Below are 57,671 nucleotides of genomic sequence, written 5' to 3' on the forward strand. Positions count from 1 at the left end.
CGTGACGGCCGTCGCCGCGGCATCCGGGCTCGTGGCCCTGCTGCTCGCCCTACCGTTTGTGGTAGGGGTCTGGTCGCCGTCGGCCGTTCTGTGGGGCGGATTGTCCGGAGTCAGCGGCGCAATCGCGATCTCGCTGCTCTACGCCTGCCTCGCGATCGGGCCGATGAGCATCCTCTCGCCGCTCACGGCCGTGGTGTCGGCGGTCGTGCCGATGACGGTGGGGCTGGCCGGCGGCGACCGCCTCGCCCCGATCGGCTACTGGGCGCTCGGCCTGGCGCTCGTGGCGGTGCTGCTCGTGGGTTTCGTTCCCGAGCGCGGCGCCGTGCGGCCGAGCCTGCTCGGCGTGCTGATGGCCCTCGGCTCCGGCACGATGATCGGCGCCTTCATGGTGATGATCGACCTGACCCCCGCGGACAGCGGGCTCGTGCCGCTGGTGATGAACCGCGCGGTGAATGCGGCGATCATGTTCTCGGTGGTCGGGCTGCTCGCCCTGGTCGCGTTGCGGCGGCGACGTTCACTGGTGACGACCGCGCCGATGACGGGTTCGCTCAGACCGGTGACGGATGCCGCGCCGCAGCCCCGCTCGACGCTCACCATCGGGCTGCGGCTGGCCGTGGCCTGCGGCGTGATCGACGTCATGGCCAATGTGTTGCTGCTGCTCGGCATGCGCGCCGGGGACCTCAGCGTGATGAGCGTACTCACGGCAATGTACCCGGCCGGCACGATCCTGCTCGCCGCCGTGGTGCTCCGGGAACGGATCGCACCGGTGCAGTGGTTGGGCCTCGCGCTCGCCCTCGGCGCGGCCGGAATGCTCGCGCTGGCCTGACGGACCGGGCGGCGACGGGCATCCTGTCACCGCCGACACCGTCACCCACTCGTTACGAACGACTGCCTCGGGACCCTTGCCGCGCGCAGCGATGCCACGGTACTGTCAGGCCCACACCTGAATTAGTGAACGACTGGTCGGTCACTAATTATCTGTTCCTCTGAAGGAGATTCCAATGAAGAAGTCTCGTCTGCGTTTCATCGCGCCGATTGCCGTGATCACAGCCCTCGCGCTGGCCGGATGCAGCACCTCGAACCTGGGGGGAACGGCCAAGGACGACCCTGCAGCGGAGGCCGGCCCGATCAAGATCGGCGCGGTTCTCGACGTCACCGGCGTCGGCGCCAGCCTCGGCGTGCCGGAGCAGAACACGCTCACAATGCTGGCCAAGCAGCTCAACGACGACGGCGGCATCGACGGCCGCGACGTCGAACTCACCATCATCGACAACCAGTCGACCGAGGACGGCGCGGCCAAGGCCACGAGCAAGCTGATCGAGAGCGACAAGGTCGACATCATCATCGGTGCCTCACGCACCGGGCCCAGCCTGGCCATGCGCCCCATCGCGGAAGCCGCGAAGATCCCGATGATCTCCGTCGCGGCCAACGTGGCCATCGTCGAGGGCTCGGAGTGGGTCTTCAAGACCGCGCAGAACGACGTGGTCGTGCTCGAGCGCATCCTCGACGACGCCGAGGCGAAGGGATACACCAAGCTGGCCCTCGTGCGCGACGCGAGCGGTTTCGGCGAAGGGGTCGCGGAGTACATCACGGACCTCGGCGCCGAGCGCGGCATCACCCTGGTCATGACGGAGGCCTTCGAGCCGAGCGCGACCGACTTCACCCCGCAGATGACCAACGTGCGCGGCTCGGACTCCGACGCCGTCATCATCTGGGGCATCAACCCCTCGGCCGGCCTGGCCCAGAAGGCCTATGTGCAACTCAGCGTGAACAAGCCGGTCTACCACTCGCACGGCATCTCGAACCAGGCGTTCTTCGACGCCGCCGGTGACGCCGCTAACGGAGTCATCGCCCCGATGGGCCGCCTGCTCGTCGCCGACCAGCTGGCGGCGGACAACACCCAGCGCGAGGTCATCGAGCAGTTCCAGGCGGACTACAACGCGGCCTACGGCGAGCAGCCGTCCGGTTTCGCGGGCCACGCGTTTGACGCCTGGCACATCGCCGTCAACGCGATCGAGGCCGCCGGCACCGACGCGGATGCCCTGCGCGACGAACTCGAGAGCGCCCAGTGGACCGGGATCTCCGGAGTCTTCCAGATGACCGCTAAGAACCACTCCGGCCTCGACGCCTCCGCCCTCATCCTGGCTGAGGCCGAGGATGGTCGTTGGAACCTCGTCAAGGACTGATCGTGCTTACTGATTTCCTGCAGTTGACGGTGGCAGGACTTTCACAGGGCTCTGTGTACGCCCTGCTCGCCGTCGGTCTGATCGCCGTCTACACGGTCCGCCACGTCATCAACATCGCCCAGGGTGAGTTCGCGATGCTGGCAGGACTCGGGAGTGCCTGGCTCGCCGCGGCCGGGATGCCGCTCCTTCTCGCGGTCCTGGTCGCCATCCTCTCGGTGACCCTGGTGGCCATTGCGATGGAACGGCTGATCATCGCGCGGGTGAAGAAGCTGACCCCACTCACATCCATCATCCTGACCCTTGGCGTCTCGACTCTGCTGCAGGCGATCATGCTCCTGGCCTGGGGGCCCGAGGCCAAGGGGGTGCCCCTGTTCCCGGGGACCAACATCCTGATCGGCGGGGTGAGCATCCGTTCTCAGGAGTTCTGGATGATCGGCGCCCTCGTCGTGGTCGGCGGCGGAATCGTACTCTTCTACGAGAAGTCGCGCTGGGGCAAGGCCCTGCGGGCCTGTGCGGAGCAGCCCGTTGCGGCGCGCATCGTGGGGATCTCACCGGTCACCGCGTCAGTCCTGGCCTTCGCGATTGCGGGTTTCGTCGGGGGTGTCGCCGGCGTGGTGGCTTCCCCGATCTACCTCTCGCTCTGGTCGGGCGGCGTGCTGCTCGGCCTCAAGGGCTTCGTCGCCGCCGTCCTCGGCGGCTTCGTCTCCTTTCGTGCCGCGATCGTCGGGGCTCTCCTGCTCGGCGTGATCGAGGCCTACGTGGCCGGGTACGTCTCGTCCGGCCTGAGGGACGGCGCCGCCTTCCTCATCCTCATCCTTGTGCTCGTCGTCCGTCCCCAGGGCCTCGTTCTCAAGCACACAGCGGTCAGGGTGTAGCGAAATGACACATGCAACCACACCTAGCCTCGCCGGGACGCGCTCCCTCCGCGCGCGTTTCTGGGCGAACAACAAGAGCACGCTGATCGGCTGCGGCGTGCTCGTCGCGCTGATGATCGTGGTCCCCTTCACGGCCAGTTCCTCGGTCATGAACATCGTCGTGTTCGCCATGATCTTCGCCCTGCCGGCCATCGGGCTCAACCTGCTGATGGGTCTGGCCGGGCAGGTCAGCCTCGGGCAGGCCGCGTTCTTCGCGATCGGTGCGTACACCCACGCGATCCTGCTGACCAAGCTCGATCTGCCCGGCCCGGTCGCGGCCACCGTCGGTGTTCTCGCCGCGATGCTGGTCGCCCTGCTCGTAGGCCTTCCGCTGATGCGCCTGCGCGGCCACTACCTCGCGCTAGCGACGCTGGGGCTCGGCTTCATCGTGATGATCGGCGTGCGCGAATGGGATGTCACCGGACGAACCACGGGCATCTACGGCATCTCGCGACCCACGGTGCTCGGGATCCCGATCGACAACAGCGGCTTCTTCCTCTGGTTCGTGACGCCGTTCGTGGTGATCGGGCTCATCCTGGCCCTCAACCTCACCCACAGCCGTGCCGGTCGCGCCCTCTCGGCCGTCAACGACTCCGAACTCGCCGCCGAGAGCCTCGGTGTCAACACCTATGCGCTGCGGCTGAAAGTCTTCGTGCTCTCCGCCGGATTCGCGGGTCTCGGCGGCGTGTTCTACGCCTACCAGGTCGCAATCGTGAGCCCCGCCACCGCCGAATTCCACCTGTCGGTCTCGATCCTGCTGATGGTCGTCATCGGAGGCCTGGGATCGGTCTGGGGCGCCGTCGCGGGCGCCTTCCTCGTGCAATTCCTCGGCGAGGGCATGCGCGACGTCATCCCGGCCATCTTCCCCGGCGCCACCGGAGAGGTGCAGTTGCTCGGTTACGGTATCGTCCTGATCCTGGTGATCCTGCTCCTGCCCGGCGGCCTCCACCAGGCGGCGACCACATTGTGGCAGAAGTTGCCGTTCGGCGGAAAGCGCCCACCCGGCGACGCGCATGCGCACGTACCGGAGGATGCCACGACGATCCCGCAGCTCCCGGCGGTCAGCACCCCTGTCGCGGCCGGTGAGCCGATCCTCGTCCTCGAGGGACTGAGCAAACGATATGGCGGCGTCGTCGCGGTCAACGATGTGAACCTCACCGTGCCGGCCGGCAGCATCCTGGGTCTGATCGGCCCCAACGGTGCCGGCAAGACGACCTGCTTCAACATGATCTCCGGAGCACTGACCCCAAGCGAAGGCACCGTCACGTTCCTCGGCCAGGTCATCTCCGGCCGCAAGCCGCACGTCGCCGCCGCGCACGGGCTGACCCGCACGTTCCAGAACCTGCAGGTTTTCACCTCGACGGATGTCGTCGGCAACGTGTACATGGGCAGGTACCGCAAGGGAAGCGCGGGCGTCCTCCGCGGAATGCTGGGGCTGCAGTCGGGTGAGCAGAGCACCCACCGCGCCGCGTCCTTCGAGATCCTGCAGTCGATGAAACTCTCGGATGCCGCGGACGACTCGGCCTCGGATCTGTCGTTCGGCAAGCAGCGAATCATGGAGGTCTGCCGGGCTCTGGCCGCCGAGCCGGCCCTGCTCCTCCTCGACGAGCCGATGGCCGGCCTATCCGGCGCGGAGCGCGAGGTGATGGCCGAGCTGCTGCGCCGGCTGCGGACCGCCGGGCTCACGATCGTGCTCGTCGAGCACGATGTGGCGCAGGTGATGTCCCTCGCCGACCATGTCGCGGTGCTCGACGACGGTGTGCTCATCGCGCACGGCGACCCGGAGTCGGTGCGCAACGACCCCGCCGTGGTGGTTGCCTACCTGGGCACGGACCTCGACGAGGCCGAAGCGGAACTGAACGAATTGGAGGAGCACGCATGACGCTGATCGTTTCCGGACTGGACGCCGGCTATGGCAAGCTCGCGGTGCTGCACGAGGTCAGCTTCGAGGTGGCGCGCGGGGAGATCGTGGCCGTGGTGGGCTCAAACGGTGCCGGTAAGACGACCCTGCTGCGAGCCGTCAGTGGTCTCATCCGGCCCACCGGGGGCAGCGTGACCCTCGAGGGTCGCACGATCACCGGGAAGCCCACGGAGAAGATGGCCGGATTCGGCCTGACCCATGTGCCCGAGAACCGGCTGTGCTTCCCGACCCTCTCGGTGCGGGACAACCTCATGCTGGGTGCCTGGACGAAGAAGGGCCACGGCGACGTCGACTCGATCCTCGAGCTCTTCCCCCGGCTGCGTACCCGGATGGGTCAGGCCGCCGGAACCCTCTCGGGTGGCGAGCAGCAGATGGTGGCCATCGGGCGCGGCCTGATGGCGGACCCGACGGCGATCATGTTGGACGAGCCGTCCATCGGCCTCGCGCCGAAGGTGGTCGCGGAGATCATGGACGTGCTCTCCCGGCTCTGCGTCGAGAAGCAGCTCGCGGTTCTCCTCGTGGAACAGAATGTGCGCGCCTCGTTCAAGATCGCGCACCGGGCAGTGGTCATGCACCGCGGACGGGTGGCCCTCACGGGAACCCCGGCCGAACTCGTGGAACTCCCCGAGGTGCACAACGCCTACCTGGGTGGCGCGGCCGTCTAGCGGCATCCGTCGCCCGGCCCAAGGGCGGCGCGCGGGTGCTGCGGGCGGACAGGGACGGGACCGGTCAGTCGCGGCCGGTCAGTCGCGGCCGGTCAGTCGCGGCCGGTCAGTCGCGGCCGGTGAACGCGGGCTTGCGCTTTTGCTGGAAGGCGGCGAAGCCCTCCCGGTAGTCAGCGGTGTCGCAGAGGGCCGCCTGCGCCCGGTTCTCGGCGGCGACGCTCTGCCAGAGGCCGAGCCGGTCGTCCCGGAGGGCGCGCACGAGCTCCTTGCTGGCGAGGAACGCCTGAGTTGCCCCCTGTGCGGCCCGTTGGGCGGCCGTCGACGTGGCAGCCGTCACCTCGTCGGCCGGGAAGACCTGGCTGAACAGGCCGGAGGCCACGGCCTCCGCGCCCGACATGAGCCGGCCGGAGTAGATCAGGTCGAGAGTGCGGTGCGCGCCGAGCCGGTCGACGAACAGGGCATGGCCGCCGGAATCCAGCGTGGCACCGAGGTTCGCGAACGGGGACCCGATCTTCGCGGTGTCAGCCACGTAGACGACATCCGTGGCGATCAGCAGGCCGAGGCCTACCCCGAGGCAGGCCCCGGTCGCGGCGGCGAAGGTGGGCGCCGGGAAGGCGCTCATGCGCTGCAGCAACGGCGTGACGAGTCCCCCCAGGAAACCCATCACATCGTCGTCGCTCGGGTCGACGCCCGCGATGTCACGGCCCGCGCAGAATGCGCGGCCCTCGCCGCGCAGCACGAGGGCGCGCACGCCGGCCGCCTCCGCGGTCTCGTATGAGGCCGCGAGCTCGGCGAGGCCTGCCTCGTCGAGCGCGTTCAGCTTGTCGGGGGCGTTCAGGACGACGTAGGCCACGTCGTCCCGGATGGACAGCTCGATCACGGGAACCGCTTTCTGCGCTTGCGCGCCATACCTGATGGGCGAGTGGCGCTACACGTCGTAGTCGACGACGACCCGGTCGGTCGTTGGGTGCGACTGGCAGGTGAGCACGTAGCCGCGGGCCAGTTCGTCCGGTTCGAGGGCGTAGTTCTCGGTCATCGTGACGTCACCGCTGACGAGCTTGGCGCGGCAGGTGCCGCACACTCCCCCGGCGCAGGCAAACGGAACGTCCGGCCGCACACGCAGGGCTGCGTTCAGGATGCTCTCCTTCGCGTTGACGGGCGTGGTCACCGTGGCGCTCTCGCCGTCGAGCGTGAACTCGATCTCGAAGGTCTTGTCGCCGATTCCGACGACCACCGGCCGCCCGGTGTCGCCGGCCGCGTGTGTCGGCTCCCCCGTCGTGAACAGTTCGAACCGGATGTGGCCCGGCTCGACGTCCACGCTCTCCAGCGTGTCGCGGCACAACTGCACCAGTTCGAACGGCCCGCAGAGGAACCACTCGTCGACGGCGGCGGGACGGATGATGCTGGCCAGCATCAGGCGCAGCTTCTCCTCGTCGATCCGGCCGGAGAGCAGGGCGGAGGAGCGGGACTGGCGCGAGAGAACGTGGTGCAGTGCCAGCCGGGCCGGGTACCGGTCTTTCAGGTCGGCGAGTTCGTCGAGAAACATCACGTCGAGCGCGGTGCGGTTCGTGTAGACGAGCGTGAAGCGGGAGGTCTCCGAGCGTTCGAGCACGGTGTGCGCGAGCGACATCAGCGGCGTGATCCCGCTGCCGGCGGCGATTCCGACGATGTGCTTGTCGTCCAGAGTATCCAGCGCAGTGGTGAACGTGCCCTGTGGGCTCATCACGTCAAGGCGGGCCCCGGCCCGGAGTTCGGTGTTCGCCCAGCTGGAGAAGACCCCGCCGAGGTCGCGCTTGATCGCGACGCTGACCGAGCCGAGCGCGTGCGGACGACAGATCGAGTAGCTGCGGCGCAACTCCCGGCCGCCGATCGTGGCGCGCAACGCCAGGTGCTGCCCGGGGTCGTAGTCGAACTCCCCCTGCAATTCCTCGGGAACCAGGAAGGTCACCTCGACGCTGTCCTGGGTGAGCTGACGCACCTCGCCGACGGCGAGGGTGTGGAACCGGGCGCGGCGCTTCGTAGGCTCGGCGGCAAGGTCGAGAACGGCTGAATCGGTACTGCCCAGATTGAGTGCGGCCATGGTTACAACACCTTGAAGTAGTCGAACGGTTCGAGGCAGTCCCGGCACTCGTAGAGCGCCTTGCACGACGTCGAACCGAAGCGGGCGAGTTCCCGCGTATTCAGTGAGGAGCAGCGCGGGCACTTGACCGCGAGTTGGAGTCGGACGGCGCCGGTCTGGCGCACGCCGGAGTGGCCGGTCGGGGCGGCGATGCCATAACTGACCAGCTTCGCCTTGCCCTCCTCGCTCATCCAGTCGGTGGTCCAGGCCGGGGCGAGCACGAGTTCCACGGTGACGTTCTGGTAGTGGGCATCGGTGAGGGCCGCCCGGACGTCGTCGCGCATGGCCTCCATCGCGGGGCATCCGCTGTAGGTCGGCGTAAGGATGACGTGGGTTCCGTCGGCCGAAACGGCGACCGACCGGAGCACTCCCAGGTCTTCAATCGTGAGTACGGGGACCTCCGGATCGCAGACCTCGGCGGCGATGTCCCAGGCCTTCTGCGACGCCGCGTCGCCCGGACGCGGACGGGCGAGGGAGGCCGCGGTCACCATTTCGCGCCGGGGTGCGCCCGCGCCAGCACCTGCATCTCGGCGAGCAACGGCCCGAGGTTCTCGGAGTGGTCGCCGCGGCGCCCGCCCCCGGAGGAGATGAAGCCGCGGGGAACCTCGAGCTCGGCTTCGGCGAGCACGGGGAACATGGCGCCCAGGACTGAGGCCTGGAGGGAGGACGGCCGCACGGCGACGCCCTCCAGCCGGTCGATCAACGGCTCGTCGACGAAGAGCTCCTCCACGAACGGCCATAGGTCGGAGAGACCGGTGATCATGCGCCGACGGGATTCCTCGGTACCCTGAGCGAGACGCAGCACCCACTGGATGGAATGGTCGCGGTGGTAGTCGACCTCCTTGACGGCCTTAGCCGCGATCGCGGCGAGCGTCGCATCCGTCGACCGCGTCAGCGCACTGTAGAGCTCGAACAGGTAGTGTGCCGCGATGAACTGCCGGGCGATCGTGTGCGCGAAGTCGCCGTTGGGCTGCTCGAACAGGTGCGCCGAGCGCCACTGGGGTTCGTCACGCCAGTACGCCAGGTCGTCCTCGGTTCGGCCGGATTCGGCCCCGGCGTAGTGCAGCAGGGAACGGGCGTGCCCGATCAGGTCGAGGGCGATGTTTCCGAGGGCGATGTCCTCTTCCAGCTCCGGGGCGCGGGAGATCCACCAGCCCAGGTTCTGGGCCAGCACGAGCGAGTCGTCGCCGAGCCAAAGCGCGTATTCCGCCACGTCGTGCGAGGCGACGGATGCCGCTTCGACCAGTTCCGCGGAGAGCTGGACCGTGTCGACGTCGACGTGGCCGTGGCCGTCCTGTTCGATGGTGTCGCTCACAGGTGCTTCACCCCTTCGCTCTTCGTGTAATAGCTCGCGTGGCGGTAGTTCTTGCCGGCGGGCGATTCGAAGAAGGCACCCTTCGCATCCGGATCGCTCGTGGTGATCGCGTCGGCAGGCACGACCCAGATCGAGACGCCCTCATTGCGGCGGGTATAGAGGTCACGCGCGTTGCGCACCGCGAGGGTGGCGTCGGGAGCGTGCAGGGAACCCACGTGGGTGTGGCTGATTCCGCGGCTGGAGCGCACGAAAACCTCCCAAAGGGGCCAGATCTCCTTCTCGGATGCACCGGGAGCGCTCATTATGCGACCGCCTTCACGGCCTGCTTGGCGGCGTACGCGGCAGCAGCCTCACGCACCCACTGACCCTCGTCGTGCGCATCGCGGCGGCGCTGGAGACGCCTGGCGTTCGCCGGTCCGCGGCCCGCGAGCACCTCGTGGAATTCGGTCCAGTCGATTTCGCCCATGTCGTACGCGCCCTTGTCTTCGTTCCAGCGCAGGTCCGGGTCCGGCAGCGTCACACCGAGCACCTCGGCCTGCGGCACGAGCATTCCGACGAAGCGCTGGCGCAGGTCGTCGTTGGAGAACCGCTTGATGTTCCAGGCCATCGACTGCGCCGAGTTGGGCGAGTCGTCATCGGGCGGCCCGAACATCTGCAGGGCCGGCCAGTACCAGCGGTTGACCGATTCCTGGGCCATCTCGCGCTGGGCGGTCGTGCCGTTCATCAGCTCGAGCAGGATCTCGAAGCCCTGCCGCTGGTGGAAGGACTCCTCCTTGCAGATGCGCACCATGGCGCGCCCGTACGGACCGTAGGACGCGCGGCAGAGCGGCACCTGGTTGCAGATCGCGGCGCCGTCGACGAGCCAGCCGATGGCGCCCATGTCGGCCCAGGTGGGGCTCGGGTAGTTGAAGATCGACGAGTAGCGCGCCTTGCCGGCGATGAGCTGCTCCGTCATCAGGTCACGGCTGATGCCGAGGGTCTGCGCGGCCGAATAGAGGTAGAGGCCGTGGCCGGCCTCGTCCTGCACCTTGGCCAGCAGGATCGCCTTGCGCTTCAGGCTGGGCGCCCGGGTGATCCAATTGCCCTCCGGCTGCATCCCGATGATCTCGGAGTGCGCGTGCTGGGAAATCTGGCGGATGAGGGTCTTGCGGTAGCCGTCCGGCATCCAATCACGCGGCTCGATTCGCGAATCGGCGGCAATCAGGTCGTTGAACTGCTGCTCCTCGGCCGACACCGTGGCGGCGCTGTCCGGGGCGATAGCGTAGGGAACTGGCGGGATTGTCATCGTTGACTCCTGGGTTTGGCGAACTTTTACCAACCGATCGTTCAGTTAGTATATGGTTTCCCTACGACCCCCACAACCATGCGTTGCGGCCCGCGGAACTCAATGAGGAGAACCACATGACGGAAGTTTTACCGCCCTCCAACGGGGCAATGATGGAGAACGACCGGGCATCGGCCGCACTCGGCATGGTCGTGCACGCCTCAGAGCCCGGCCGCGCGGTCGTCTCCATGCTCCTGCGGGACGACATGATGAACGGCTTCGACGTGACGCACGGCGGGATCGTCTTCGCTCTGGCCGACACCGCGTTTGCGATCGCCTGCAACGACGACCACCACGTCACGCTCGCGTCGGGCGCCGACATCACCTTTCTGAAGCCCACCGCCGCCGGGCAGACCCTCACCGCGACCGCCGTGCTGCGCACCAAGAGCGGTCGCTCCGGACTGTATGACGTGCGCGTTGCCAACGAGCACAGTGTGCCGGTGGCGGAGTTCCGTGGGCGCAGCCGCACCACCAACTTTCCCGTGCCCGGTTCCGTCGCTCCCCTACTTTAGATCCGTATTCCACCAGGAGGCCCCATGTCAACGATGACCAAGACCCGCTTGCACGCCCCGGCCCAGGATGAACTCGATCCCGAGGAGCGGATGTCCCGTGACGAACTGCAGGCGTTACAGCTGACCCGGCTGCAGAAGACCGTACGGCTCGCCTACCAGAACGTACCTCTCTATACCCGCAAGTTCGACGAGGCGGGAGTGCACCCGGACGACATCCGTACCCTGGACGATGTGGCCCTGCTGCCCTTCACGACCAAGGACGACCTGCGCGTCTCCTACCCGTTCGGCATGTTCGCGGTGCCGATGGACCAGGTCGCGCGCATCCACACTTCCTCAGGGACCACCGGGCTGCCGACCGTCGTCGGTTACACGAAGAATGACCTCAGGATGTGGGCGGGCCTGGTGGCGCGCAGCCTTCGCGCCTCCGGCGTGCGGCCCGGCATGCGCGTGCACAACGCGTACGGTTACGGCCTCTTCACCGGCGGCCTCGGCGCGCACGCGGGCATCGAAGCGCTGGGCGCCACCGCCATCCCGATGTCCGGCGGCCAGACCAACAAGCAGGTCAAGATGATCCAGGACTTCGAACCGGACGTCATCATGGCCACGCCCAGCTACCTGCTGACGATCACGGATGCGATGGTTGCGGCCGGCATGGACCCTCGCTCGTCCAGCCTGAAAGCGGGCGTGCTCGGCGCGGAGCCGTGGACCAATCAGATGCGGCTCGAGCTGGAAGACCGCCTCGACTTCGACGCGCTCGATATCTACGGGCTCAGCGAGGTGATGGGCCCGGGCGTGGGCAACGAGTGCATCGAGACGAAGGACGGGCCGCACCTCTGGGAGGACAACTTCCTGCCCGAGATCATCGACGGCGACAGCGGACTCGTGCTGCCTGACGGCACCCAGGGTGAGCTCGTGTTCACGTCACTGACCAAGGAAGCGTTCCCGGTCATCCGTTACCGAACCCGCGACCTGACCCGCCTGCTGCCCGGCTCGGCCCGCCCCGGCATGCGCCGGATGGAGAAGATCACCGGTCGCAACGACGACATGATCATCCTGCGCGGCGTCAACCTGTTCCCGACCCAGATCGAGGAGATCGTGCTCAGCATCCCGAGCCTCTCCCCGCACTTCGTGATCGAGCTGACCCGGCCGAACCGGATGGACGAACTGACCGTTCGGATCGAACGGCACGAGCACGCCAGCGATGCGGCCTCCGACATCGCCTCAGCGCTGCTGATCCATAAGATCAAGGACCTGATCGGGTCCAGCGTCAACGTGTTGATCGTCGAACCCGGCACGCTCGAGCGCAGCACCGGCAAGCACAAGCGTGTCTACGACCTGCGCTGAGTCTGCCGCACAACCCGCGCAGCCACGGGCCGGTCGCTCCTCCGGGAACCCGGCCCGTGACAGACTTCTCGATTATGTCTGAACCAGCCCTGGCCAAACGTGGCCGCCCCGGATACGACCAGCCCGCCATCCTCGAGGTGGCGGTCGCCGCCTTCAACGAGTTCGGTTACGACGCCACCTCGATGGGCGTGCTCGCGACCCGCCTCGGCCTGTCGAAATCGGCGATCTACCACCACTTCACCTCGAAGGAGGAGCTGCTGGAACAGGCTCTCGGCGAGGCCCTCGACGGACTCGAAGGGGTACTGCTCAAGCAGAGCGCCCAGTGCGGCCCGGCCATCGACCGGCTCGCCGCGGTGCTGCGCGGAGCCGTGGAGGTGCTCACCTCCCGGCTGCCCTACGTGACGCTGCTGCTGCGGGTGCGCGGCAACACGGATGTCGAGCGCGCCGCGCTCGCCCGCCGCCGCGCATTCGACCGGGCCGTGTCCGCCCTCGTGGTGGAGGCCCGCGACGAGGGTTCCCTGCGCGGCGACATCGACCCTCGGATCGTGACCCGGCTGCTGTTCGGCATGGTGAACTCGATCGTGGAGTGGTACCGGCCGGAGGGGCCGGAAGATGCCGGGCAACTCGCCAACGATGTGCTCGCGGTGGCGCTCGACGGGCTGCGGGTGGCGCCGGGCTCGCGGGTCTCGGCGCGCCCGACCACCGAATAGAGGAGAAAAGTGAACGAGAACTGGAAGATCACGCTCGGCGAACTTGACGAGAAGATGGGCGTGACCATTGTCGAGCAGTCCGCGGAGCGGGTCGTCGCGACGATGCCGGTGGAGGGCAACCGGCAGTCCTTCGGGCTGCTGCACGGCGGGGCATCCGTCGCCTTCGCCGAAGCACTCGGCTCGTGGGCTGCCGTGATTCATGCGGGCCCGGGGCGAAGCGCGGTGGGCCTCGACATCAACGCGACCCACCACCTCGCGGCGCGGTCGGGAATCGTGACCGGGGTGGCGACGGCCATCCGGCTCGGGCGTACGATCGCCTGCCACGAGATCGTGATCAGCGACGACCAGGGCCGTCGGCTGTGCACTGCACGCATCACGAACCTGATCGTCGACGCGCCCGACCGACCGCCGTTCGTGCCCCGGGCGCAAGACGGCGCGACACCGGTGGACTAATCTCACTTACATGAACGCATCGGACCCTGACCAGGAGCCCCGGCCCAACCCCGGGAGCGACGCCCGCTGGACGTTCCTGACCAACCACGCCCACGTGCTCGTCACGATCGCGCGGGATCCACAGTGCCGGATGCGCGAGGTGGCCTCCCGGGTGGGCGTCACCGAGCGCGGCGCCCAGAAGATCATCGCCGATCTCGTGGCGAGCGGGTACATCACGAGAACCCGGGTCGGGCGGCGCAACAGCTACCAGATCGCCCCCGGGCGACCATTCCGGCATCCGGTGTCCGAAGGCCACGAACTCGACGAGCTGCTCGCCGTGCTCGTGCCGGTCCCACCCCCCACGTTGGACACCTGAACGGCAGTTCGCTAATCTGGGAGTGTTCTGATCGTTTCTGCGTCATTCATCCCCCAGATCGGAGAGTCCGCCGTGAGCACCGAAGGCACCACCCCCTCAGGTACACCGGAAACCGCCGAGGCATCCACGCCGGCGCCGTCGCCGGCCGGCGGCATCGTCGTCGGCCACGACGGCTCGGCCTTCGCAGACCACGCGCTCACCACGGCGTTCGAGCTCGCCGCACCGTTGCACGCCCCGGTCGTGATCGTGCGCGCCTGGTCAATCGACACCGCACCCAGGCCCGCGAACTGGGAATTCGGCTACGTGTCGACGTTCGCCGAATACTCGGAGGCGGTTCGGGCCGCACTGATCGAGGACACCGCTGCGCTGGTGCATGCCTTCCCGCACGTGAGTGTCGACTACCGGGCCGTGCATGCGGGGCCTGCCCGCAGCCTGATCGAGGTGTCGCGTGAGGCACGGATGCTCGTGGTCGGTTCCCGCGGGCGCGGCAACCTGGCTGGACTGTTGTTGGGCTCGGTCAGCGACCAGTGCACCCGGCTCTCGGTCTGCCCGGTGCTGGTGACGCGCAAACGGCCGAATCGCTGACCCAGACGGATGCCCACCACCTCTCCCGCAGCGGCAGCCACCGAGCACGCCGCCTGGCACACCCTCTCGGCCGCTGGAACCATGGCGGCGCAGGACGTCGACGCCCGCACCGGGCTCGCCGCATCCGAGGTCGACGACCGCCGTCGGCGATACGGACCGAACCTGCTGCGTAAGCCGAACCGCGTGCCGACCTGGCGCAAGATCGTGCGCCTTCTCGGCGAGAAGATGACGATCGTGCTCCTGGTGGCCGCGGTCGTCAGCGCCGTCGTCTCGCGGGAACTCGAGACGCCGATCGTAATCCTGGTCGTGATCATCCTCAACACCGTTCTGAATTATGTGCAGGAGCGGCGGGCCGAGAGTAGCCTTCAGGCGCTGCAGCAACTGTCGGAAGGCAAGGCCGTCGCTCGGCGGGACGGAACCGAACTCGAGGTGCAATTCTCCGATCTTGTGCCGGGGGACATCGTGCTCCTCGACGCCGGGGACTCCGTTCCGGCGGACGGTCGCATCATCGAGAATGCCGGTTTGCAGGTGGCCGAGGCGACCCTGACCGGGGAATCCGAGCCGGTCGGGAAGACGATTCCCGCTCTGGACGATGCGGAACTGCCGCTCGCAGACCGCACCAACATGCTTTTCATGAACACCCTGGTCACCCGCGGCCGCGCCACCATGGTGGTCACCGACACCGGCATGGGCACGGCCGTCGGCGGCATCGCGGTGCTGTTGAACGAGGTGAAGAACGACAAAACACCGTTGCAGCGGAGGATCGACCAGCTGGCCCAGCTGCTCACCGTTGCGGCGCTGGTCGTGGTGGCGATCGTCTTCGTGCTGGGCCTCCTGCGCGGGGACTCCTGGACCGAGCTGCTGATCACCGCCGTCTCGCTGGCCGTGGCGACCATTCCTGAGGGTCTCACCGCGGTCGTCGCGTTCACCCTGGCGATGGGCGCTTCGCGGCTGGCCGCCCGAGGCGCCATCATCAAGCAGCTCTCGGCGGTGGAAACCCTCGGCAGCGTCAGCCATATCGCCACCGATAAGACCGGCACGCTGACCATGAACGAGATGACGGCCCGCCGACTGCACACCCATGACCGCGATTTCCGCATCACCGGCGAGGGCTACTCCACCGACGGCCGGATCCTCACCGGCGATGACCGTCCCCTACCTGACCTCACCGAGGCGTTCCTGACCATGGCCCTGTGCAATGACGCCGTACTGAACGACGGCATGCTGGTCGGCGACCCCACCGAAGGAGCCCTGGCCGTACTCGCCGAGAAGGGCGGCATCGACGTCGCAGCTGCGAGGCGGACCCACCCCCGGGTAGCCGAAGTGCCCTTCGACTCCGACTACAAATTCATGGCCACATTCCACCGGCCGGCAGAGCCGACGACCGGACTGCCGCGACCTCCCGGACACCGCTGCTTCGCCAAGGGCGCACCGGGCGCACTGCTGCCCCTGACCGACTCGGTGCTCACCGACGACGGCATCCGCCCTCTCGATGCCACCATGCAGCAACGGATCCACGACACCATCCAGGAACTGGCCGGTGAGGGTCTGCGCACGATCATGGTCGCCGGACGCACCCTCGACGCCGGCACCGTTCCGGGCGACGACTCGGGTCGCTCCCTGGTCACCGGGCTGACCCTCTACGCCATCGTCGGAATCGTCGATCCACCCCGGGTCGAGGCGGCCAAGGCCATCGCGGTGGCGCTCGGCGCCGGCATCCGCGTGCACATGATCACGGGCGACCACCTTGTGACGGCCTCGGCCATCGCCCGCAACCTGGGCCTGCCCGGAGAGGCTGCTGCCGGTCCGACGCTGGACGACCTCGACGACCACGCGCTCGCCGCCCGGGCCGCTGACTACGGGGTGCTCGCCCGGGTCACCCCGGCACACAAGATCCGGGTGGTCAGGGCGTTGCAGGCCGGCGGCAATGTCGTTGCAATGACCGGTGATGGCGTCAACGACGCGCCGGCCCTGAAGCAGGCCGACATCGGCATCGCCATGGGTATCACCGGCACGGATGTCTCCAAAGGCGCCGCAAACATGATCCTCACCGACGACAACTTCTCCACGATCGTCGCCGCGGTGCGGGAGGGACGCGGCATCTACGCCAACATCCTGAAGTTCGTCAGGTTCCAGCTGACTACGGCGTGGGGATTCGTGCTCATCTTCCTGATCGCGGGCGTCACCGGGTGGGCCGCAGGCGCGCCGTTCACGGCGCTTCAGATCCTCTGGGTCAACATCATCATGGACGGCCCACCCGCACTGGCGCTCGGCTTGGATCCGGCCGAACCCGGAACGATGAGCCGTCCTCCGCGCCCGTCCGACGAACCTCTGCTCACCCGGGACAGGATGCTGCGTATTCTCGGGCTCGGCCTCGTCATGGCCGCGGGAACCCTGACCGTGTTGACCCAGGCGTCCGCCCTGTTCCCGGACAGTGCGGGCAACGCGGCCTTCGCCACCACCCTCGCGTTCACGACCTTCGTCTTCTACCAGGTGTTCAACCTGCTCAACGTGCGCTCGGACACCCACTCCGTTTTCTCACTCCAGACGTTCACCAACCGCAGCATCTGGCTGGCACTCACCGCCGTGATCATCCTGCAGGTCCTCGTGGTGCAGCTGGACGTGCTCCAGGGACTCTTCGACACGACCTCCCTCACGTCGGCCCAGTGGGGTCTGTGCGTGCTGGTCGGGTCGTCGGTGCTCTGGATCGAGGAGGCCCGAAAAGCCATCGTGCGGGCAGCCGGGCATCGCGCAGCTCGCCGCTGAGGCCTGCCCGCCCCGCAACGCGAGAAGAGGCACCCACCGTGACGGCGGATGCCCCTTCTCGCGTTATTTCAGGAGGTGCTGGAGTTGCTGCCGACTACATTCCGGCGAGGTCGCGCACCGACGTGTCGCCGGGGGCCGCGTTCGTGAAGGAGGCCTCGATCTCGGCGCGGCCCAGCAGCTCATCCATGCGGCGGCGACGCTGCTTCGGGATGAGCGTGACGACGGTACCGGACTTGCCGGCGCGCCCGGTACGACCGGAGCGGTGCAGGTAGGTCTTGTATTCGTCGGGAGCGTCGGCCTGGATGACCAGGTCGATGTCATCCACGTGGATGCCGCGAGCCGCGACATCCGTCGCCACCAGCACGTTGACGCGACCGCTGGTCAGCATCTGCAGGTTGCGCGTGCGTCGAGCCTGGTTCAGGTCGCCGTGCAGGCTGGTGGCCTTCACGCCGGCGTCTTCGAGCTGCTCGGCGAGCTGTTCGGCGTAGGCACGGGTGCGCGAGAAGATCAGCGTCTTGCCCTGGCGGTCGACGAGCTGGCCGATGATGGCGCTCTTGTCGCGGTGCTCGATGACGAGCACGCGGTGATCGATGGTGGAGGAGGCCTGATCTTCGCCGGCAACCTCGTGCACGGCCGGGTTGATCAGGAATTCCTTGACCAGCTGGGCGACGCCCTTGTCGAGGGTGGCCGAGAAGAGTAGCTTCTGGCCGCCCTTCTTGGTTTGGCGCAGGATGCGCTGAACCGGCTCGAGAAAGCCCAGGTCGCACATGTAGTCGGCCTCGTCAAGGACGGTGACGACGACCTCGCTCAGGTCGAGGCGACCCTGCTCGATGAGGTCTTCGATGCGGCCGGCGGTGCCGATGATGATGTCCACGCCACGCTGGAGGGCGCTGACCTGGCGGTACTGCGGAACGCCGCCGTAAATCTGGGTGGTGAAGAGGCCGACGCTGCGGGCGATGGGCTGGATGGTGCGGTCGATCTGCAGAGCCAGCTCACGGGTCGGGGCCAGAATGAGCGCGCGAGGCTTGCGGGCCATCTTGCGGTCCTTGGCGCCGTTGTTCTCCAGCAGCTTCTCCACGAGGGGAGCGCCGAAGGCGATGGTCTTGCCGGAACCGGTCTTGCCACGGCCCAGCACGTCGCGCCCGGCGAGGACGTCCGGGATGGTCGCGGCCTGGATCGGGAACGGAGTCGCGGCACCGAGGGTAGCGAGCTCGCGCACGATGTTCTCACCGAGGCCCAGGTCGCCGAAGGTCACGCCGACGACTTCGGCGGCCGTGGTCGCGATGGCTTCGAGGCGCTCAAGCACGACGTCGTCACCGGCGGCGAAGTGCGCCTTGGTGTCGCGGTCGGGGTAGAAGTTGCTGGAGTGGCCGCCATCGGATGCCGAGCGGGCCGGACGCGCCGGACGATCGGAGTGCGAACGCTCGGAACGGTCGTAGCCGCCACGCTCGGTGCGGGCCGGACGGTCGCCGTAGGACGGACGGTCGTTGTTATACGCCGGACGGTCGGTGCGCGGGGCGCGGTCGCCGTAGGACGGACGGTCGTTGTTGTACGCCGGACGGTCGGTGCGCGGGGCACGATCGCCGTAGGACGGACGGTCGTTGTTGTACGCCGGACGATCCGTGCGCGGAGCGCGGTCGCCGTACGACGGACGGTCGTTGTTATACGCCGGACGATCCGTACGCGGACGGTCGTTGTTATAAGACGGACGATCCGTACGCGGACGGTCGTTGTTGTACGCCGGGCGATCCGTACGCGGACGGTCGTTGTTATAAGACGGACGATCCGTACGCGGACGGTCGTTGTTATAAGACGGACGATCCGTACGCGGGGCGCGGTCGCCGTACGACGGACGATCCGTACGCGGGGCGCGGTCGCCGTACGACGGACGGTCGTTGTTATACGCCGGACGGTCCGTGCGCGGACGGTCGCTGTTGTACGACGGGCGGTCTCCGCGCGGGGCTCCACCAGAAGAGGGACGGTCGCTGCGATTCGGGCGGTCGCCATAGGCGGGGCGCTCGGAGCGCTGGCCGTAGGCCGGGCGGTCGTTGCCGGCAGGGCGGCCGTTGCCGTAGGCGGGACGGTCATTGCCTGCGGGGCGGCCGGCGGCTCGGTCGGCACGCTCGCCGGCGTTCCACCGCGCTTTCTTGGGTGCACCCTCGGCGGCGTTGTGGCCGCGGTGTCCGGGACTCTTGCTGCCGCCCTTGGACGGTCCACCCTTGGCGGAGTACTTGGGATCGAAGTTCTTAGGCATGGAAAATGTTCCTGGGTTGTATTGGGTACATGGCAGAACAACGCCGCACACGCGACGCAACCTGAGAACCCGGGCAGTCTATGGCCGGGGCCGTTCACATACAGTGATTTTTCACCAGCGGATTACTGGGAAACCGGCCCATCCTGACTTACAAACCCATCCGCGCACACAAAATAACACGCGGTGTCAAGAGCCGACCTGTCTACGTTACCTGATCGATGCCGCAATGTCACGGTTCACCTTCACCGCTTACTCTGTTCACATGCTGACGACCATCACCATTGAGTCCCCGCGGCAGCCGGAGATCGCCGAGTTGCTGCGATTGAGCGGCGATTACGCCCAATCGCTGTACCCACCGGAGAGCAACTTTCTGCTCGACGTCGACGAGCTCGAGCAGCCGGGTGTCGCCGTGTACGTTGTGCGGGATGCGACGGCCCGCGCCCTGGGGATCGCCGCGCTGGTGGGTGGGGCCGGCACCGCCAGCGCGGCGGAGCTGAAGCGCATGTTCGTGCACCCCGATGCCCGGGGCCGCGGCGTGGCCGCCCGCCTGCTGGCGGGGATCGAGACGGATGCCGCGGCCCGCGGCATCCGGGAAATCGTGCTGGAGACCGGGCCGGAGAGCCATGCGGCGCTCTCCTTCTATCGGAGCGTCGGCTACCGGGAGGTTCCCCTGTTCGGTCAGTACGTGGGCGAAGCCTTCAGCGTCTGCTTCGCCAAGACGATCCCGGGAACCCGGCCATGACCCGGGAGCGGGCAACCGCCGGCACTTCGGCGCAGGTGAGTGTGCATCGCGCACGGAGGACGGTGTCCTGGCTGGGAGTGGCCGCGACCAGCCCGAGAATCGTGCAGGCGGTCAAGGCCGCCATCGCCGTCGCCATCGCCTGGTCGATCGCGCCGTTGCTGCCTGGTGTGGCCGACGACTACCCCTACTACGCCCCGTTGGGCGCGCTAGTGAGCATGTACCCGACGCTGATGAGTTCGGTGCGGAACGCCCTGCAGACCCTGGGCGGCCTCACCGTCGGAATCCTGCTCGCGGGGGCGGTCATTGTTTTGAGCGAGCCGAACGTTCTCACCATCTCGCTCGCGGTCGGCGTCGGCGCCGCGATCTCGGCCACCGGCTGGTTCGGCGCGAGCCGGGAGTACATCCCGGTGACGGCGCTGTTCGTGCTGATCGTCGGCGGGCCGAATGCCGACGGTTATTCCATCGGGTATCTGGTGCAGATGACGCTGGGAATCGTGATCGGCCTCGCCGTGAACCTCCTCTTCTTTCCGCCGTTGGCCTTCGAAGCCGTCGGCCGGCAGCTGATCCGCTTTCGCCGCACCCTGGCCGACCAGCTCTCGGAGGTGGCCGACGCCCTGGCCGACAGCTGGCCACCTGAACGGGACGGATGGGCCTCCCGCAGTCAGGAGCTCGTGGCGGTCGGCCGCGCGGTGCGCGCGGCGGTCAGCCACGCCGATGACAGTCGCAAGGGCAACCCACGCGCCCACGCGCATCAGCGGGATCTTCGCTCGGACTACGACGAGCTGTCGGCCCTTGAGGACGTGACCTTCCATGTGCGCGACTTGACGGAGGTGCTCGCCGCGGCGGTCTGGGGTCAGCCGGTCCAGCTCGAGTTGCACCCCGAGTTGCGGCCGGCGCTCGGCCGGACCTTACACGCCGCGGCCGCCGTGCTGCGGGACTGGGACACGGATGATGACGAGCAGGCGGCATTCGCCGAGGCGGATGCCGCCCTGACGGACCTGATGACCGAGCTGGACGAGCGGCGAAACTCTGCCCCGGTGACGTCGCTGGGGGTCGCGGCGACGGTCGCGATGGACGTCACCCGCATTCTCACCGCCCTACGGCCGTATATCCTGCCGGAGGCCGACGAGGGCGACCAGGCCGACGCCGCCCCCGACCCGACGCCGACGCGCTGACCCAGGCGAGGATGCCCCACCCCGCCCCCCGAACGGGATTCGGTGAGGCGCGAGAGACGAATTAGTCTCGATGCACTACCCCGCAGCTCGGAGCACACGTGAACACCGGCCCACGCCATCCCCGATTCGGCTCGCATCGCATCCGTTTTCTGACGATTGCCGGCGCGGTGAGCATCGCCATGGCTGCGACGGCCCTCCTCGGCGGCTTCCGCCCCCCGCTGTATTCCGTGACGCCCGACGAACCCGGCGACCAGCGCAGCGAGCTCGTCACGACCCAGATCGTCGGCATCCGAACGTTCGAGCGGCCAGAAGGCATCACGGTCGACGAAAATGTTGAGTACGGCACCCAGGCCGACGGTGCCGTGCTCACCCTCGACGTGTGCTCGCCGACGATCACCCCCGCTGCGGAAACGACCCTCGAGGCGGCGCCGCCGGTCGTGCTGTCATCGGAGGACGCGGCGGCCGCGCTGCGTCCGGCCGTCATCTCCATCCACGGCGGCAGTTGGGCCCGAGGCGACAAGGGCAACAGCGACTGGCGCGCAGTCTGCGCCTGGCTCGCCTCCGAGGGATTCGTCGCCTACTCGGTGAACTACCGGATGGTACCGGATGCCGTGTTCCCCGCCGCGCTCGACGACGTCGCCCTGGCCGTGGAGTGGGCCCGCGACCCCGTCAATGCGCAGACCTACGGCATCGACCCCGACCGGATCGGCGTGTTCGGCGGCTCGGCCGGCGGCAACCTCGCCGCACTGCTCGGCACCCGCGGCTCAGGGTCGCTGACCACGGGGGCCCGGGTCGCCGCGGTCGCCGAACTCTCCGCGCCGCTCGACCTCAGCCACAAGGCGCTCGTCACGGGCCGGGCCCCCGCGGGGCTGCAGAACATTGTGCGCGACTACGTCGGCTGCGAAACCCTGCGCGGCTGCGCCAATGCCACGGCCGCGTCGCCGGCGAGCACCCTCGACCGCAGCGATCCGCCCGTATTCCTCGGCTCGTCGACCGACGAGTACATTCCGCTGTCGCAGGCCACCGGGTATGCGGCGGCACTCGAACGCTCGGGCGTCGCCCACGAGCTCGTGACGGTGCCGGGGACGCTGCACTCGATCGGCATCCTCGACGCCGTCATGCGCGAAAAGGTGGCTGCCTTCCTGCACACGACGCTCGGCGAGTAGCCGCGGGGCCCTCTGGCGGCGGGCCCGCGGTGCGCCGCGTCCTCGCGGCGCAGCGTAGGGAAGCGGGCACATGTCCTAACGTGCGCCCGCTGCCACAGGATGCGCCGCGAGCGTTGTGGAGGCCGCGAGCCACGGCAGGCAGCGCGGAGGCGGGGAGCCGAGGGCAGGCAACACATGCGCCGCAGGGCTACGTGCCACGGATGCGCCGGGAGAGCTGCGCGGCGGTGCCGCCGAGCTGCGCGGCGAGCGCCGGCCAGTCCGCCTCGGCGATGCGCTCGCGCGGGAAGGTGACGGCGATGCCCGCGGCGGGCCAGCCCGCGTGGTCGCGCACGGCCACGGCGACGGATGCCATCCCCTCCGTGATCTCCCCGTCCTCCAGGGCATACCCGTCCCGGCGCACCTGTTCAAGCAGGGTGCGCAGCTCCGCCCTGGTGCGTGGTCCCCGGCCGTGGCGCGTGACGAAGGCGGCGGCGTTGGGGTACAGCGCCCGCAGCTGGGCTGCCGGCAGCGCGGCGAGGAGCGCACGCCCGCTCGCGGTGAGGTGGCTCGGGAGGCGCACGCCGACATCCGTCACCAGCGACGGGCGCCGGGGGGCACGCTCCTCGACGAGGTAGATCACGTCGCGCCCGTGCAGCACGACGAGGTGGGCGCTCTCACCGAGCCGGTCGACCAGCGCAGCGACGAGCGGACGGCCAAGGTGTGAGAGGGGCTGCTGCCGGGAGAAGCCCGAGCTCAGCTCGAAGGCGGCCAGGCCGAGGCCGTATCGCTGTTCCTCGGGCAGGTGCACCACGAAGCCCTGGTCGGCGAGCACCGCGAGCAGGTCGTAAACGCTCGAGCGGGGCAGCCCGAGGGCCGTGGCGATCTGGGACGCCGGCACCGGGCCACGCTGCGTGGCCAGGTGGGAGAGGATGCGCAGCGTGCTTTGCGCCGCCGGAACCTTCGACGGGGTCATGCGCCTGCCTCCCCGTGAACGGTGTGTGTGAACGGTGCGTGTGAACGGTGCGTGAACGGCACCGAATAAATGTCCGGTATCCCGGACAGTATCAAGCCTAAACCCGTCGTGCGGGCGGCCCGGCTGGTGTCGAATCGGAGGATGAATCTCGCTAGCGCATCTGTCACCGTGGGTACCGGCCCGATCTCGTTCGCCGACGTCACCGCGGTGGCCCGCCACGATGCGCCCGTCCTGCTGCCCGCGGCGGCGCGTGAGGGCGTCGCCTCGACGCGCCGCATCATCGAGGGACTCGCACAGGACGTGCACCCGCACTACGGGATTTCTACCGGCTTCGGGGCTCTTGCGACGACGTTCATCGAGAGCGACCGCCGCGCCCAGCTGCAGGCAAGCCTGGTGCGCTCACACGCCGCGGGCAGCGGTCCCGAGGTCGAGCGCGAGGTCGTGCGCGCGCTGATGCTGCTCCGCCTGTCGACTCTGATGACCGGGCGCACCGGCGTGCGGCTCGTGGTCGCCGAGACCTACGCGGCCCTGCTCAACGCCGGGATCACCCCCGTCGTACACGAATACGGCTCGCTCGGCTGCTCGGGCGACCTCGCACCGCTCGCGCACTGCGCGCTCGCGGCGATGGGCGAGGGTCTGGTGCGGGATGCGTCCGGCACCCTGATGGACGGTGGTCTGGCCCTGGCCACGGCCGGCATCACCCCGGTCGTGCTGGCCGAGAAGGAGGGGCTCGCCCTGATCAACGGCACCGACGGCATGCTCGGGATGCTCGTGCTCGCCCTCGCCGACCTGTCCCGCCTGCTCACGACCGCTGACATCGCTGCGGCCATGAGTGTCGAGGCCCTCCTCGGCACGGATGCCGCCTTCGCCGCCGACTTGCAGGCCCTCCGCCCCCAGCTCGGCCAGGCCACGAGCGCGGCCAATCTGCGCGCGCTGCTGGCCGGTTCCCCGCTGCTCGCCAGCCACGCCGGTCCCGACGACCCCACCGTGCAGGACGCCTACTCCCTCCGCTGCGCCCCGCAGGTGCACGGCGCCGCCCGGGACACGATGGACCACGCCGCCCTGATCGCCGGCCGCGAGCTGGCCAGCGCGGTTGACAATCCCGTGGTCACCCTTGACGGCCGGGTGCGGTCCAACGGCAACTTCCACGGCGCCCCGGTGGGCTACGTGCTCGACTTCCTCGCGATCGCCGCGGCGGACGTCGCGAGCATGAGCGAGCGGCGCACCGACCGCCACCTCGACGCGAATCGCAACAAGGGACTGCCGCCGTTCCTGGCGCACGAGGTCGGCGTCGACTCGGGGCTGATGATCGCCCAGTACACCGCCGCCGGGATCGTGTCGGTTTTGAAGCGGCTGGCGGTGCCGGCATCCGTCGACTCGATCCCGTCGTCGGCCATGCAGGAGGACCATGTGTCGATGGGCTGGGCGTCCGCCCGCAAGCTGCGGCACTCGATCGACGGCCTCGGCCGGGTGCTCGCGATCGAGGTGATGACGGCGTCGCGCTCACTCGACCTGCGCGCGCCGCTCCCTCCCGGCGCGGCCACCGGCGCGGTGCGGGCCCTCGTGCGCACGGTGGCCGACGGCCCCGGCCACGACCGGTTCCTCTCCCCCGAGATCGAGGCGATCGTGGGCCTCGTGGCGTCGGGCGCGGTGCGGGATGCCGCGGCGGGCGTGGTCGGGCCGCTGGCCTGAGGCCCGCCAGGCATCGCAGGGCAGCACGGACTCCGGGCTGCGTCAATCGCTTGTCGGCCCCACGGGCCCATGTCATGATGTCACCCGCTAACCCGTTGCAACCGCCCCGGAATTGCCCGTCGATGCCCTGAATCGATGCCCTGAAACAGTGGACTGTGGAGACTCATGAACCCCTCCCCCCGATCTCGCCTCCGCCTTTCCCTGCCCCCGGTCCCGGTCCCGCCACGGTACCTGGCGACGCAGCTCGCCGTCTCCGTCATCGTGGCCCTCACGATTTTCGGGACACCCGCACGGTCCCTCGCCGACGACGCCCCTATTGCTGCGACGGAGGATCCGGCTGCCGCGGTGCCCGCTGTCCGTGATGCATGCGCCAGGCTCTTCCCGACGGATGCCCCGGCGGCCGCGGATCCGGCTCTGCCCGCGGATCCGGCTCAGCCCTCCGGGCCGGCCGACTCGGCTGCCGCGCCCTGCCCCATGGATGCACCGACTCCTTCCTCGGTGCCGACGCTCACCCCGACACCCGTCCCCGAGCCCGAGCCCGAGTCCGAGCCAACAATCGCCCCTGCCCCCACGCTCGAACCGGCACCGGCTCCAGCCCCCACGACGGAGCCGATGGGTGAGCCGTCCCCGACACCAACACCCACACCCACCACTCCCTCAGTGTTCGGCGAGGAGCCGTCCACACCCACGGAGCCTGAACCGGCCGCCGAGCCTACTGCACAGGCACCGGCACCGGCAGAGCTGACCGTGGAGGCCGGATCAGCCTCAGCCGATCGAGCTGCAGCAGCAGAAGCGCAGGCCGCCGCCGCCCGCACGGCCGAGGCTCAGGCATCCGCCGCCCGAGCAGCAGCAGCCCGAACGGCCGCCGCCGCCACTCAGGCCGCCTACGACGCCGCGAAACTCGCCTACGCCGGGGCCAAGGCCGACTATGACGCCACTGTCGTGCAGGCCGATCTGGTGCGCGACTACGGCGCCGACGCCGCCGCCAGGGCCGAGGCATCCCGGCGGGCGCTGGCGACGCTCGTTCGCGCCACCCTGCAGCGATCGGGGCCCGAAGCCGTGGACGTGCTGCTCGCGGGCAGCAGCGACGGCAATGATTTGCTCGCCCGGCTCGCCACGCTCGACAGCCTGGACCGGCTCACGAACAGCCTCGACGAGGTGCAGGCCCAGGTCGACGCCGACACGAAGCGTGAGGAAGCACTGCAAGACCAGGACGCCGCACTTCGGGCCGCGATCGAGGCCATCCCGCTCGCCGACACCCGCCTCGCCATGGAGGGCGCCCAGCAGGAGCTCGATGCGGCCTCCGCTGAGGTGACCGATCTCTCGGCGAGCACGCCGGTCGCCCTGGTTCTGACACCGCTGCCCAACCTGGTTCCCGCGGGCGGCACCGACGACTTCGGCGGCCGGCTCGGAGGCCAACCGAGCGATGCGGGCTGGGCCGCGCCGGCGGTCGGCTCCCTGACGGATGCCTTCGGTCCCCGGCACGATAAACCGCTGCCTGAGGTGAACGACGTCCACGGCGGCACCGACATCGGCGCGGCGTGCGGGGCGGCCGTCTATGCGGCGAGCGCGGGGGTCGTGGTCACGGCAGCACCCCTCGGGACCTACGGCAACTGGATCCTGATCAACCACGGCAACGGTATTGCCACCGGCTATGCGCATCTCGCCGAGGGCCAGACCCTCGTGAGCGTCGGCGAGACGGTCATCGCCGGGCAGGTCATCGCGAGCATCGGCAGCACCGGGGCCTCCACCGGCTGCCACCTGCACTTCGAGGTGCGAACGGACGGCACCGCCGTCGACCCGCGGCCGTTCCTGGTGCAGCGCGGTGTGCCGTTCGGCTGAGTGCCTCGTGAGCGCGCCAAGCTGGGGTCGTTCACGCCCAACGCGGCCGCGCATGCCGTGCAGATAATCGCCGACCCAAACCGCTACATGACCAACTACGACGCAGCTCGTGCTGTCGTGGCCGCACGGACGACTGGGGATGCAGCGCGACCCGTCATGGTGGACACCGTCCCCCGGTCCCGCGACACAACCCTCACCACCACCATCAACCGCGCCACGACCAGGACACCGACCCCCGCGCCGGCACCGACGTCGATGCCGCCTAGGCGTGGAACTCTAGCGGAACGCCCCGCAGCGACAGTCTCGATACTCCGGTTGGTGCATCCCTGAGATTGCGGGTCAAGTTCCCGATCAGTTGTCGACGAGGGTGATTTCGAAGCTATAGCAGTCGGGCGCTTGGCAGTGCTGCCCGAATTGGGCAGGGAAAGGAGTGAGCTCTCGGATGCGTTCGCTGCGCTGCTTCGCGACTGACATAGTCACGCCGCGCGAGTCCGGGCGAATGCCTGGCCGACCCGTCCAGATCCCGCAGGGAGCCGCGGTCGTGGCTCGTGCGCCAGCGACCGGAAGGCCTGCGAGCTAATGGCCCCATCGATCCTTCGCGCAAGCACCCCGGTCCGTGGAATCAAATTCAGGGGCATCGGTTCCCCCGCACTGGCATCTGCCATGTAAGTCGTAACCCTTAGGATTCATGCAGAACACAGATGTGCACAGCACCCGCACCACCGATCAGAGACGAAATATGAAACTCCTTGCTCCGTCACTTCGCCTAGCCATCGTGCTCCTCGGCATAGCGGCGATCGTGTCGACATTCTTCGACACAGCCACCCGCGCCACGATCAACCCCTTCAACTTTTTCGGTTTTTTCACAATGCAGAGCAACATCATTGTGGTCATCGTGCTGGCAGTCTCCGCCTTCGTTTCCTTCCTCGGGAGACACCAATCCCCACGTTTGGTGTTGGCGAGGGGGTGTGCCACTACCTACATAGTGATTACCGGATTCGTTTACAACTTGCTGCTCGCCGGGCTCGAAGGAGGCGTCTCTCTGGCCTGGGCCAACACCGTGTTGCACGTCGTCCTGCCCCTCGCCGCAGCACTCGATTGGCTGATCTTCAACGACCGCAGCCCCCTCCGATGGAACGAAATATGGATCGCCCTCATTTACCCGATCGTGTGGATCATGGTCGTGCTCGTCCGCGGGGCAACCGACGGATGGGTGCCTTACCCCTTCTTGAACCCGGCCCAGGGCTACAGCATCGTCGCGCTCTACGCTCTTGCTATCGCTGTTGCCACCGTCATTTTCGCCGCCGTCATCTGGACCGTAAGTCGGTTGAACCCCCTTCGCAGCCCCGCGCTGGCAGAGATGCGCTAGCTAAACCCCCTAAAGTGTTCGGGACCGAGGCGTCCGGTTGCACGACTGGAGAGCCGTGCGTCGTAGGCCCCCAGCCGGGAAACCCAATAGCTGAACCGGTCGCTCATGTCTCCTGGTCCCACGATGGGGCGCACCCGCCGAACCCGCCCCCTTGTAGAACAGGCGCTCCTCCAACACGGCGTGCGCGGTGAACTTTGCACCGACCTCCTACGTCATGCCTTCTTCAGTGGATCATTTCCCCAGTTCATCAGCGAGTATCGCCATCGTGAGTGCTCGACATCGGAATCCGGTCCCTGTGCCCTGTGCCGCTTCACGTAGCTGACGACCTTATGCATATGTTCGACATCGGACGCAGTCAGATCGGCTTTCTTCGTTTCAAGAATTGTCACGATCCTGCGACCGGACTTGTGCCCGATGGACTCTCCGCTGCCATCGTTTTTTTGTCCGACTTCCTTGGATTCATCCGTGTCGAGCCACAATTTGAGCTCACTGACGGTCATCGTGATCGCGTCTTTCCAGTCATCCCAGATCTCATCGACATCGTTCTGCTTATCTGCCATGAATCAATCATTGCTGTGATGATGCGCGGCAACAAGGGTCTTTCAGGCTCCGCGTAAAAAGTCCTCCGAGGTGGGAGTGAGATGTTCTCGGGCGAGCCGAATCCGCCAGCAGGAACCGTCCCTGTAGCGCTCCGCATCGGAGTTCCCCCACTCCGATGATCAGCCCTGGTTCTCTTGCTCGTCTTTCCCTGGGCGACACAACCGGGGCTTTTTCGTTCGATAACGGCGACGCTTTTGCAACCCCGTCGACAGCTGTCTCCTCGGCCCCTACTCGAGGCCCTAGCCTTCGATCATGACTTCTACTGTTGCGCTCTGCAAGATATGCCCTTAGACCGCAAAAAAAATGCAGTCGGAGGCACAGTCGGCGTGGCTAGGAGCCACTGTGAAGGCTCTTTTCACACTGTGACGCCCACGTGTATTAAAGGCCCCGCTCTGGGTGCGTGTTCTCGCAGCTGGATGCGGGCGATAAGCGCCAACACGCCATTTCGTGAGCGAGAGTATGACGAGATCGAGCGAGTAGTCCTCGCACCGTTGATACTGGAACCCCGAGTTCGCCCGCGATCACCGAGTAACTAGAGCCCGAGCATGACCCGCATCAACCAAGACTTCAAACACCTACCGTCATGCAATGTCGATAGCTTTTGCCACGCGGTAACACACGACTCCTGCACGACGTCGTCGGCTTCCGCACCCGAGCCGATTAACCGCAGAGCGCAACAGCGCATCAGCGGTCGATGCCGGCGCACCAGAATCGCAAAGGCAGCGTCGATTCCCGCGACGGCGTAGGTGACAAGGACACCATCAGTGTTGTCCTCAAATTGCGGCGTGCCAACGTCGTAAAGTGGCATCACGTCCTCGCCGGCCGGGCCGCCCGTGGCAGCGTGCGGCAGCGCCGGCCGGTGATCGAAACCATTCATTTGGTCTCGCACAGGACTGATCGCGGTCATGCGCTCACCACCCGGGTGGATCCGGATTCTGCGCTTGATGTCAAGTGCGTAATCACATCGCGAAACGCTGTGAAGGTTGTCCAGCGAATAACGTCGCCGATTTCCATTTCTTCGAAACTCTCGTTCTATTGCGACACACAGCCGAGGAGTCCCCCCGAATTGCCTTCTCGAGGCTCGCGACGCACCAGCCAACCGTGAGCGACAACCTGAGTGATTGACCTGCCGTGACTGCGGAATTTGTCAAGGTGAATGAGGCCAGCGTGAGTTTAGGCGGCTAGTTTCGGCTCTTTTTCTTGAGCGGCGGGTTTGTTGATCCAGGCTGCGTCGGGGGTGGCGAGGATCTTCGGGTCGCAGCTGGTGCTGCAGCGCTCGGGGTTTCGGGCGCGCGCGGTGGCGAGGGTCGCCGCCCGCTCGGCGGATTTGCCGGCGGCGAGGCCGTAGTGGACGTCGGCGTCGTCTCTCGCCCCGACGCGGCTTCCCAAATCGGTCCTGCGGTCGATAACTGCCGTGGCCACGGTGGTGAGTTTGAGGCGATGCGATGCGATGCGATGCGATGCGATGCGATGCGATGCGATGCGACAACGTAAATTCTGATGCGCAGGCCTTGGCCGATCGAGCAAGCCACGGGCGTCGGAACGCTCGATGTCGCCGACGATGGCCCCCTCTAACTTTTAACTCTATGCAGGGCCTCCTCCTGGGAGCTTTGGTGCGACTGAGACACGGTAAACATTGCCCAAGAGGATACTCCCGCCGTTTAAGCGGTCGGATCCAGAAAAGGAATCGGGCTGATCTCATGGCCACCAACGGGCACTCTTCCTGGCCGTCATCGGACAATTATGCCCGACCTCGAGGAAGCCTGGGTCGCCGCCCAAGACACATCCGGCGGGCCCGGGAGGTTCCTCCGCAAAGACACCGCGTTCACGTTGTTCGTCATTGACAAGTGGTTGCTGGACCGATCCACGGAATCGGTGCGGGGCATGCTGCTGGGGCGCCGTTACGCTGAGAACGGGCGCATTCAAGGGTCTTTTGGTCACCGAGCGAGCGCATCTGCCTCAGTTCCCGGCGGGTGCGGTCGACAGGACCGAATCGTCGATCGGCGGGGTTTTTCCCGCAATGGCGGAAGCGCGTCGACGTCAGTGTCCGCCTCAGCGAAACGCGTGAGCGCTCACCGTCCAGGCGTACGACAGAGGGCAAAACCAAATTTCTGGCAGGGGTGTGACGGGCGGTTAGGCATACCGATCGCGTGCTTCGTGCGGGACCGATTTGTGCCGGTCCGGCAGGTATGCCTGTGCGGGTGGAGGTTGTTCTGCGGGATTGGTAGCGACGTCCCGCCTCAATGCCAGGGGGGGGGGGAACCGCACCGCCCGGTTCATGTGACCTTCGCGTCCGAACGCGGGTCGGCTTGCGGGCGAGACGCCTCAACCTAGACCGATCTAGTCGGGCCCGGTGGACTCGTGCCTCTCGCTACACTGAACGTGTCGCTCGAACGGGCCTCATCACTATGCGCGGCCGGAGGTGCTGTCATGTTGAGCACTCCCCCCGTCGTGCTGCGATTTCCGTTCCAGGGCCGGTGGACCGCAGAGAACAGTCCGGCGAACCGTGTTCCCAGCCATGGCACCTATCTGCTCGGCACGACCTTCGCAATCGACTTCATCGCCGTCGACGAACGAGGCCGTTCGGCGAAGCACGGTTGGCGCTCCGTGCTAGCGACGGAGCCCCCCGAGCTCTTTGCCGGATTCGGCGCCCCGATCCTTGCGCCGGCATCGGGCACAGTCGTTGCCGCGGTCGACGGTGAGCTTGATCACGAGGCCCGGCGCTCACAATTGGCGTTGATTCCCTACGCGCTCTCCCAAGCGCGCCGAGTTCGAGAGGGCGTGCGCGCGATCGCGGGCAATCACGTGGTCATCGCACTGCAGCCGGCCGGGCCATTTGTGCTCATCGCCCATCTCCAGCGAGGATCGGTGAGCGTCGCAGTTGGATCGGTGGTCATGGTCGGCGAGAACATCGGATCATGCGGGAACTCGGGCAACAGCACGCAGCCTCACGTGCACGTGCAAGTCACGGACTCAACGGCCTGGCCGACGGCGCGGGGCGGGCCGATCGTCTTTGAGCGCCCTCAGGTCAACGGTGGCAACTGGCTGCCGAGGAACGGGGAGGCCTTCACGGCCGCATGAATGGCGCAGGCAGCCACCCGCCATGCCGCCTCTCAGCTTTTCGCGCACTAACAGTTCGGCTTCAGTGATCACGGCATCACGCTTGTTGACGCGGACCCAAAACAGGGCCCTTGCTGGCGACATCGTTGGATGTTGGACAGCAAGCCTGAGCCGCATCGATCCGGCGTCGAGTCAACCCTACGTTGGCAAGTGTGTGCGGATCGAAGCGGGCGTCCCCAATGACCCAGGGCACGTCATCCATGATCGCCGACGCACATAATCCGGGTTCACGGTCCGTCTCGTTTATCTCTGTCCCGGGGTGGGTCGAGGCGTGCGCTTCGCGCGACGGCGTGGCGGTCGCCGGAGTAGCTGACCGGGCTCGACGAAAGTTCGACCGCGCAGAATACTGGATCCTGGCCGAGGATGTCGCCGGCCTCCAAGGTCTCCTCACCGTGTTTCCGGAACTGAACGACGATGCGGCCGGGGCTAAGAATGCGATCGCGATGACCGAGGCACGCCCACGACCGAGTACCCCATGTCGATGAGGCGCGAGGTGACTTCCCTGTTGCGCACACTCTGATTCGACCGGCGGCTCCGACTCGCGGCGGTCGTCAGGGCGACCGCGGGTCACACTACTCAGGGTCCCGTGAATTCGCAGAAGTGAGCTGTTCCCAACCCTCAGCCATCTGAGTCCACCGCAGGGCACTCGCTCACTGCTGGCGCAGGAGAGCAAGGAATTCGTCGGCCATTGCGAGCTGATCCCGCAGCCCCTGGCGCCGCTCCTCGGCCTGTGCAATGAAGGACTCCAGGTCCGACCTCACGGCGGCGATGTCGGCGCCCTCGATGGCGCCGTCCAGTGTGTCGATGGTCTTGAGGAGCGACATCATTTCTTCAAGCGAGAAGCCCAGCGGCTTCATGCGCCGGATCAGGATCAGCCGGGCCTGGTCTTCGTCCGTGTAGAGGCGGAAGCCGCCATCGGTCCGGCCTGAGGCCCTGAGCAAACCGATTTCGTCGTAGTGGCGGATGGTTCGTAGTGACAGTCCGGTGCGTTCGGCCAGCTCGCCGATATGCATCGTTGCCGTGGACTCAGTCGGTGACATGGCGGTACCTCTCACGCGTCAACTCAAACATAACCCTAACGTTAGGGTAGAGTTGTGATCGTCGGCTGACAATGAATGCCAGTCCACCATCCATCCTCGCCGTTCCGGCGCATGGTTGTGCGCATCGGGCGCACCCCTTTCCCTTCGCCCCATTCTGGCCCGCCACCGCGAGCCCTCGTCCCTGGAGGCCCCATGGCTCTCGTTCAGAAATCCCTCGCACCCGACCGTTACAAAGCCGAACCATCGGTGATGACAGCGCTGCGCACCCCGCGGCTCCTCACTCGGGAAGTCCTCGCCGGCCTTGTCGTGGCGATGGCGCTGATCCCGGAGGCGATCTCGTTCTCCATCATCGCTGGAGTCGACCCACGGGTTGGGTTGTTCTCGTCCTTCGTGATGGCTGTATCCATTGCGTTCCTCGGCGGCCGCCCCGCGATGATCACCGCCGCAACGGGAGCCATCGCCCTGGTGATCGCCCCCGTAGCACGCGAGTACGGCATGGATTATTTCATCGCCACGGTCATCCTGGCCGGGCTCCTTCAGGTGATCCTGGGCGTGCTGGGTGTGGCCAAGCTCATGCGTTTCATCCCCCGCAGCGTCATGGTCGGCTTCGTGAACGCCCTGGCCATCCTCATCTTCATCGCACAGTTGCCGCAACTGCTTGGCGTACCGTTCATGGTGTACCCGCTGGTGGCCATCGGAATCATCATCATGGTCGTCATGCCCCGGTTCACCAAGATCATCCCCGCCCCGTTGGTCGCCATCGTGGTGCTGACCATCGCAACCGTCACCATCGCAATCAACGTGCCCACCGTCGGCGACCAGGGCAAATTGCCCAAGAGCCTCCCCGAACTCTTCATTCCGAACGTCCCCCTCAACTTCGAGACGCTCACGATCATCGCCCCCTACGCGCTGGCCATGGCCATGGTCGGCATCCTCGAGTCCCTGATGACGGCCAAACTCGTCGACGAGGTCACCGACACCCACTCCCACAAGACCCGCGAGACTTGGGGTCAGGGCGTCTCCAACATGCTCTCCGGCTTCTTCGGCGGCATGGGCGGGTGCGCCATGATCGGCCAGACCATGATCAACGTGAAGGCCTCCGGCGCCCGAACCCGCATCTCCACGTTCCTTGCCGGCGTATTCCTGCTGATCCTGGTCATCGCTCTCGGCGATGTCGTCGCCATCATCCCCATGGCCGCCCTGGTGGCCGTGATGATCATCGTCTCGGTGCTGACCTTCGACTGGCACAGCATCCGTCCGTCCACACTTCAGAGGATGCCCAAGAGCGAAACCACGGTCATGGTCGCCACAGTCGCTGTGGTCGTAATTACCCACAACCTCGCCATCGGCGTAGTCGTCGGGGTTCTCGTGGCAATGGTCGCCTTCGCCCGCCGGGTGGCGCACCTCGTAGACGTTGAACGCAGCTTGTCCAATGATGAGTCTGTCCCGACTGCGTACTACACCGTGACCGGCGCGCTCTTTTTCGCATCAAGCAACGACCTCACCACCCAGTTCGAGTATGCAGAAGACCCGGACCGCATCGTCATCGACATGGCCGCCTCCCACATCTGGGACGCCTCTACCGTCGCAGCCCTCGACTCCATCACGAACAAATATGAACGTCTCGGCAAACGCGCTGTGATCGTGGGTATGAACGATGCCAGCACCAATATCCACGCCCGTCTCGCCGGCAACCTCGGCGGGGGTCACTGACCCCACCGGCCGAGCAGCATCCGTCGCCGACTCCCCGCCGCGGCGTAGACAGGTTCGCGGGAGGTGGAGAAGTCGGCGAGGACGTGGGCGATGTCCGCGGTCATGCCCTGGACCCGGTGAATGGGAACGGGTCCCCCAGCCGCCTATTGCCATACAGTGGCACTTGAGTTTTACTGGATGACATCAGCATCCGCATGAGAACCGGGAGAGCACCCATGGCCGAGTCGTCCACCCGCACCGTGGAACGAGCCCTCGACCTGCTCGCCGTGATCTGCGACGCCGACGGGCTCACGCTCTCGGAGAGCTCACGCGCCGTCGCCCTCGCACCGAGCACCGCCCTGCGCCTGCTGCGCACGCTCGAGACCCGCGGCTTCGTGCACAAGACCGACGACGGCGCCTACCTGCCGGGCAGCCGCATCATCCAGCTCGGCGCGCAGTCGCTCAGCAGCGAGTCGCTGGTCACCCTCTCCCGCCCGGCCATGGAGCGGCTCGTCGCCGAGACCGGCGAGTCCGTCTACCTCAGCGTCGAGGGCCACGACGCCACCGGGCTCTACATCGCCATCGTTGAGGGCACCCACTCGGTGCGGCACTCGAGCTGGGTCGGCCGCACCGTGCCGCTCGAACGCTCCGCGGCCGGGCAGGTGCTCACCGGGCACACCCCGGAGACCGGCTACGTGGTCGTCGAACGCGGCGTCGAAACGGATGTCACGGCCCTGGCCGCGCCGATCCGTTCGGAAGCCAGAACAATCGCCGCCCTGAGCCTGGTCATCCCGAGCTACCGGGTGGAGCCCGCGGACATCCGTCGCTACGGCCCGCTGCTGGCCCAGGCTGCCGGGCACGTGTCCGCCGGTCTCAGCCGCGCCGTCCCCAACCTCCCCATGGACTGATCGACCCCGAACCCCCGAACCCTCAAGGAGACAGTGATGTCCGAATCCCGCCCCGTGCGCGCCGCCCGCGGCACCGAGTTGACCGCGAAAAGCTGGCAGACCGAGGGCCCGCTGCGGATGCTGATGAACAATCTCGACCCTGACGTGGCCGAGCACCCGGAGAACCTGGTGGTCTACGGCGGCACGGGCAAGGCCGCCCGCAACTGGGAAGCCTACGACGCCATCGTGCGTACACTCACCACGCTGGAAAAGGACGAAACGCTGCTGGTGCAGTCCGGCAAGCCGGTCGGCGTGTTCCGCACGCACGAGTGGGCGCCGCGGGTGCTGATCGCCAACTCCAACCTGGTCGGCGATTGGGCGACCTGGCCGGAGTTCCGCCGCCTCGAGGCCCTCGGCCTGACAATGTACGGCCAGATGACGGCCGGTTCGTGGATCTACATCGGCACTCAGGGTATCCTGCAGGGCACCTATGAGACCTTTGCCGCCGTGGCCGCGAAGATCGCCGCCCGTGAGGGCGGGCCTCACACACACAGTGGCGGCACCCTGGCCGGCACGCTCACCCTCACCGGCGGGGCCGGCGGCATGGGCGGCGCGCAACCGCTGGCCGTGACCATGAACGGCGGCGCCGTGCTGATCGTCGACGTGGACGAGTCCCGGCTGCTGCGTCGGGTCGAGCATGGCTATCTCGACGAACTGGCACCCACCCTGGACGACGCCGTCGCCCGGGTGCTCGCGGCGAAGAACGAGAAGCGCGCCCTCTCGGTGGGCGTGGTCGGCAACGCGGCGACCGTGTTCGCCGAGCTGCTGGAGCGGCGGGTGCCGATCGACATCGTCACCGACCAGACCAGCGCGCACGACCCGCTGGCCTACCTGCCAGAGGGCGTGACTGCGGAGGAGTGGCATGACTACGCGGCCGCGAAGCCCGAGGAATTCACCGAGCGCGCCCGGGCATCCATGGCGAAGCAGGTCACCGCGATGGTGGGCTTCCAGGATGCCGGTGCCGAGGTCTTCGACTACGGCAACTCGATCCGGGCGGAGGCGGAGCTCGGCGGCTGCGCGCGGGCGTTCGACTTTCCCGGGTTCGTGCCCGCCTACATCCGCCCGCTGTTCGCCGAGGGCAAAGGCCCGTTCCGCTGGGTGGCGCTCTCGGGCGACCCGGCCGACATCGCGGCCACCGACCGGGCCATCGTGGAGCTGTTCCCCGAGGACGAGCACCTGCGCCGCTGGATCACGAAGGCGCAGGACACCGTGCACTTCGAGGGTCTGCCGGCCCGGATCTGCTGGCTCGGCTACCAGGAACGGCACCGGGCCGGCCTGAAGTTCAACGAGATGGTGGCGTCGGGCGAGCTGAGCGCGCCGATCGTGATCGGCCGCGACCACCTCGACTCCGGCTCGGTGGCCTCGCCCTACCGGGAGACCGAGGCCATGCTGGACGGGTCGGATGCGATCGCCGACTGGCCGCTGCTGAACGCGCTGCTGAACACGGCATCGGGTGCCACCTGGGTGTCGATCCACCACGGCGGCGGCGTCGGGATCGGCCGCAGCATCCACGCCGGCCAGGTGATCGTGGCCGACGGCACCCCCCTGGCCGCCGAGAAGATCGCCCGCGTGCTCACCAACGACCCCGGCACTGGCGTGATGCGGCACGTCGACGCCGGGTATCAGCGGGCCGAAGAGGTGGCCCGGGAGCGCGGCCTGCGCGTGCCGATGTGGGAGTCGGAGTGAGCGGGGTGTGCGCATGAGCGAGCTCGCCCACGGGATGCTCGCCGGACTCGCCGAGATCGCCGACACCGGGCGGGACTCCCGCCGCGGCGGCTACTCCCGGCACCTCTGGCAGGGTGCCGACCTCGAGCTGCGGGCCTGGTTCGCCCTGCGCGCCGAGCGCCTCGGGCTCAGCGTCGAGACCGACCGTAACGGCAACCTCTGGGCCTGGTGGGGAGAGCCGGGGCCGGATGCCGTGGTTACGGGCAGCCACCTGGATTCCGTTCCCGGCGGCGGCGCCTACGACGGCCCCCTCGGCGTAGTCAGTGCGCTCGAGGCCGTGGCGCGGCTGCGGGCATCCGGGTTCACGCCGTCCCGCCCCTGCGCTGTGCTCGTCTGCGCCGAGGAGGAGGGCTCCCGATTCGGGATCGCCTGCCTGGGCTCCCGGCTACTGACCGGCGGTATCGACGCCGACCGGGCCCGCGCGCTCATCGACGCCGACGGGATCACCCTGGCCCAGGCGGCCCGCCGCGCCGGGCTCGACCCTGCGCACCTCGGCGCCGACCGGGACGCTTTGGCCCGCATCGGCCTCTTCATCGAGCTGCACGTGGAGCAGGGCCGCGGTCTGATCGACCTCGGCCGGCCCGTGGCGGTGGCGTCGTCGATCCTCGCGCACGGGCGCTGGCGCCTCACCGTGACCGGCCAGGGCAACCACGCCGGCGCCACCCCGATGGAAGACCGTCGCGACCCGCTCGTGGCCGCTGCCCGCGCGATCGTCGCCGTGCAGGATGCCACCGGGGGACACCCCGGCGCGCGCGCCACGGTCGGCCGCCTGGAGGTGGTGCCGGGCGGGACCAACGTGATCGCGTCATCCGTGCACGCCTGGCTCGACGCCCGCGCGCCCACCGACGCCGAGACCCGCGATCTGGTCGCCGCAATCGCGGCGGCCGTCGGCGAGGCCGCCCAGGTGAACGGATGCTCCGTGGCCGTCACCGAGGAGTCCTGGACCGGAACGGTGACGTTCGACCCCGAGCTCGTGGGACGATTCCGGTCGGTGCTCGGCGCTGACGCCCTCGTTCCGGCCCTGCCGACGGGTGCCGGGCACGATGCCGGCGTGCTCGCAGCGAGCGTGCCGAGCGCCATGCTCTTCGTGCGCAATCCCACCGGCGTCTCGCACTCCCCCGAAGAATTCGCCGAGGTGGGCGACTGCGTCGCCGGGATCGACGCCCTCGAGACCCTGCTGCGGAGCCTGCTGTGAGCGCGCGCGGGGTCGGGGCTGGGGTCGGGACTGGGGCTGGGGCTGGGGCTGGGGCTGGACAGTCGGGGCCACCGGTGGCCGCCTACTGGTGCGAGCTGGCGCTGGTCGACGGGGCTGCCCTGCCCGGCGTGCGGCTGGAGGTGGGCACGGACGGGCGCCTTCAGGCCGTCACACCGCGCTCCGAGCCGCGGCCCGGCGACGTGCGGCTCGGCACCGTGCTGCCGGGGCTGGCGAACGCGCACTCGCACGCCTTCCACCGGGCGTTGCGGGGCCGCACCCACGACGCCGGCGGCGACTTCTGGCAGTGGCGGGAGGCCATGTACCAGGTGGCCGCCGGCCTCGACCCCAAGCGGTACTTCCTGCTGGCACGGGCCGTGTTCGCCGAGATGCTGGCCTCCGGTTTCACGGCAGTCGGCGAGTTCCACTATCTGCATCACCGGCCGGGCGGCTCCCGCTACCCCGCCGAACACGCCATGGAACTGGCGTTGGCGGCCGCGGCACGGGAGGTGGGCATCCGGCTGGTGCTGCTTGACACGCTCTACCTCGACGGCGGAATCGGAATGCCACTCACCCCCGCGCAGCGCGCCTTCGGCGACGGATCGGCCGCCGCCTGGCTGGCCCGGTGGCACTCGCTGCGCGAGGCGCTCGGCCGTGCTGCCACGGCAGATGACGGCGACGGCGACGGCTCCCAGACTGACCGCCAGGCCGATAGCCAGGCCGACGCCCGGTCAGGCACCCAGGCCAGCACGGATACCCGCGTCACCCTGGGCGCGGCGATCCATTCGGTGCGGGCGGTGTCCCCGACCGCGATCCGGGAGGCGCTCGCCGGGCTGCCCGATGCCGTTCCACTGCACATCCACCTGTCGGAGCAGCCTCAGGAGAACGCGGACTGCCGGGCCGCCTACGGCCGGACCCCAACCGAGGTGCTGGCCGGGATCGGGGCGCTCGCTCCGCGGCTGAGCGTCGTGCACGCCACGCACCTCACCGACGAGGATGTGGCGCTGATCGGGACATCCGAGGCCTCGGTTGTGATGTGCCCGACCACGGAAGCCGACCTCGGCGACGGGATCGGGCCGGCCCTGGCGTTGCAGCGGGCCGGCGCCCGGATAGCCCTCGGCTCGGACCAGAACGCCGTCATCGACCCGCTGCTCGAGATGCGCGGCCTGGAGGCCGGCGAGCGTCTGGTATCGGGCCGGCGCGGCCGGTTCACGCCCGCCGAACTGCTCGTGGCCGCTTCGGACCACGGCTATGCCGCGCTCGGACTCGGCCGGCAGCGCCTCATCCCCGGTGACCTGTGCGACCTCGTGGAGGTGGCGAGCGACAGCATCCGCACAGCCGGGTCGCTGCCGGAGCAGCTGCCGCTGACCGCGACGGCCGCCGACGTGCGCCGGGTGATCGTGGGCGGACGCGTCGTCGCCGACTCCGGGGTGCTGGTGGGTGGCGCGGGCGGGCCTGACGGGCGGGCGTCGGGCACGCTGCGACCCGAGATCCTGCTGCGCGACGCCCTCGCCGCGCTCGACGGCACCGCCGCGCTCGCGTCAGGAGAACGACCGTGACCCCCGAACCGACCGAGCTGATCACCGGTATCCGGGAACTGACCACGCAGGCGGACGGCGCCCCGCGCCTCGCCGATGCTGCCCTCGTGATCGAGGGCGGCCGCATCGCGTGGATCGGCGCGGCGTCCGCGGCACCGGCGGCCGATGTCCGCACGGATGCCGGCGGCCGGGCCGCTCTGCCCGGCTGGGTCGACAGCCACACCCACCTGGTGTTCGCAGGCGACCGGGCCACGGAATTCGAGGCCCGGATGGGCGGTCAGCCCTACGCGGCGGGAGGAATCCTGACCACCGTGGCTGCCACTCGCGCCGCGACCGAGGCGCAGCTCACGGCCGCGGCGGCCCGGCTGCGGCGCGAGGCGGAGGCGCAGGGCACCACGTTCCTCGAGAGCAAGACCGGCTACGGCCTCGACCTGGCGAGCGAGGCGCGGTCGGCTCGGGTGGCGGCATCCGTCGCTGATGTCGTCACATTCCTCGGCGCGCATATCGTGCCGCCGGGCATCGACCGGCGCGACTACCTGGACCTGGTCACCGGACCGATGCTCGCCGTGGTGGCTCCGCACGCACAGTTCGTCGACGTGTTCTGCGAGGTCGGGGCGTTCGATGTGGCGGAGAGCCGGGAGGTGCTACTGGCCGGCCGTGCCGCCGGCCTCGGCCTGCGCCTGCACGGCAACCAGCTGGGATTCAGCGGCGGGGTGCGCCTCGCGGTGGAGCTCGGCGCGGCGAGTGTCGACCACTGCAACCACCTCGAGCCGGCGGACCTCGACGCCCTCGCCGCCTCAGCCACCGTGGCCACCCTGCTGCCGGCCTGCGACCTCTCCACCCGGCAGCCGTTCCCGCCGGCCCGGCGGCTGCTCGATGCCGGCGCGAGCATCGCCCTGGCCACCAACTGCAATCCGGGCAGCTCCTACACGACGTCGATGGCGTTCTGCGTGGCCACCGCGGTGCTGCAAATGGGTCTGACGATCGAGGAGGCGGTGTGGGCGGCGACCCGCGGCGGAGCCCGGGCTCTCGGCCGCGACACGGGAACGGACGCGGTCGGAGCCCTGCGCGTGGGCGGGCGGGCCGACCTGCAGGTGCTTGACGCGCCATCCGTCGCTCATCTCGCCTACCGCCCCGGCGTGCCGCTGACCTGGGCGGTCTGGCGGCAGGGTGTGCGGACCGGCCGCCGCGGCCCATCACCGCTCCCGGCCTGACCGAGGGATTTGCGCCTCGCGCCCTCACTGTCCCCTCTCCCTTGCCGCCCCCTTCCAGCCCACCCCACCCCGTCGTGCATGACTCCTGCACATTGCTCAATCACTTATCGGGCACCCCCGGAATTCCGCGGATGTCCGGCGCGGTCTCGAAAAATCCCAGGAGTTATGCACCCGAGGCACCGAAGAGCACCTCCCGGGCCAAGTCGCGCCGTCACCGACCAGCCAGCCAGCCGACGTCCGGGCAGGAGCCCGCCCGCCCGCGGCTAACTCAGGAGAATGGCCGGCTTCGTCACTGCACCCTCTGCATTTCCGCGGCACCGCCACCCGATCGGCAGCCGACTCGCCGGATCTCCTGAGTTAGCCACACGCAGGAGGAGTCGAAGCAGCGGCGCGGCCCGGGTGGAGTCCTCGAACGGCTTTATAATGACCGGCATGGACGTTTATACCTGGCTCAACCTGGCGCTCGTGCTGCTGTTCGTGCTCATCGGCGGCGTGTTCGCAGCGACCGAGTTGGCGTTGGTGTCCCTGCGCGAGAGCCAGCTGCACGCGCTGGAACGCGAAAGCACGCGTGGCAAAACGGTCGCCCACCTGGCCCGGGACCCGAACCGGTTTCTGGCGGCCGTGCAGATCGGCGTCACCGTCGCCGGGTTCCTGTCCGCCGCCTACGGTGCCTCCACGCTGGCGCCCGACCTCGCCCCGCTGCTGGTGGTACTCGGGCTGTCGAAAGGGGCCGCGGACACGCTTGCCCTGGTCGGTCTGACGCTCCTCGTCGCCTACCTCTCCCTGGTGTTGGGGGAACTCGTGCCGAAGCGATTCGCACTGCAGAAGGCCAGCAGCTTCGCGCTCGCGCTCGCGCCGCCACTCCAGGTCTTCGCGACCCTGATGCGCCCCGTGATCTGGCTGCTGTCCGTCTCGACGAACGCCGTTGTGCGGCTCCTGGGCGGAGACCCGCACGCCCGGAGCGAGCTCGTGTCTGATGAGGAATTGCGCGACCTCGTCGCCGCACACGAGGGCCTCGAGGTCGAGGAACGGCACATCCTGAGTGAAGTGCTCGACGCCACCAACAGGCTGGTCAAGGAGGTGATGCGCCATCGCGGAGACGTCGACTTCCTGGTCGGCACGCAGACGATTCCCGCCGCCCTGGAGGAGATCCGGTCGCTGCCGCACTCGCGCTATCCGGTGATCGGCCGCTCAATCGACGAGGTGCTGGGCTTCGTACACGTGCGCGATCTCCTGGACCCCGACGCCCACCCCGGCGCGACGACCGTAGCCGAGGTGGTGCGGGCCATCGTCTTCCTTCCCGGCACCAATCGCATCCTGCCGGCCATGACCCAGCTGCGCCGTGCCGGCGTGCACATCGCGATCGTCGTCGACGAATACGGCGGCACCGACGGTATCGTGACTCTCGAGGATCTCGTTGAGGAGCTCGTGGGTGAGATCCACGACGAGTACGACCTGCCTGTGCCCGAGGGACACTCCGACGAGAACGGCCAGGCCCGGCTGGCGGATGGCGGCCTGAATATCGAAGACTTCACGGATGCCACAGGAGTCGAACTCGAGGACGGCCCCTATGAGACCGCGGCCGGCTTCGTGACCTACCGGCTCGGACGCATGCCCCAGGTGGGTGACACCGTCTCGGCCGGGGACTACCAGTTGCGGGTCGCCGCTCTCGACGGGCTGCGCGTCAGCGTCATCGAGGTCGGTGCCGGCTGAGCGAGGACTCCGCGTGACCACTGCGCCTGGCCACACCGCCTGATCACGCCACGGGGCCGCTTCCCTTCAGGAAAGAGCAGCGCGCCGGCTTTCCAGCCGCAGTTCGAGTTCGCTCATCACCAGGGCGGCAAGGTCGGTGAGGGTTCGGAGCTCGGGCGTGGTGATGGCGCGCGGTCGGAAGTCGATAACGCACAGGGTGCCGAGGTTGTAACCGTTCCGGGTCGTCAGGGGCACTCCGGCATAAAACTGCAGGCCGAATTCCTCGGCCACGAGTGGGTTTGCGAGCGCGCGCGGGTCGGTGCGGGCATCCTCTACCACCCAGGGTCCCTCGGACATGATGGCTGAGGCACAGAGGCCCGGATCGCGGGGGATCTCCTCGAGGTCGAGGCCGTGATGCGATTTGAACCAGATACGGTCGGTGTCGACGATACTGACGATCGCGATCGGCACATCGTACAACCGGGCGGCGAGCGCGGCAATCCGGTCGAAGGCGCCGTCGGCGGGAGTGTCGAGAATGTCGAGGCGCGCGACCTCGTGCAGCCGTGCGGATTCGTCGCTGACGAGGTTGTGATCCACGGCACTACGATGGCGGCCGGTTTCCGCGATAACAGCTTGGTGCAGAGCGAGCACCACCTCCGCGGTCGGCGGGCGCTGCTCCGGCTTGCGGGCCAGCATGGTCGACAGAAGGTGCCGCCACTCCGGGGCGAGTGCCTGCGGGATGGCAGGGTCGCGCTGGAGTCTGGCTAGGGCCGACGGGATCGGCTCCCCGGGGAACGCCGTCTCACCGGTGAAGCATTCCAGGAGCACGAGCCCCAACGCATAGATGTCGCTCGCCGGTCCGAGGTTCTCTCCTCGGGCCTGCTCCGGACTGAGATAGGCGGCCGTGCCCGTCGTCATCCCCTGGGTGGTCACCCGCGCGCTGTCCGGGAACAGGGCGATGCCGAAATCGGTCAGCCGCGCGCGCGCTCGGGAATCCGAGCTGTATTCCGCGAGGAGGATGTTCGCCGGTTTGATATCACGGTGGATGACGCCGCGCCCGTGGATGTAGTCGAGCCCCTCCGCCAGGTCGTAACCGATCTGGGCGATGTGCCGCGTCGACATCGGATCCCGGTCGAGTCGCTGACGCAGGTTGACGCCGTCCACGAGCTCCATCACAAGGAAGATCTGCGGGTGGTCCGCCTCGGTCCGGTCCACACCGACGTCGAACAGGGTGACAATGCTGTGGTGGTTCAGGCTTGCCAGCACGTTGATCTCGGCTTGCTGGCGCTGAATATTGGGCACGTCGGTGGCGCGAAGTTCGAAGATCTTGATCGCCACGTCCCGACCCAGACGCTCGTCGGTGGCCCGGTAGACCGAGGCCATTCCGCCGCGGCCGATCAGGTCCTTAACCCGGTAGCGTGCGTCCAGGAACTTCGGAAATTGCGTGGTCATCAGACCCCCCTTTGGAAATGAGTCTAGGTCAGCTTCGCGGGGGATGTTACACATCTTTGGCCCGCGCCCGTGTCCCTGGGCGACAACGCCCAGGGAGTGTGAAACTGGGGCTATGACGGTGATGCGGGGTCGAGGGCGGTCAATGGCAGTTGGACTGGGGTGCGCGGCGGCGTTGCTGCTGGCCGGATGCGCGGGGCCGGGTTCACCCCCGACAGGCGGTGTCTCGTCGCCCGGTTCGACCCCGACGGCAACTTCGACCCCGACCTCCCCAGCCACGCTGTCCTCGACGCCCGCTCCCGCCGATTCGGCCTCCGCCGGCACCTGCGGCCCGAACCAACTGTCGCTGTCGCTGCAGTCGCGGCCTCAGGACAGCGGCATGGGCAACTTCTACTGGGACCTGCGTCTCACGAACATCGGCTCGGCGGCGTGCACGGTCGAGGGCTACCCGGTGACGACTCTGGTCGGCACGGCCCCGAATGTGCCGGTCGGATCCGTTTCCGACACCGAGCCGGGACGCTGGTACCCGGTGGCGGTCCTCGCGTTGGCGCCCGGGACATCCGCGTACAGCCTGCTGCACCTCGGCCAAGCCGGCGCGTACGACTGTCCCCTCGTGCCGGTCGGCGCCCTCGACGTGACGCTGCCCGGCTGGGACACCGCGAGCCGGGTGGCCACGCCGAACCCGATCGAGGGCTGTGACGACGACAGCACCGTGCTCGTGCGCACCGGCCCGCTGGCCCCGGCCCCGGTCAGCTTCTAGAGCCGGGCCGGCTTCGGCCGCACGGTGGCCAACTCAGGAGATCCGGGCGAGGCCGCGGCATCCGTTGCCTGATCCCGGGGGCAGGGGCTTCAGCCGGCACCGGTTTTCCTGAGGTAGCCGCAGCGTTGCGTGCATAACCCCGGCGGATGCGCGCAGCTCGGCCCGGCGGATGCGCGCCGCTCGGCCCGGCGCTCCCGGCCGCCCTCGACCAGGAAGTACAGCACGGGCAGCACCACCAGGGTCAGCACGGTCGAGGAGACCAGCCCGCCGATGACAACGAGGGCCAGCGGCTGCGAGATGAAACCGCCCGTTCCGGTGAGGCCGACCGCCATCGGCAGCAGCGCGAATATCGTGGCGAGCGCGGTCATCAGGATCGGGCGCAGACGACGGGACGCACCGTTGACCAGCGCCTCCCGCACCGACTGCCCGCGACGCCGGTACTGGTTGACCAGGTCGATCAGCACGATGGCGTTGGTCACGACGATGCCGATCAGCATCAGCACGCCGATCAGCGAGGGCACACCCAGCGGGATGCCGGTGATCACCTGCAGGGCGATCGCGCCGGTCGCCGCGAACGGCACCGACACCAGCAGCAGCAGTGGCTGCAGCAGCGACCGGAAGGTCGCCACCATCACGATGTAGACGATCAGGATGGCGATCAGCAGCGCGAGCCCGAGCTGCGCGAACGCCTCGGTCTGGTCGGCGGTTACCCCGCCGAGCGTCGCCGTCGCGCCCTCCGGCAAAGCGGTGTCGGCCAGGGCTGCCGTCATCTGCGCGTTGGCCGCACCCAGGTCGTCGATGCTGGGGGTGGCGGACACGGTCGCCGTGCGCAGCCCCTTCGTCGTGGTGAGGGTGGACGGACCCTCGACCTGCTCGACCGTGGCCAGGGTGTCCAGGGCAACCGGTCCGGCCAGGGTCGGGATACTCAGGGCCGCGAGCTCGGCCGTCGTCGTCGGCGGCGCCTCGGACTGCAGGTAGACCGACAGGGTCGTCTCGTCGATCACGATGGATCCGATCACGCTCGGCTGCATGGCCTGCGACACCAGTGCGCCCAGGGCGAGCTCGCTCAGGCCCACGGCACCCGCGGCATCCCGGTCGACGGTCACCGCGATGTAGGGGCGTGAGGCCGCCAGATTGCTTGAGCTCTCCTTGATCGCGTCGAGGTCCTCCACGGCGGCGAGCACCGCGTCGGTGGCCCTCTGCAGGTCGGCGTTCGTGGCCGCGGTCACATCCACGGCGATATCGGATGTCCCGCCGAACCCTCCGCCGGACGAGATCGAGAATTCTCCGCTTCCGTTCAGGGCCGTGAGCTGGTCTCGCACGACATCCTGAACCTCGTCGGGGTTGGCCTCCCCGTCGGTGGTGATCGAGTAGGTCACGGTGTTTGACGACACGCCGCCGCCGAATGCGGCCAGGGCGTTGCCGCCGCCGATGGAGACCTGCACGATTTCGACGCCGTCGGTGCCGCGAAGGGACTTCTCGGCTGCCGTGGAGGCGTCGTCCTGAGCTGCGAGGCTGGTGCCCACCGGCAGTGTCTGGGTGACGCGGAAGGTGGTCTGCCCGGTCGAGCCGAGGAAGTTGATCTTCATATAGGGAACCAGGGCCACTGTGCCGCCCAGCACGAGCACTGCGACCAGGAGTGTCGCGACGGCGTGGTTCAGGGTCCAGCGGATGACCGGGAGGTAGCCGATCTGAAGGCGGCTCGGGCGCTCCTCGGGTGGGGCGTCCGCGCTGCCGTTGTGGCGGGTGCGGCGCGAGGTGGCGGGCTCGACGCTGACGGTGGGCGAGCCTGTCGAGATCGGCGAGGCGGTCGAGACCTCCGCAGTAAGGGCCAGGGGCGTTTCGACGGGCTCAACCACCGGGGCGGGCGCGACCGCCCTGGCCGGCCGCAGGAACCAGAATGCGAGCACGGGCACGATGGTCAGAGAAACCAGCAGCGACGCGAGCAGGGCGATCGAGACGGTTAGCGCGAACGGCCGGAACAGTTCCCCGGTCGAGCCGCCGACGAACGCGATCGGCAGGAACACGGTGACGGTGGTGATGGTGGATGCCGTGATCGCCCCGGCCACCTCGCGCACCGCGCGCACGATGGTCGCGGCGCGGTCGGCGCCCTCGACCAGGTTGCGGGTGATGTTCTCGATCACCACGATGGAGTCGTCTACGACGCGCCCGATCGCGATGGTGAGGGCGCCGAGGGTGAGGATGTTCAGCGAATAGCCCACGCCCTGCAGGCCGATGAAGGTGATCAGCACCGAGGTCGGGATCGAGATCGCCGTGACCAGGGTCGCCCGCACCGAGAGCAGGAACACGAGGATCACGAGAACGGCGAAGATCAGTCCGAGCAAGCCCTCTTCGGTGAGCGCGTCGATCGATTCCTGGATGAACGGCGCCTGGTCGAAGACGACCGTGAAGGTCGCGCCGGGGACCGCCGCCTCCAGCCGGGGCAGGATCGCGCGCACGGCCTCGGACACGTCGACCGTGTTCGCTGCGGGCACCTTGGTGACCGCGATGGTCAGTGCCGGCCGGCCGTCGACACGGGAGATGCTCGCGACCGGGTTCTCGCCGAGGGAGACGTTGGCGACGTCGCCGATGGTGGTCAGACCCGCGCCGGGCACCGGGGCGAGGATCGGAAGCGCCGCGATGTCCTCGGCCTCACCGAGCTTCGATCCTGTCTGCACCGAGAGGGTGGTGTCGTCTTCGGTCAGCGAACCGGCCGGGATCAGCGACCCGTTCTGCTCCAGCGCACTGCGGATGCCCTGGCTGGTCAGGCCGCGTTCGGCCAGCTTCGCGGCATCCGGCGTGATGGTCACGCGGCGGCCGACGTCGCCGACCACGGCTGCCTCGCGCACGCCCTGCACATCACGGATGTCGCCCAGTACGCTGCGCTTGAGGTCGTCGGCGAGGGTGTCGCGGTCGCCGCCGGACACGGCGAGGGAGAGCACCGGGAAGTCGTCGATGCTGCCAGAGAGCACCTGCGGGTCGAGGTTCTCCGGCATGGTCGACTTGATGCGGTTGATGGCCTGACTGATGCGCGATTCGGCCTTGACCAGGTCGGTGCCGTAGGTGAACGTGGCGCTGACCAGCGACGCGTCGGTGCTGCTGGTCGTCGAGGTGGATTCGAGCCCGGGGATGCCCTGGATCGCCGTCTCGATCGGCGTCGACACGTCGTCGTTGACGACCTCGGGCGAGGCGCCCGGGTAACTCGTCGAGACCACCAGTTGCGGCAGCTGCAGGGAAGGGATCAGCTCCTGCTTGAGGCTGGTCAGGGCGAGGCTGCCGAAAACGGCGACGACGATGGTGATCAGCGCGATCAGCGCCCGGTTCTTCATGCTCAAGACAGCGAGAAAATGCACCCGTTCAGTATCTCATTGCAGGGTGTGCAGACTTCCCTGCCCGGGGCATCCGTCGGGCCGAGGCAGACGGAGGGGCGTACCCTCGGCCGCAAGACGCACCATCAACCCGAACGACAAGGAGCAATTATGACTGTGGCACGCGTAACAACACTCAGCATCCGGTCCGACAGATCCTTCGAGGATGCCGTCGCCGTCGGCATCGCCCGGGCGAGCAAGACCCTGCGCGGGGTCTCCGGCGCCTGGGTCAAGGAGCAGAAGGTGGAGGTGACAGACGGTGAGATCACCTCGTACGACGTCGTGATCGAAGTCACCTTCGTTCTCGACGACTAGGCACGGGCTGCAGACGAGGGACCGTCCCGACAGGTCGCCGGCGGCGTGGAAGGCGGCATCCGCGCCGCCGGGCCGGGTCGGCCTGGCAACTTGATAACGGGCCGATAGTGCAATTGGATGGACTTCCATGACCCGTCGCCTCGCCCAGCTCCTCATCGGCCTCTTCCTCTACGGCTTGGGGATCGCGCTGATTGTGCGCGGCGAGATCGGCGTGGCCCCGTGGGACGTACTCACCCAGGGCATCTCCGGCCTCACCGGCCTCGGTTTTGGGTTGGTCACCATCCTGATCAGCGGCGTCGTCCTGCTGCTCTGGATCCCGCTGCGCCAGAAGCCGGGCGTGGGAACCGTGCTGAACGCCCTGCTCGTCGGGCCAGCGGCGGATGTCGGCCTCTGGCTGATCCCGACGGGGCAGGATTTGTGGGTGCGCATCCTGCTGTTCGCGGCCGGGCTTCTGGTGCTGGCGATCGCCACCGGCCTCTATATCGGCGCGCATTTCGGCCCCGGCCCGCGCGACGGGCTGATGACGGGCCTGCACCAGCGCACCGGCTGGCGCATCTGGATCGTGCGCACGGGCATCGAGGTGACCGTGCTCAGCATCGGCTGGGCGCTCGGCGGCAACGTGGGCATCGGCACGGTTCTCTTCGCCGTGCTCGTCGGCCCGCTCTGCCACTGGACGATCCCGTTCTTCGCGATCACCCTGCCCCAGAACGACGACGCCCGGCTCGAGGAGACCCTCGAGGGTTCCGTGCCGCCCTCCGAGCCCTCCCTCGACAGCCCCGCGAACTGACTCCGGCGCCGAATCGGGCTTCCACCCGCCAATACATTGTTGAACAATCTGCGGAAGTGGTGCATCCTTAACCAAACTTCCACGGACGGAGACCCGGATGTCCAGCATCGATTCAGACAGCATCGATCTAAACAGTGATGTCGGGGAATCCTTCGGCAACTGGTCCTTCGGCGACGACGCCGCGATCATCTCCTCCGTCTCCAGCGTGAACGTGGCCTGCGCCTTCCACGCCGGGGATCCGAGCACGATCCGCGCCACCTGCACGGCCGCCGCCGCAGCCGGCGTGACGGTCGGCGCGCACCCGGGCTACCGGGACCTGGCCGGCTTCGGCCGCCGGTTCATCGACATGGAGCCCGGTCACCTCACCGACGAGGTGATTTACCAGATCGGCGCGCTGCAGGCCCTGGCCGCGGTCGCCGGAACCCGGGTCAGCTACGTCAAACCGCACGGTGCCCTCTACAACACCATCGCGCACGACGAGGTGCAGGCGCAGGCCGTCGTCGACGCGATCCGCGCCGTCGACCCGAGCCTGCCCGTGATGGTGCTGCCCGATTCCGAGATCCAGCGCCTCGCCGACCGGGCCGGGCTCCGCACAGTCGTGGAGGCCTTCGCCGACCGTGCCTATAACCCGGACGGCTCCCTGGTGTCCCGATCGCGGCCCGGCGCCGTGCTGCTCGACCCTGCCGCCGTCACCGAGCAGGTGCTCCGCCTGGCCGGCGACCGCCAGGTGCGTGCCGTCGACGGCAGCCTCCTCACGGTGACGGCCGAAAGCATCTGCCTGCACGGCGACACCCCCGGCGCCGTCGCGCTGGCCGGTGCGGTGCGCTCCGCGCTGCAGGATGCCGGCATCCCCATTCGAAGCTTCGTCTAGCCCCGTGGCCGGTCCCGTTCGCATCATTCGAGCCGTCGGCGACCGCGCCGTGCTGGTCGAACTGGCCGGCCTGGCCGACGTGCTCGACCTGCAGGCACACCTGCAGCGGCATCCGCTGGCCGGGCAGCTCGACGTGCTCGCCGCCGCGGAAACCGTGCTGATCACCGGCGTCTCCGCCTCCGCCGCACGGGGATTCGCCAACGCCCTGCGGCAGCTGCAGGTTCTGCCGGCCGCCCCCGCAGACGCCGCGCTCGTGCAGATCGACACCGTCTACGACGGGGAAGACCTCGCCGACGTCGCCGCGCACACCGGCCTCAGCATCGAGGGCGTCATCGCCGCGCACACCGGCCAGGACTGGACCGCCGCGTTCGGCGGCTTCGTCCCCGGTTTCCTCTACCTCACCGGCGCGAGCGCCGTGCTGACCGTGCCCCGGCGCAGCTCGCCGCGCAGCTCGGTGCCCACCGGCTCCGTGGCCGTGGCCGGCGACTACTCCGCCGTCTACCCCCGCACCTCCCCCGGCGGCTGGCAGCTGCTCGGCCGCACGGACGCCCGGCTCTGGGACCTGAAGCGTTCGCAGCCGGCCCTGATCCGCCCGGGTGACCGGGTGCGGTTCCGCGCGGTGCGCGAGCAGGTCGCCGCCGCGGGGGTCCTCGTACCGGAGACCGCAGTCGCGGTTGGGACTCCACCAGCGGCGGCCACTCCCGATGTCGCGGCAACCGCGGTCCCCACCCCCGCCACCGGCATCCGCGTGCTCTCCCCCGGCGCGCAGACGACCGTGCAGGACCTCGGCCGCCCCGGCTACGCCGACCAGGGCGTGACCGCGTCCGGTGCACTCGACCGTGGCGCCCTGCGGCGCGCCAACCGGGTCGTTGGAAATCCGGCCACGGCCGCCGTGCTCGAGAACGCCCTCGGCGGCCTGTCCCTGACCGCGCTGGCAGACCAGGTGCTCGCCGTCACCGGTGCAGTTCTCCCGCTCACGGTGACGGATGCCGTCGGCCGCCACCGCGAGCTGCCGATGAATTCCGCCGTCTCCCTCCTCGCCGGGCAGACCCTGTCGCTCGGAGCCCCCCGCTCGGGCGTGCGCAGCTACCTGGCCTTCCGCGGCGGCATCGACGTGGACCCGGTGCTCGGCAGCCGGTCCACCGACACCCTCAGCGGCATCGGTCCGGCCCCGCTGACCTCGGGAACCGTGCTCCGGATGCTGCCGCCCGCCCCCGGCAGCGCCGTGCACCACCCCGAGACCCCGCCGCCGGCCCCAGCCGAGGTCACCGTGCTGCGCTTCGTGCCGGGACCCCGCGCGGACTGGTTCGAGCCGGCATCCGTCGACCGGTTCGGCGACGCGGAGTGGACCGTCACCCATCAGTCGAACCGGATCGGCCTGCGGCTGGCCGGTGAGCCGCTCGCCCGGTCGCGGCCGGGCGAGCTGGCCAGCGAGGGTACGGCCCGCGGGGCCATCCAGGTGCCGCCGTCGGGCCTGCCGGTTTTGTTCCTCGCGGACCACCCGGTCACCGGCGGCTACCCGGTGATCGGCGTCGTGCTCGCCGAGGACCTCGACCTCGCGGCACAGTTGCCGACGGGGGCGCGCATCCGTTTCACGCCCGTGCCTGCCGAGCCCGTCCCCGCCTCCCCCTGATGCCCGCCCTCACGCGCTACGCGGGTGCTGCGCCGCTGCGCTGCCGGCACGCCACGCGCGGAGCGGCGCAGCCCCCCGCGCGTGCCGCAAACACCCCCCGAACTCACACGCCCCGACCGAGAGCTGAACCATGCAGAAAGTCCTGATCGCCAACCGCGGTGAGATCGCCGTGCGCATCGCCCGCGCCTGCGACGATGCCGGCCTCGACTCCGTGGCCGTCTACGCGGACGTCGACGCCGACGGCCTGCACGTCTCGGCCGCCACGGAGGCCTGGGCACTCGGCGGCGACAGCCCGGCCGACAGCTACCTCAACATGGCCAAGCTGCTCCGCATCGCCCGGGACTCCGGCGCCGACGCCGTGCACCCGGGCTACGGCTTCCTTTCGGAGAACGCCGACTTTGCTCAGGCCGTGATCGACGCGGGACTGCTCTGGATCGGTCCGACGCCCGCCGCGATCCGGGTGCTGGGCAACAAAGTCTCCGCCCGTGAGATCGCCATCCGGGTGGGAGCTCCCCTGGTCGCCGGGTCCGAGGGCACCGTGGAGACCGCCGCCGAGGTGCGCGCCTTCGCCCTGGAGCACGGCTTGCCGGTGGCCATCAAGGCGGCGTTCGGCGGCGGCGGCCGCGGCCTCAAGGTCGTCTGGGACATGGATGCGATCGAGGAGTCCTTCGATTCGGCCGTGCGCGAGTCGACGGCCGCCTTCGGCCGCGGCGAGTGCTTCGTCGAGAGGTTCCTGCACAAGCCCCGCCACGTGGAGGCGCAGATCCTCGCCGACACCCACGGCAACGTGATCGTCGTGGGCACCCGCGACTGCTCGCTGCAGCGCCGCAACCAGAAGCTCGTCGAAGAGGCGCCAGCGCCCTTCCTCACCCCTGCGCAGAACAGCCAGATCTATTCCTCGGCCAAGGCCATCTGCCGGGCCGCCGGCTACACCGGCGCGGGCACCGTGGAGTACCTGCTCGCGCAGGACGGCACCATCTCGTTCCTCGAGGTGAACACCCGGCTGCAGGTCGAGCATCCGATCACCGAGGAGACCAGCGGCATCGATCTGGTACTGGCGCAACTGCAGATCGCATCCGGCGGGACCGTTCCCATCTTCACCGACCCCGAACCGCGCGGGCACTCGTTCGAGTTCCGCATCAACGCCGAAGACGTGGGGCGCGGGTTCCTGCCGTGCCCCGGGACCGTGGCGACCTTTACCGTGCCGGCCGGGCCGGGCATCCGGGTCGATTCCGGGGTCAGGGCTGGCGGCATCGTACCGGACCGGTTCGACTCCCTGCTCGCCAAGCTGATCGTCACCGGCGCCGACCGGCAGCAGGCCCTGCGCCGCGCCCGCCGAGCACTGGCCGAGTTCGAGATCACCGGCCTGCCCACCGTTCTGCCGTTCCACCGTGCCGTGGTCACTTCGACGGCATTCACCGCGCCCGACCACCTCGGCGTGCACACCGGCTGGATCCAGGCCGACTTCGCCGAAGAACTGCCCAGCGACCCCCAGTTCAATCCCGTGCCGCCGGAGGCCGCCCGGCACACCATCAGCATCGAGGTCGACGGGCGACGGATGGCGCTCGGCCTACCTGCCGCCCTGCTCGACAGTCTCCTTCGCGGGCTGGGCGGCGCAGTCGGTTCGGCCGCTACGGGAAACGGAGCGGGGAGCGGTGCGGCCGCTGTCACCACTGCCTACGGGCTCCCCACCGGGGGCGACTCGGCCCCCGCCGCAGACCAGGACACCCTCCGGGCCAGCATGGGCGGCTCGGTCGTGAAGTGGATGGCCCCATCCGGAGCGTTCGTGGCCGCAGGCGACCCGGTGCTCGTACTCGAGGCCATGAAGATGGAGTCGATCGTGGTGGCGCACCGCAGCGGAACCCTGCGGGACCCGCTGGTGCAGCCCGGCGACACGGTGGCGGTGGACAGCGCGGTCGCCTCGATCGGGGACTGAGCACATCCGTCACCCGGTTCCAACGGCCCGCCGGAACACCCCGCCCGTCCTCGGGCCGCCGCTCCGACCGGGCGGTATCGTGGGCACCATGACCCTCGCCGAGACCCTCGCCGACCTGCGTCACCGCACCGCGTCGGCGCGTCACGCCGAGACCGGCCAGTGGGTGTCGGGGATGCTGCGCGAGCGGATCGCGGCCGGCCACCTGCCGCCCGGCACAAAGCTCCCCGAGGAGTCGCTCTGCGACGCGCTCGGCGTCTCACGCAACACCCTCCGCGAGGCCTTCGCGACGCTCAGCGCCGAACGGGTGGTCACCCGCATCCCGAACAGGGGCGTCTTCGTCGCCCGGCCCACGGCAGACGACATCCGGGAGATCTACCGGGTGCGGCGCTTCCTCGAGCCGGGTGCCCTGGCATTCACACCGGCCGAGGAGCTCACCCCGGCGAGGCTGGACGGACTGCGTCAGGCCGTGGCGAGCGCGCGGAAGGCCCGCGAGGCCGGTTCGGTCCCCGGCATGGCCGGTGCCAACCAGGAGTTCCACGCCGGCGTCGTGGCCCTGGCCGGCAGCGACCGCCTCGATTTGCTGATGGCGCAGGTGCTCGCCGAGATGCGCCTGGTCTTCCATTCGATGGGCGAGGAGGCCACCTTCCACGCGCCCTACGTCGACGACAACGCCCGCATCGTCGAGCTGCTGGCGGCCGGCCGGTCGACGGATGCCGCGGCACTGCTCACCGGCTACCTGCAGCGCGCCGAGGCCCAGCTTTTGTCGATCGTGGCCGAGCCCGTCCGCTAGCCGGCGGTATCCGGCATGGCTGCCCGGCCCCGCTCCCCTCAGCTGCCTACATGCGTCTGTGCTGCACCCCCGCGCTGCACCCCCGCGCTGCGCTGGTTTGTGGCTAACTCAGGAGATCCCGCCGGGCTGCGCACCAAAGCCGCGGACCAGTGCGGTGGCCAGCACCAGCCGGCGACCACGCAAACAAAACTCCTGAGTTAGCCACAGAGGCGGACGATGAAGCAGGCAGCGGGGGTAGATGTCGGCGACGGAGAAAGGCGGCGCCGGGGCGCCGGACAGCGGCGGGAAACGGGGGCGCCGGGACGGCGGCGCGCGGCGGGCCATGCAGGGTGGGGGTCAGGGACATCCGTCAGCCCCAAAGCGTCGCGAGTCCGCCGAGGGACTGATAGCCGAGGAACAGCGTCAGCAGCCAGGCCAGCACGCCGATGCCCAGCAGCCACTTCGGGTAGACGTAGCCGCCGAGCAGGTCGCGGCGGCGCCAGGCCACCCAGAGGATGACAGCGAAACCGAACGGGAGGATCAGCCCGTTGACCGCGCCGGCCATGATCAGAAGCGTGGCCGGGGCCTGGCCGAGCAGCGTGTAGACCAGCGTTGACACGGCGATGAAGACGACGGTGGCGATGCTGCGGGTGCGGGGCGAGGTTTGTGAAGTGGTCACAAACGAGATCGAGGTGTACGCCGCTCCGATCACCGAGGTGATGGCCGCGGCCCAGAGCACGATGCCGAAAAGTTTGAACCCGATCTCGCCGGCCGCGGCCTGGAAGGCCTCCGCCGGCTGATTGTCGCTGGTCAGGGCCACGCCCCCGGCGACCACGCCGAGGATGGCAAGGAACAGGAGCACCCGGATCACGCCGGTGATGATGATGCCCAGCACCGAACTGCGGGTGATCTCGGTGATGTGGGCCCGTCCGGTCACGCCGGCGTCAATCATCCGGTGCGCGCCGGCGTAGGTGATGTAGCCGCCGATCGTGCCGCCGATCAGAGTGGTGATGATGAGGACGTCGATGTCGTCGGGCAGCACCGCGTTCTCGACCGCGAGGCCGAGGGGCGGATTCGACACGATCGCCACGTAGGCGATCAGCAGGATCATCACGGCCCCGAGCACGACGACGATCTTGTCCAGTGCGAGCCCGGCCCGTTTGCTGAGGAAGATCGCGATCGCGACGGCCGCCGAGAGGATGCCGCCGAGCTTGGCGTCCAGGCCGAAGAGCACGTTGACACCCAGGCCGGAACCCGCGATGTTGCCGATGTTGAACACAAGCCCGCCGAGGCAGATCAGCGCGGCCAGGAACCAGCCGGCGCCGGGCAGCACGGTGTTGGCCAGTTCCTGCGCTCGCTTACCGCTGACGCCGATCACCCGCCAGACGTTGAGCTGCACCGCGATGTCGACCAGTATCGAGACCAGGATGGCGAAGGCGAAGGCCGCGCCGAGCTGCACCGTGAAGCTTGTGGTCTGCACGATGAAGCCGGGTCCGACGGCGCTGGTCGCCATCAGGAACATGGCGCCGAGGAGCGCACTGCGCTGCGCCCGTCGCGGGCCGCGCAGCTTCGTCTTCACGCCGGCGGTTTTCGCTCGAATCTTGGCGCGGACGACGTTGAAAACCATGGGGCGCTCACTTCTCGGAAGGTCAGCACCGGCGGTCACTGATGTCGAGCCAGCCTACATATTGTTCAACAATGAAGACAACCATGAGGCCCACATGGACTCCCCCCAGCCGGCGGGGTGCGGCGGGGCAGGGACGGCGATGGGGCCGAGGCAGGGTTCGGACGGGATCGCCGGGCGCGCGGACTACCCGCAGAAATCGGCGATCGTGCGGGTCAGAATCTCGGTGAGAGCGTCGACGGATGCCGCGTCCGCCCACTCCGCGTCGGCGTGCGCTCCGCCACCGTCCACGCCCACGACCAGGCAAGGGATGCCGGCCTCGTGCAGCAGCCCGGCGTCGGTCCAGAACGGCTCGCCGCGGACAGCCGGCCGGCGTCCGAGCACCTCTGTCGCCCGTTCGGTCACCAGACGCACGATCGGCCACTCCGGATCGGCCTCGAACGCCGCACGCGCCACGAGCCGGGTCAGCCGGAAGCGGAACCCGACGACGACGACGGCGAGCCGCTCCAGCAGCGCCCGGAGCTCGGCCTCGACCCGGTCGGGGCTCTGGCCGGGCAGCATGCGCCGCTCGATCGTGAGCGTGCAGGCGGCGGCGACGGTGGCGGCATCCGAACCCCCGGCGATGGTCGACACGCGCACGGTACCGTGGCCGAGCAGCGGATGCGCCGGCGCCGCCTCGATGTCGGCCCGAAGCTCATCGAGGGCGCGCAGCACCAGCCCGGCGTGCACGATGGCGTCGATGCCGCGCTCCGGCTGGGATCCGTGGGCGGCCAGCCCGGTGAGTTCCACCTCGAACCAGGCGAAACCACGATGGGCGAGCGTGAGGCACAGCTCGCTCGGCTCGGCGACGATCGCCGCGTCAGCTCGGAAGCTGCGCAGTACCTCCATGGTGCCGAGGCTGCCGAACTCCTCGTCCGCCACGAGGGTGACGATGACGTCTCCGGCGAGAACGGATTCCCCGGCCGGCCCGGCCGCATAGGCCCCGGTTCCCCTGACTCCCGTCGCGCGCGCCGCCGCGACCAGGATCGCCGCGACGCC

General features: G+C 68.6%; 49 protein-coding genes (2 of these 49 cut by a window edge). 33 read left to right on the top strand and 16 right to left on the bottom strand.

Annotated elements, in window-relative coordinates; translation table 11 throughout:
• The 5 genes from E3O62_RS04005 to E3O62_RS04025 all read left to right on the top strand — a co-directional run.
• On the top strand, positions 1-826 hold the 3' portion of the coding sequence (locus E3O62_RS04005; RefSeq protein WP_134397621.1) for an EamA family transporter. 95 nt of this gene lie to the left of the window's left edge; 826 of the gene's 921 nt are visible here — the last part of the coding sequence; its start codon lies off the left edge, out of view; the stop codon is at positions 824-826.
• Positions 827-1,001: 175 nt separating this feature from the next.
• The gene (locus tag E3O62_RS04010; RefSeq protein ID WP_134394005.1) at positions 1,002-2,186 is read left to right on the top strand and encodes an ABC transporter substrate-binding protein; all 1,185 of its coding nucleotides are present in this window, start codon (positions 1,002-1,004) and stop codon (positions 2,184-2,186) included.
• 2 nt (positions 2,187-2,188) lie between these two features.
• Positions 2,189-3,061, top strand: a complete 873-nt coding sequence (locus E3O62_RS04015) for a branched-chain amino acid ABC transporter permease (protein WP_166786412.1) — start codon at positions 2,189-2,191, stop codon at positions 3,059-3,061.
• 4 nt (positions 3,062-3,065) lie between these two features.
• The gene (locus E3O62_RS04020) at positions 3,066-4,982 is read left to right on the top strand and encodes an ATP-binding cassette domain-containing protein (protein ID WP_134397623.1); all 1,917 of its coding nucleotides are present in this window, start codon (positions 3,066-3,068) and stop codon (positions 4,980-4,982) included.
• Positions 4,979-5,686, top strand: coding sequence for an ABC transporter ATP-binding protein (locus tag E3O62_RS04025; RefSeq protein ID WP_134394008.1), 708 nt, complete (start codon positions 4,979-4,981; stop codon positions 5,684-5,686). The genes E3O62_RS04020 and E3O62_RS04025 overlap by 4 nt, the downstream gene beginning before the upstream one ends.
• 106 nt (positions 5,687-5,792) lie before the next feature.
• Here E3O62_RS04025 and E3O62_RS04030 read toward each other — a convergent pair whose 3' ends face one another.
• Genes E3O62_RS04030 through paaA form a run of 6 tightly spaced genes read right to left on the bottom strand, consistent with a single transcriptional unit; the run spans position 5,793 to position 10,405 of the window.
• On the bottom strand, positions 5,793-6,566 hold the full coding sequence (locus tag E3O62_RS04030) for an enoyl-CoA hydratase/isomerase family protein (RefSeq protein ID WP_134394009.1): 774 nt from the start codon (positions 6,564-6,566) through the stop codon (positions 5,793-5,795).
• A gap of 48 nt (positions 6,567-6,614) precedes the next feature.
• Entirely contained in the window at positions 6,615-7,766 is a 1,152-nt protein-coding gene (gene paaE, locus E3O62_RS04035; protein WP_134397624.1) for a 1,2-phenylacetyl-CoA epoxidase subunit PaaE, read from the bottom strand.
• A gap of 2 nt (positions 7,767-7,768) precedes the next feature.
• Positions 7,769-8,296, bottom strand: coding sequence for a 1,2-phenylacetyl-CoA epoxidase subunit PaaD (paaD, locus tag E3O62_RS04040; protein ID WP_134397625.1), 528 nt, complete (start codon positions 8,294-8,296; stop codon positions 7,769-7,771).
• A complete protein-coding gene (paaC, locus tag E3O62_RS04045) occupies positions 8,290-9,120 on the bottom strand; it encodes a 1,2-phenylacetyl-CoA epoxidase subunit PaaC (RefSeq protein ID WP_134397626.1) in 831 nt (276 codons plus the stop codon). Before paaC ends, paaD begins: the two co-directional genes overlap by 7 nt.
• Positions 9,117-9,422 carry a 1,2-phenylacetyl-CoA epoxidase subunit PaaB gene (paaB, locus tag E3O62_RS04050; protein ID WP_104102564.1) on the bottom strand — a complete coding sequence of 102 codons (306 nt, stop codon included), beginning with the start codon at positions 9,420-9,422 and terminating at the stop codon, positions 9,117-9,119. Before paaB ends, paaC begins: the two co-directional genes overlap by 4 nt.
• Positions 9,422-10,405 carry a 1,2-phenylacetyl-CoA epoxidase subunit PaaA gene (paaA, locus tag E3O62_RS04055; protein WP_134394013.1) on the bottom strand — a complete coding sequence of 328 codons (984 nt, stop codon included), beginning with the start codon at positions 10,403-10,405 and terminating at the stop codon, positions 9,422-9,424. The genes paaB and paaA overlap by 1 nt, the downstream gene beginning before the upstream one ends.
• A gap of 116 nt (positions 10,406-10,521) precedes the next feature.
• Between paaA and paaI the strand changes: the two genes are divergently transcribed.
• The 7 genes from paaI (at position 10,522) to E3O62_RS04090 (ending at position 17,169) form a co-directional block, all read left to right on the top strand.
• Positions 10,522-10,956, top strand: coding sequence for a hydroxyphenylacetyl-CoA thioesterase PaaI (gene paaI / locus E3O62_RS04060; protein ID WP_134394014.1), 435 nt, complete (start codon positions 10,522-10,524; stop codon positions 10,954-10,956).
• A gap of 33 nt (positions 10,957-10,989) precedes the next feature.
• Positions 10,990-12,300: a phenylacetate--CoA ligase PaaK gene (paaK, locus tag E3O62_RS04065; RefSeq protein WP_134394049.1), complete on the top strand. Its 1,311-nt coding sequence runs from the start codon at positions 10,990-10,992 to the stop codon at positions 12,298-12,300.
• A 74-nt stretch (positions 12,301-12,374) separates the two neighbouring features.
• On the top strand, positions 12,375-13,010 hold the full coding sequence (locus E3O62_RS04070; protein WP_134397627.1) for a TetR/AcrR family transcriptional regulator: 636 nt from the start codon (positions 12,375-12,377) through the stop codon (positions 13,008-13,010).
• Between the two features lie 54 nt (positions 13,011-13,064).
• A complete protein-coding gene (locus tag E3O62_RS04075) occupies positions 13,065-13,463 on the top strand; it encodes a hotdog fold thioesterase (protein WP_134397657.1) in 399 nt (132 codons plus the stop codon).
• Positions 13,464-13,473: 10 nt separating this feature from the next.
• Positions 13,474-13,818, top strand: coding sequence for a winged helix-turn-helix domain-containing protein (locus E3O62_RS04080; RefSeq protein WP_134394016.1), 345 nt, complete (start codon positions 13,474-13,476; stop codon positions 13,816-13,818).
• Between the two features lie 72 nt (positions 13,819-13,890).
• Positions 13,891-14,403 (top strand): universal stress protein, encoded by a 513-nt coding sequence (locus E3O62_RS04085; protein WP_198413755.1) that lies wholly within the window; start codon positions 13,891-13,893, stop codon positions 14,401-14,403.
• A gap of 9 nt (positions 14,404-14,412) precedes the next feature.
• Positions 14,413-17,169 carry an HAD-IC family P-type ATPase gene (locus E3O62_RS04090; protein ID WP_134397628.1) on the top strand — a complete coding sequence of 919 codons (2,757 nt, stop codon included), beginning with the start codon at positions 14,413-14,415 and terminating at the stop codon, positions 17,167-17,169.
• A 94-nt stretch (positions 17,170-17,263) separates the two neighbouring features.
• Here the strand turns inward: E3O62_RS04090 and E3O62_RS04095 are convergent, their stop codons facing one another.
• Complete coding sequence (locus E3O62_RS04095) at positions 17,264-19,423, bottom strand: DEAD/DEAH box helicase (protein ID WP_134397629.1); 2,160 nt, start codon at positions 19,421-19,423, stop codon at positions 17,264-17,266.
• Positions 19,424-19,685: 262 nt separating this feature from the next.
• On the opposite strand from E3O62_RS04095, the gene E3O62_RS04100 reads away from it, so the two are divergent.
• The 3 genes from E3O62_RS04100 (at position 19,686) to E3O62_RS04110 (ending at position 22,506) form a co-directional block, all read left to right on the top strand.
• Positions 19,686-20,165: a GNAT family N-acetyltransferase gene (locus E3O62_RS04100; protein WP_134397630.1), complete on the top strand. Its 480-nt coding sequence runs from the start codon at positions 19,686-19,688 to the stop codon at positions 20,163-20,165.
• A gap of 62 nt (positions 20,166-20,227) precedes the next feature.
• Complete coding sequence (locus tag E3O62_RS04105; RefSeq protein WP_134397631.1) at positions 20,228-21,340, top strand: aromatic acid exporter family protein; 1,113 nt, start codon at positions 20,228-20,230, stop codon at positions 21,338-21,340.
• Between the two features lie 98 nt (positions 21,341-21,438).
• Positions 21,439-22,506: an alpha/beta hydrolase gene (locus E3O62_RS04110; protein ID WP_134397632.1), complete on the top strand. Its 1,068-nt coding sequence runs from the start codon at positions 21,439-21,441 to the stop codon at positions 22,504-22,506.
• 187 nt (positions 22,507-22,693) lie between these two features.
• On the opposite strand, the gene E3O62_RS04115 is transcribed toward E3O62_RS04110, so the two are convergent.
• A complete protein-coding gene (locus E3O62_RS04115) occupies positions 22,694-23,458 on the bottom strand; it encodes an IclR family transcriptional regulator (protein WP_134397633.1) in 765 nt (254 codons plus the stop codon).
• Positions 23,459-23,599: 141 nt separating this feature from the next.
• Here E3O62_RS04115 and hutH point away from each other — a divergent pair, with 141 nt between their 5' ends.
• From hutH to E3O62_RS04130, 3 genes are all read left to right on the top strand, one after another.
• Positions 23,600-25,150 (top strand): histidine ammonia-lyase, encoded by a 1,551-nt coding sequence (gene hutH, locus E3O62_RS04120; protein WP_241973306.1) that lies wholly within the window; start codon positions 23,600-23,602, stop codon positions 25,148-25,150.
• A gap of 165 nt (positions 25,151-25,315) precedes the next feature.
• Positions 25,316-26,992 carry a M23 family metallopeptidase gene (locus E3O62_RS04125; RefSeq protein ID WP_134397635.1) on the top strand — a complete coding sequence of 559 codons (1,677 nt, stop codon included), beginning with the start codon at positions 25,316-25,318 and terminating at the stop codon, positions 26,990-26,992.
• Positions 26,993-27,680: 688 nt separating this feature from the next.
• Positions 27,681-28,361 carry a Pr6Pr family membrane protein gene (locus E3O62_RS04130; RefSeq protein WP_134397636.1) on the top strand — a complete coding sequence of 227 codons (681 nt, stop codon included), beginning with the start codon at positions 27,681-27,683 and terminating at the stop codon, positions 28,359-28,361.
• Positions 28,362-28,573: 212 nt separating this feature from the next.
• On the opposite strand, the gene E3O62_RS04135 is transcribed toward E3O62_RS04130, so the two are convergent.
• The 3 genes from E3O62_RS04135 to E3O62_RS04145 all read right to left on the bottom strand — a co-directional run bounded on the left by E3O62_RS04135 (position 28,574) and on the right by E3O62_RS04145 (position 30,383).
• Positions 28,574-28,921, bottom strand: a complete 348-nt coding sequence (locus E3O62_RS04135) for a DUF3140 domain-containing protein (RefSeq protein WP_134394026.1) — start codon at positions 28,919-28,921, stop codon at positions 28,574-28,576.
• A 572-nt stretch (positions 28,922-29,493) separates the two neighbouring features.
• Entirely contained in the window at positions 29,494-29,868 is a 375-nt protein-coding gene (locus tag E3O62_RS17020; RefSeq protein ID WP_241973307.1) for an RNA polymerase sigma factor, read from the bottom strand.
• Positions 29,869-30,134: 266 nt separating this feature from the next.
• Positions 30,135-30,383 (bottom strand): hypothetical protein, encoded by a 249-nt coding sequence (locus E3O62_RS04145; protein WP_370448881.1) that lies wholly within the window; start codon positions 30,381-30,383, stop codon positions 30,135-30,137.
• Between the two features lie 1,008 nt (positions 30,384-31,391).
• On the opposite strand from E3O62_RS04145, the gene E3O62_RS04150 reads away from it, so the two are divergent.
• Positions 31,392-32,042, top strand: coding sequence for a peptidoglycan DD-metalloendopeptidase family protein (locus E3O62_RS04150; protein WP_134397637.1), 651 nt, complete (start codon positions 31,392-31,394; stop codon positions 32,040-32,042).
• A gap of 689 nt (positions 32,043-32,731) precedes the next feature.
• Here E3O62_RS04150 and E3O62_RS04155 read toward each other — a convergent pair.
• Entirely contained in the window at positions 32,732-33,094 is a 363-nt protein-coding gene (locus tag E3O62_RS04155) for a MerR family transcriptional regulator (protein ID WP_241973308.1), read from the bottom strand.
• A 219-nt stretch (positions 33,095-33,313) separates the two neighbouring features.
• Here E3O62_RS04155 and E3O62_RS04160 point away from each other — a divergent pair, with 219 nt between their 5' ends.
• The 7 genes from E3O62_RS04160 to E3O62_RS04190 all read left to right on the top strand — a co-directional run bounded on the left by E3O62_RS04160 (position 33,314) and on the right by E3O62_RS04190 (position 43,142).
• Positions 33,314-34,834, top strand: coding sequence for a SulP family inorganic anion transporter (locus E3O62_RS04160; protein ID WP_134397639.1), 1,521 nt, complete (start codon positions 33,314-33,316; stop codon positions 34,832-34,834).
• Between the two features lie 215 nt (positions 34,835-35,049).
• Positions 35,050-35,721: an IclR family transcriptional regulator gene (locus tag E3O62_RS04165; RefSeq protein ID WP_134394030.1), complete on the top strand. Its 672-nt coding sequence runs from the start codon at positions 35,050-35,052 to the stop codon at positions 35,719-35,721.
• A 36-nt stretch (positions 35,722-35,757) separates the two neighbouring features.
• Positions 35,758-37,446, top strand: a complete 1,689-nt coding sequence (gene hutU / locus E3O62_RS04170; RefSeq protein WP_134394031.1) for a urocanate hydratase — start codon at positions 35,758-35,760, stop codon at positions 37,444-37,446.
• A 13-nt stretch (positions 37,447-37,459) separates the two neighbouring features.
• Positions 37,460-38,680: an allantoate amidohydrolase gene (locus E3O62_RS04175; RefSeq protein ID WP_206750870.1), complete on the top strand. Its 1,221-nt coding sequence runs from the start codon at positions 37,460-37,462 to the stop codon at positions 38,678-38,680.
• A gap of 74 nt (positions 38,681-38,754) precedes the next feature.
• Positions 38,755-40,236: an amidohydrolase family protein gene (locus E3O62_RS04180; protein WP_134397640.1), complete on the top strand. Its 1,482-nt coding sequence runs from the start codon at positions 38,755-38,757 to the stop codon at positions 40,234-40,236.
• Positions 40,233-41,429 carry an imidazolonepropionase gene (gene hutI / locus E3O62_RS04185; RefSeq protein ID WP_134397641.1) on the top strand — a complete coding sequence of 399 codons (1,197 nt, stop codon included), beginning with the start codon at positions 40,233-40,235 and terminating at the stop codon, positions 41,427-41,429. Before E3O62_RS04180 ends, hutI begins: the two co-directional genes overlap by 4 nt.
• A 432-nt stretch (positions 41,430-41,861) precedes the next feature.
• Positions 41,862-43,142 carry a hemolysin family protein gene (locus tag E3O62_RS04190; RefSeq protein ID WP_134397642.1) on the top strand — a complete coding sequence of 427 codons (1,281 nt, stop codon included), beginning with the start codon at positions 41,862-41,864 and terminating at the stop codon, positions 43,140-43,142.
• A gap of 66 nt (positions 43,143-43,208) precedes the next feature.
• On the opposite strand, the gene E3O62_RS04195 is transcribed toward E3O62_RS04190, so the two are convergent.
• Complete coding sequence (locus E3O62_RS04195) at positions 43,209-44,573, bottom strand: protein kinase (RefSeq protein WP_134394035.1); 1,365 nt, start codon at positions 44,571-44,573, stop codon at positions 43,209-43,211.
• Positions 44,574-44,715: 142 nt separating this feature from the next.
• Between E3O62_RS04195 and E3O62_RS17300 the strand changes: the two genes are divergently transcribed.
• Positions 44,716-45,330: a DUF4232 domain-containing protein gene (locus E3O62_RS17300; RefSeq protein WP_134397643.1), complete on the top strand. Its 615-nt coding sequence runs from the start codon at positions 44,716-44,718 to the stop codon at positions 45,328-45,330.
• An 89-nt stretch (positions 45,331-45,419) separates the two neighbouring features.
• On the opposite strand, the gene E3O62_RS04205 is transcribed toward E3O62_RS17300, so the two are convergent.
• Positions 45,420-48,683, bottom strand: a complete 3,264-nt coding sequence (locus E3O62_RS04205) for an efflux RND transporter permease subunit (RefSeq protein WP_134397644.1) — start codon at positions 48,681-48,683, stop codon at positions 45,420-45,422.
• A gap of 126 nt (positions 48,684-48,809) precedes the next feature.
• On the opposite strand from E3O62_RS04205, the gene E3O62_RS04210 reads away from it, so the two are divergent.
• The 6 genes from E3O62_RS04210 to E3O62_RS04235 all read left to right on the top strand — a co-directional run bounded on the left by E3O62_RS04210 (position 48,810) and on the right by E3O62_RS04235 (position 55,030).
• A complete protein-coding gene (locus tag E3O62_RS04210) occupies positions 48,810-49,013 on the top strand; it encodes a dodecin family protein (RefSeq protein ID WP_134394038.1) in 204 nt (67 codons plus the stop codon).
• A 127-nt stretch (positions 49,014-49,140) separates the two neighbouring features.
• On the top strand, positions 49,141-49,800 hold the full coding sequence (locus tag E3O62_RS04215; RefSeq protein ID WP_198410569.1) for a YitT family protein: 660 nt from the start codon (positions 49,141-49,143) through the stop codon (positions 49,798-49,800).
• A 97-nt stretch (positions 49,801-49,897) separates the two neighbouring features.
• Entirely contained in the window at positions 49,898-50,671 is a 774-nt protein-coding gene (locus E3O62_RS04220; RefSeq protein ID WP_134397645.1) for a LamB/YcsF family protein, read from the top strand.
• Between the two features lie 4 nt (positions 50,672-50,675).
• Complete coding sequence (locus tag E3O62_RS04225) at positions 50,676-52,304, top strand: 5-oxoprolinase/urea amidolyase family protein (RefSeq protein ID WP_370448882.1); 1,629 nt, start codon at positions 50,676-50,678, stop codon at positions 52,302-52,304.
• A 130-nt stretch (positions 52,305-52,434) separates the two neighbouring features.
• Complete coding sequence (locus E3O62_RS04230) at positions 52,435-54,240, top strand: biotin carboxylase N-terminal domain-containing protein (RefSeq protein WP_134397647.1); 1,806 nt, start codon at positions 52,435-52,437, stop codon at positions 54,238-54,240.
• A gap of 88 nt (positions 54,241-54,328) precedes the next feature.
• Complete coding sequence (locus E3O62_RS04235; protein ID WP_134397648.1) at positions 54,329-55,030, top strand: GntR family transcriptional regulator; 702 nt, start codon at positions 54,329-54,331, stop codon at positions 55,028-55,030.
• A gap of 349 nt (positions 55,031-55,379) precedes the next feature.
• On the opposite strand, the gene E3O62_RS04240 is transcribed toward E3O62_RS04235, so the two are convergent.
• Together E3O62_RS04240 and E3O62_RS04245 are read right to left on the bottom strand one after the other, a co-directional pair.
• Positions 55,380-56,636 carry an NRAMP family divalent metal transporter gene (locus E3O62_RS04240; protein ID WP_241973310.1) on the bottom strand — a complete coding sequence of 419 codons (1,257 nt, stop codon included), beginning with the start codon at positions 56,634-56,636 and terminating at the stop codon, positions 55,380-55,382.
• Positions 56,637-56,819: 183 nt separating this feature from the next.
• Positions 56,820-57,671, bottom strand: partial view of a M20/M25/M40 family metallo-hydrolase gene (locus tag E3O62_RS04245; protein ID WP_241973311.1) — the 3' portion only. It continues 336 nt past the right edge of the window; the window shows 852 of its 1,188 coding nt (coding positions 337-1,188); its start codon lies beyond the right edge, outside the window; the stop codon is at positions 56,820-56,822.

Origin of the sequence: Cryobacterium sp. TMT2-15-1 (assembly GCF_004402345.1) — a bacterium.
Lineage (GTDB): Bacteria > Actinomycetota > Actinomycetes > Actinomycetales > Microbacteriaceae > Cryobacterium > Cryobacterium sandaracinum.

Coding starts and splice junctions, on each gene's coding strand:
- E3O62_RS04010 (WP_134394005.1), top strand. CDS start 1,002: ATGAAGAAGTCTCGTCTGCGTTTCATCGCGCCGATTGCCGTGATCACA.
- E3O62_RS04020 (WP_134397623.1), top strand. CDS start 3,066: ATGACACATGCAACCACACCTAGCCTCGCCGGGACGCGCTCCCTCCGC.
- E3O62_RS04025 (WP_134394008.1), top strand. CDS start 4,979: ATGACGCTGATCGTTTCCGGACTGGACGCCGGCTATGGCAAGCTCGCG.
- paaE (WP_134397624.1), bottom strand. CDS start 7,766: ATGGCCGCACTCAATCTGGGCAGTACCGATTCAGCCGTTCTCGACCTT.
- paaD (WP_134397625.1), bottom strand. CDS start 8,296: ATGGTGACCGCGGCCTCCCTCGCCCGTCCGCGTCCGGGCGACGCGGCG.
- paaB (WP_104102564.1), bottom strand. CDS start 9,422: ATGAGCGCTCCCGGTGCATCCGAGAAGGAGATCTGGCCCCTTTGGGAG.
- paaA (WP_134394013.1), bottom strand. CDS start 10,405: ATGACAATCCCGCCAGTTCCCTACGCTATCGCCCCGGACAGCGCCGCC.
- paaI (WP_134394014.1), top strand. CDS start 10,522: ATGACGGAAGTTTTACCGCCCTCCAACGGGGCAATGATGGAGAACGAC.
- paaK (WP_134394049.1), top strand. CDS start 10,990: ATGACCAAGACCCGCTTGCACGCCCCGGCCCAGGATGAACTCGATCCC.
- E3O62_RS04070 (WP_134397627.1), top strand. CDS start 12,375: ATGTCTGAACCAGCCCTGGCCAAACGTGGCCGCCCCGGATACGACCAG.
- E3O62_RS04075 (WP_134397657.1), top strand. CDS start 13,065: ATGGGCGTGACCATTGTCGAGCAGTCCGCGGAGCGGGTCGTCGCGACG.
- E3O62_RS04080 (WP_134394016.1), top strand. CDS start 13,474: ATGAACGCATCGGACCCTGACCAGGAGCCCCGGCCCAACCCCGGGAGC.
- E3O62_RS04090 (WP_134397628.1), top strand. CDS start 14,413: ATGCCCACCACCTCTCCCGCAGCGGCAGCCACCGAGCACGCCGCCTGG.
- E3O62_RS04095 (WP_134397629.1), bottom strand. CDS start 19,423: ATGCCTAAGAACTTCGATCCCAAGTACTCCGCCAAGGGTGGACCGTCC.
- E3O62_RS04100 (WP_134397630.1), top strand. CDS start 19,686: ATGCTGACGACCATCACCATTGAGTCCCCGCGGCAGCCGGAGATCGCC.
- E3O62_RS04115 (WP_134397633.1), bottom strand. CDS start 23,458: ATGACCCCGTCGAAGGTTCCGGCGGCGCAAAGCACGCTGCGCATCCTC.
- hutH (WP_241973306.1), top strand. CDS start 23,600: ATGAATCTCGCTAGCGCATCTGTCACCGTGGGTACCGGCCCGATCTCG.
- E3O62_RS04125 (WP_134397635.1), top strand. CDS start 25,316: ATGAACCCCTCCCCCCGATCTCGCCTCCGCCTTTCCCTGCCCCCGGTC.
- E3O62_RS04130 (WP_134397636.1), top strand. CDS start 27,681: ATGCAGAACACAGATGTGCACAGCACCCGCACCACCGATCAGAGACGA.
- E3O62_RS04135 (WP_134394026.1), bottom strand. CDS start 28,921: ATGGCAGATAAGCAGAACGATGTCGATGAGATCTGGGATGACTGGAAA.
- E3O62_RS17020 (WP_241973307.1), bottom strand. CDS start 29,868: ATGACCGCGATCAGTCCTGTGCGAGACCAAATGAATGGTTTCGATCAC.
- E3O62_RS04150 (WP_134397637.1), top strand. CDS start 31,392: ATGTTGAGCACTCCCCCCGTCGTGCTGCGATTTCCGTTCCAGGGCCGG.
- E3O62_RS04155 (WP_241973308.1), bottom strand. CDS start 33,094: ATGCATATCGGCGAGCTGGCCGAACGCACCGGACTGTCACTACGAACC.
- E3O62_RS04160 (WP_134397639.1), top strand. CDS start 33,314: ATGGCTCTCGTTCAGAAATCCCTCGCACCCGACCGTTACAAAGCCGAA.
- E3O62_RS04165 (WP_134394030.1), top strand. CDS start 35,050: ATGGCCGAGTCGTCCACCCGCACCGTGGAACGAGCCCTCGACCTGCTC.
- hutU (WP_134394031.1), top strand. CDS start 35,758: ATGTCCGAATCCCGCCCCGTGCGCGCCGCCCGCGGCACCGAGTTGACC.
- E3O62_RS04175 (WP_206750870.1), top strand. CDS start 37,460: ATGAGCGAGCTCGCCCACGGGATGCTCGCCGGACTCGCCGAGATCGCC.
- E3O62_RS04190 (WP_134397642.1), top strand. CDS start 41,862: ATGGACGTTTATACCTGGCTCAACCTGGCGCTCGTGCTGCTGTTCGTG.
- E3O62_RS04195 (WP_134394035.1), bottom strand. CDS start 44,573: ATGACCACGCAATTTCCGAAGTTCCTGGACGCACGCTACCGGGTTAAG.
- E3O62_RS17300 (WP_134397643.1), top strand. CDS start 44,716: ATGGCAGTTGGACTGGGGTGCGCGGCGGCGTTGCTGCTGGCCGGATGC.
- E3O62_RS04210 (WP_134394038.1), top strand. CDS start 48,810: ATGACTGTGGCACGCGTAACAACACTCAGCATCCGGTCCGACAGATCC.
- E3O62_RS04215 (WP_198410569.1), top strand. CDS start 49,141: ATGACCCGTCGCCTCGCCCAGCTCCTCATCGGCCTCTTCCTCTACGGC.
- E3O62_RS04220 (WP_134397645.1), top strand. CDS start 49,898: ATGTCCAGCATCGATTCAGACAGCATCGATCTAAACAGTGATGTCGGG.
- E3O62_RS04230 (WP_134397647.1), top strand. CDS start 52,435: ATGCAGAAAGTCCTGATCGCCAACCGCGGTGAGATCGCCGTGCGCATC.
- E3O62_RS04235 (WP_134397648.1), top strand. CDS start 54,329: ATGACCCTCGCCGAGACCCTCGCCGACCTGCGTCACCGCACCGCGTCG.
- E3O62_RS04240 (WP_241973310.1), bottom strand. CDS start 56,636: ATGGTTTTCAACGTCGTCCGCGCCAAGATTCGAGCGAAAACCGCCGGC.